At 55.2% G+C, this 57,671-nt stretch carries 56 protein-coding genes, 1 tRNA gene and 1 pseudogene (1 of these 58 running past the window's edge); 28 read left to right on the top strand and 30 right to left on the bottom strand.

Annotated elements, in window-relative coordinates; translation table 11 throughout:
* From IPM58_13445 to IPM58_13430, 4 genes are all read left to right on the top strand, one after another.
* A protein-coding gene (locus tag IPM58_13445; GenBank protein ID MBK9308056.1) for a cadherin-like beta sandwich domain-containing protein crosses the window boundary here: on the top strand, positions 1-1,398 show its 3' portion. It extends 249 nt beyond the left edge of the window; the window shows 1,398 of its 1,647 coding nt (coding positions 250-1,647); the start codon falls outside the window, past its left edge; the stop codon is at positions 1,396-1,398.
* Between the two features lie 324 nt (positions 1,399-1,722).
* Positions 1,723-4,077 (top strand): cadherin-like beta sandwich domain-containing protein, encoded by a 2,355-nt coding sequence (locus IPM58_13440; protein ID MBK9308055.1) that lies wholly within the window; start codon positions 1,723-1,725, stop codon positions 4,075-4,077.
* A 365-nt stretch (positions 4,078-4,442) separates the two neighbouring features.
* On the top strand, positions 4,443-6,029 hold the full coding sequence (locus IPM58_13435; protein MBK9308054.1) for a cadherin-like beta sandwich domain-containing protein: 1,587 nt from the start codon (positions 4,443-4,445) through the stop codon (positions 6,027-6,029).
* Positions 6,030-6,335: 306 nt separating this feature from the next.
* Positions 6,336-7,352 carry a cadherin-like beta sandwich domain-containing protein gene (locus tag IPM58_13430; protein MBK9308053.1) on the top strand — a complete coding sequence of 339 codons (1,017 nt, stop codon included), beginning with the start codon at positions 6,336-6,338 and terminating at the stop codon, positions 7,350-7,352.
* Between the two features lie 153 nt (positions 7,353-7,505).
* Here the strand turns inward: IPM58_13430 and IPM58_13425 are convergent, their stop codons facing one another.
* The 11 genes and pseudogenes from IPM58_13425 to tdh form a co-directional block, all read right to left on the bottom strand.
* On the bottom strand, positions 7,506-8,177 hold the full coding sequence (locus IPM58_13425) for a response regulator transcription factor (protein MBK9308052.1): 672 nt from the start codon (positions 8,175-8,177) through the stop codon (positions 7,506-7,508).
* The gene (locus tag IPM58_13420; protein MBK9308051.1) at positions 8,164-9,267 is read right to left on the bottom strand and encodes a hypothetical protein; all 1,104 of its coding nucleotides are present in this window, start codon (positions 9,265-9,267) and stop codon (positions 8,164-8,166) included. The genes IPM58_13425 and IPM58_13420 overlap by 14 nt, the downstream gene beginning before the upstream one ends.
* 111 nt (positions 9,268-9,378) lie before the next feature.
* Complete coding sequence (gene nrdR / locus IPM58_13415) at positions 9,379-9,843, bottom strand: transcriptional repressor NrdR (GenBank protein MBK9308050.1); 465 nt, start codon at positions 9,841-9,843, stop codon at positions 9,379-9,381.
* Positions 9,844-9,875: 32 nt separating this feature from the next.
* Entirely contained in the window at positions 9,876-11,126 is a 1,251-nt protein-coding gene (locus IPM58_13410; GenBank protein MBK9308049.1) for a serine hydroxymethyltransferase, read from the bottom strand.
* 34 nt (positions 11,127-11,160) lie between these two features.
* On the bottom strand, positions 11,161-11,634 hold the full coding sequence (locus IPM58_13405; GenBank protein ID MBK9308048.1) for a 50S ribosomal protein L9: 474 nt from the start codon (positions 11,632-11,634) through the stop codon (positions 11,161-11,163).
* Between the two features lie 108 nt (positions 11,635-11,742).
* Positions 11,743-12,204: a hypothetical protein gene (locus tag IPM58_13400; protein MBK9308047.1), complete on the bottom strand. Its 462-nt coding sequence runs from the start codon at positions 12,202-12,204 to the stop codon at positions 11,743-11,745.
* Positions 12,205-12,373: 169 nt separating this feature from the next.
* Positions 12,374-12,730: an aminotransferase class I/II-fold pyridoxal phosphate-dependent enzyme gene (locus tag IPM58_13395; protein MBK9308046.1), complete on the bottom strand. Its 357-nt coding sequence runs from the start codon at positions 12,728-12,730 to the stop codon at positions 12,374-12,376.
* 67 nt (positions 12,731-12,797) lie between these two features.
* Positions 12,798-12,950: pseudogene (locus tag IPM58_13390) on the bottom strand (glycine C-acetyltransferase).
* A 3-nt stretch (positions 12,951-12,953) separates the two neighbouring features.
* Positions 12,954-13,742: a TIM44-like domain-containing protein gene (locus IPM58_13385; GenBank protein MBK9308045.1), complete on the bottom strand. Its 789-nt coding sequence runs from the start codon at positions 13,740-13,742 to the stop codon at positions 12,954-12,956.
* A 143-nt stretch (positions 13,743-13,885) separates the two neighbouring features.
* On the bottom strand, positions 13,886-15,076 hold the full coding sequence (locus IPM58_13380; GenBank protein MBK9308044.1) for a glycine C-acetyltransferase: 1,191 nt from the start codon (positions 15,074-15,076) through the stop codon (positions 13,886-13,888).
* 32 nt (positions 15,077-15,108) lie between these two features.
* The gene (tdh, locus tag IPM58_13375; protein ID MBK9308043.1) at positions 15,109-16,143 is read right to left on the bottom strand and encodes an L-threonine 3-dehydrogenase; all 1,035 of its coding nucleotides are present in this window, start codon (positions 16,141-16,143) and stop codon (positions 15,109-15,111) included.
* Positions 16,144-16,240: 97 nt separating this feature from the next.
* Between tdh and IPM58_13370 the strand changes: the two genes are divergently transcribed.
* The 3 genes from IPM58_13370 (at position 16,241) to IPM58_13360 (ending at position 18,958) form a co-directional block, all read left to right on the top strand.
* A complete protein-coding gene (locus IPM58_13370; protein MBK9308042.1) occupies positions 16,241-17,245 on the top strand; it encodes a TonB C-terminal domain-containing protein in 1,005 nt (334 codons plus the stop codon).
* Between the two features lie 79 nt (positions 17,246-17,324).
* A complete protein-coding gene (locus IPM58_13365; GenBank protein MBK9308041.1) occupies positions 17,325-17,909 on the top strand; it encodes a polyisoprenoid-binding protein in 585 nt (194 codons plus the stop codon).
* A 50-nt stretch (positions 17,910-17,959) separates the two neighbouring features.
* Positions 17,960-18,958: a zinc-dependent alcohol dehydrogenase family protein gene (locus tag IPM58_13360; GenBank protein ID MBK9308040.1), complete on the top strand. Its 999-nt coding sequence runs from the start codon at positions 17,960-17,962 to the stop codon at positions 18,956-18,958.
* A 517-nt stretch (positions 18,959-19,475) separates the two neighbouring features.
* Here IPM58_13360 and IPM58_13355 read toward each other — a convergent pair.
* From IPM58_13355 to IPM58_13345, 3 genes are all read right to left on the bottom strand, one after another.
* Positions 19,476-20,477, bottom strand: coding sequence for a transposase (locus tag IPM58_13355; protein ID MBK9308039.1), 1,002 nt, complete (start codon positions 20,475-20,477; stop codon positions 19,476-19,478).
* Positions 20,446-20,937 carry a hypothetical protein gene (locus IPM58_13350; GenBank protein ID MBK9308038.1) on the bottom strand — a complete coding sequence of 164 codons (492 nt, stop codon included), beginning with the start codon at positions 20,935-20,937 and terminating at the stop codon, positions 20,446-20,448. The genes IPM58_13355 and IPM58_13350 overlap by 32 nt, the downstream gene beginning before the upstream one ends.
* 586 nt (positions 20,938-21,523) lie before the next feature.
* Positions 21,524-22,363: a uroporphyrinogen-III synthase gene (locus IPM58_13345; GenBank protein MBK9308037.1), complete on the bottom strand. Its 840-nt coding sequence runs from the start codon at positions 22,361-22,363 to the stop codon at positions 21,524-21,526.
* A gap of 122 nt (positions 22,364-22,485) precedes the next feature.
* Here IPM58_13345 and IPM58_13340 point away from each other — a divergent pair, with 122 nt between their 5' ends.
* The 3 genes from IPM58_13340 (at position 22,486) to IPM58_13330 (ending at position 25,601) form a co-directional block, all read left to right on the top strand.
* On the top strand, positions 22,486-22,923 hold the full coding sequence (locus IPM58_13340) for a VOC family protein (protein ID MBK9308036.1): 438 nt from the start codon (positions 22,486-22,488) through the stop codon (positions 22,921-22,923).
* Positions 22,924-23,078: 155 nt separating this feature from the next.
* Positions 23,079-24,551: an MBL fold metallo-hydrolase gene (locus IPM58_13335; protein MBK9308035.1), complete on the top strand. Its 1,473-nt coding sequence runs from the start codon at positions 23,079-23,081 to the stop codon at positions 24,549-24,551.
* Between the two features lie 27 nt (positions 24,552-24,578).
* Positions 24,579-25,601 carry an NAD-dependent epimerase gene (locus IPM58_13330; protein MBK9308034.1) on the top strand — a complete coding sequence of 341 codons (1,023 nt, stop codon included), beginning with the start codon at positions 24,579-24,581 and terminating at the stop codon, positions 25,599-25,601.
* A 16-nt stretch (positions 25,602-25,617) separates the two neighbouring features.
* Here IPM58_13330 and IPM58_13325 read toward each other — a convergent pair whose 3' ends face one another.
* A complete protein-coding gene (locus IPM58_13325) occupies positions 25,618-26,181 on the bottom strand; it encodes a hypothetical protein (protein ID MBK9308033.1) in 564 nt (187 codons plus the stop codon).
* Positions 26,182-26,606: 425 nt separating this feature from the next.
* Here IPM58_13325 and IPM58_13320 point away from each other — a divergent pair, with 425 nt between their 5' ends.
* Positions 26,607-28,619 carry a cation:proton antiporter gene (locus IPM58_13320; GenBank protein ID MBK9308032.1) on the top strand — a complete coding sequence of 671 codons (2,013 nt, stop codon included), beginning with the start codon at positions 26,607-26,609 and terminating at the stop codon, positions 28,617-28,619.
* A 40-nt stretch (positions 28,620-28,659) separates the two neighbouring features.
* Here the strand turns inward: IPM58_13320 and IPM58_13315 are convergent, their stop codons facing one another.
* Positions 28,660-29,742, bottom strand: coding sequence for a Rieske 2Fe-2S domain-containing protein (locus IPM58_13315; GenBank protein MBK9308031.1), 1,083 nt, complete (start codon positions 29,740-29,742; stop codon positions 28,660-28,662).
* A 198-nt stretch (positions 29,743-29,940) separates the two neighbouring features.
* On the opposite strand from IPM58_13315, the gene IPM58_13310 reads away from it, so the two are divergent.
* The 5 genes from IPM58_13310 to IPM58_13290 all read left to right on the top strand — a co-directional run bounded on the left by IPM58_13310 (position 29,941) and on the right by IPM58_13290 (position 33,289).
* Positions 29,941-30,471: a DsrE/DsrF/DrsH-like family protein gene (locus tag IPM58_13310; protein ID MBK9308030.1), complete on the top strand. Its 531-nt coding sequence runs from the start codon at positions 29,941-29,943 to the stop codon at positions 30,469-30,471.
* A 27-nt stretch (positions 30,472-30,498) separates the two neighbouring features.
* Entirely contained in the window at positions 30,499-30,744 is a 246-nt protein-coding gene (locus IPM58_13305; protein ID MBK9308029.1) for a sulfurtransferase TusA family protein, read from the top strand.
* 88 nt (positions 30,745-30,832) lie between these two features.
* Positions 30,833-32,299: a glutamate formimidoyltransferase gene (gene ftcD, locus IPM58_13300; GenBank protein ID MBK9308028.1), complete on the top strand. Its 1,467-nt coding sequence runs from the start codon at positions 30,833-30,835 to the stop codon at positions 32,297-32,299.
* A gap of 72 nt (positions 32,300-32,371) precedes the next feature.
* A complete protein-coding gene (locus IPM58_13295; protein MBK9308027.1) occupies positions 32,372-32,566 on the top strand; it encodes a 30S ribosomal protein S21 in 195 nt (64 codons plus the stop codon).
* 63 nt (positions 32,567-32,629) lie between these two features.
* On the top strand, positions 32,630-33,289 hold the full coding sequence (locus IPM58_13290) for an endonuclease III (protein ID MBK9308026.1): 660 nt from the start codon (positions 32,630-32,632) through the stop codon (positions 33,287-33,289).
* A 77-nt stretch (positions 33,290-33,366) separates the two neighbouring features.
* Here IPM58_13290 and IPM58_13285 read toward each other — a convergent pair whose 3' ends face one another.
* Positions 33,367-33,786: a DsrE family protein gene (locus tag IPM58_13285; protein MBK9308025.1), complete on the bottom strand. Its 420-nt coding sequence runs from the start codon at positions 33,784-33,786 to the stop codon at positions 33,367-33,369.
* A gap of 330 nt (positions 33,787-34,116) precedes the next feature.
* Between IPM58_13285 and IPM58_13280 the strand changes: the two genes are divergently transcribed.
* From IPM58_13280 to IPM58_13265, 4 genes are all read left to right on the top strand, one after another.
* Positions 34,117-34,548 (top strand): hypothetical protein, encoded by a 432-nt coding sequence (locus tag IPM58_13280; protein ID MBK9308024.1) that lies wholly within the window; start codon positions 34,117-34,119, stop codon positions 34,546-34,548.
* Between the two features lie 92 nt (positions 34,549-34,640).
* On the top strand, positions 34,641-37,295 hold the full coding sequence (gene polA / locus IPM58_13275; protein ID MBK9308023.1) for a DNA polymerase I: 2,655 nt from the start codon (positions 34,641-34,643) through the stop codon (positions 37,293-37,295).
* Positions 37,296-37,319: 24 nt separating this feature from the next.
* The gene (locus IPM58_13270) at positions 37,320-37,577 is read left to right on the top strand and encodes a hypothetical protein (protein ID MBK9308022.1); all 258 of its coding nucleotides are present in this window, start codon (positions 37,320-37,322) and stop codon (positions 37,575-37,577) included.
* 379 nt (positions 37,578-37,956) lie between these two features.
* Positions 37,957-38,274, top strand: coding sequence for a DUF2007 domain-containing protein (locus tag IPM58_13265; GenBank protein MBK9308021.1), 318 nt, complete (start codon positions 37,957-37,959; stop codon positions 38,272-38,274).
* Between the two features lie 183 nt (positions 38,275-38,457).
* Here the strand turns inward: IPM58_13265 and IPM58_13260 are convergent, their stop codons facing one another.
* Positions 38,458-38,706: a hypothetical protein gene (locus IPM58_13260; protein MBK9308020.1), complete on the bottom strand. Its 249-nt coding sequence runs from the start codon at positions 38,704-38,706 to the stop codon at positions 38,458-38,460.
* A 74-nt stretch (positions 38,707-38,780) separates the two neighbouring features.
* Positions 38,781-38,870, bottom strand: a tRNA-Leu gene (locus IPM58_13255).
* 409 nt (positions 38,871-39,279) lie between these two features.
* On the opposite strand from IPM58_13255, the gene IPM58_13250 reads away from it, so the two are divergent.
* The 3 genes from IPM58_13250 to IPM58_13240 are packed head-to-tail and all read left to right on the top strand — an operon-like array spanning position 39,280 to position 41,651.
* Positions 39,280-39,801 (top strand): hypothetical protein, encoded by a 522-nt coding sequence (locus IPM58_13250; protein ID MBK9308019.1) that lies wholly within the window; start codon positions 39,280-39,282, stop codon positions 39,799-39,801.
* A 49-nt stretch (positions 39,802-39,850) separates the two neighbouring features.
* Positions 39,851-40,885 carry a transporter substrate-binding domain-containing protein gene (locus IPM58_13245; GenBank protein MBK9308018.1) on the top strand — a complete coding sequence of 345 codons (1,035 nt, stop codon included), beginning with the start codon at positions 39,851-39,853 and terminating at the stop codon, positions 40,883-40,885.
* 16 nt (positions 40,886-40,901) lie between these two features.
* On the top strand, positions 40,902-41,651 hold the full coding sequence (locus tag IPM58_13240) for a DUF3365 domain-containing protein (GenBank protein ID MBK9308017.1): 750 nt from the start codon (positions 40,902-40,904) through the stop codon (positions 41,649-41,651).
* Positions 41,652-41,717: 66 nt separating this feature from the next.
* Here the strand turns inward: IPM58_13240 and IPM58_13235 are convergent, their stop codons facing one another.
* On the bottom strand, positions 41,718-41,987 hold the full coding sequence (locus IPM58_13235; protein MBK9308016.1) for a YtxH domain-containing protein: 270 nt from the start codon (positions 41,985-41,987) through the stop codon (positions 41,718-41,720).
* A gap of 465 nt (positions 41,988-42,452) precedes the next feature.
* Here IPM58_13235 and IPM58_13230 point away from each other — a divergent pair, with 465 nt between their 5' ends.
* A complete protein-coding gene (locus tag IPM58_13230) occupies positions 42,453-43,247 on the top strand; it encodes a prolipoprotein diacylglyceryl transferase (protein MBK9308015.1) in 795 nt (264 codons plus the stop codon).
* A 19-nt stretch (positions 43,248-43,266) separates the two neighbouring features.
* On the opposite strand, the gene IPM58_13225 is transcribed toward IPM58_13230, so the two are convergent.
* The 5 genes from IPM58_13225 to IPM58_13205 all read right to left on the bottom strand — a co-directional run bounded on the left by IPM58_13225 (position 43,267) and on the right by IPM58_13205 (position 50,710).
* Positions 43,267-43,644: a metallopeptidase family protein gene (locus tag IPM58_13225; GenBank protein MBK9308014.1), complete on the bottom strand. Its 378-nt coding sequence runs from the start codon at positions 43,642-43,644 to the stop codon at positions 43,267-43,269.
* Positions 43,645-43,662: 18 nt separating this feature from the next.
* Positions 43,663-47,010: a UvrD-helicase domain-containing protein gene (locus tag IPM58_13220; GenBank protein ID MBK9308013.1), complete on the bottom strand. Its 3,348-nt coding sequence runs from the start codon at positions 47,008-47,010 to the stop codon at positions 43,663-43,665.
* Entirely contained in the window at positions 47,003-50,173 is a 3,171-nt protein-coding gene (locus IPM58_13215; GenBank protein ID MBK9308012.1) for an exodeoxyribonuclease V subunit gamma, read from the bottom strand. Before IPM58_13215 ends, IPM58_13220 begins: the two co-directional genes overlap by 8 nt.
* Before the next feature lie 105 nt (positions 50,174-50,278).
* Positions 50,279-50,437, bottom strand: coding sequence for a hypothetical protein (locus tag IPM58_13210; protein MBK9308011.1), 159 nt, complete (start codon positions 50,435-50,437; stop codon positions 50,279-50,281).
* A gap of 6 nt (positions 50,438-50,443) precedes the next feature.
* Positions 50,444-50,710, bottom strand: coding sequence for a thioredoxin family protein (locus IPM58_13205; protein ID MBK9308010.1), 267 nt, complete (start codon positions 50,708-50,710; stop codon positions 50,444-50,446).
* A 162-nt stretch (positions 50,711-50,872) separates the two neighbouring features.
* Here IPM58_13205 and IPM58_13200 point away from each other — a divergent pair, with 162 nt between their 5' ends.
* Positions 50,873-51,895, top strand: coding sequence for an endonuclease/exonuclease/phosphatase family protein (locus IPM58_13200; GenBank protein ID MBK9308009.1), 1,023 nt, complete (start codon positions 50,873-50,875; stop codon positions 51,893-51,895).
* Positions 51,896-51,952: 57 nt separating this feature from the next.
* Here the strand turns inward: IPM58_13200 and IPM58_13195 are convergent, their stop codons facing one another.
* Entirely contained in the window at positions 51,953-52,414 is a 462-nt protein-coding gene (locus tag IPM58_13195) for a hypothetical protein (GenBank protein MBK9308008.1), read from the bottom strand.
* A 702-nt stretch (positions 52,415-53,116) separates the two neighbouring features.
* On the opposite strand from IPM58_13195, the gene IPM58_13190 reads away from it, so the two are divergent.
* The gene (locus IPM58_13190; protein MBK9308007.1) at positions 53,117-53,422 is read left to right on the top strand and encodes a DUF3817 domain-containing protein; all 306 of its coding nucleotides are present in this window, start codon (positions 53,117-53,119) and stop codon (positions 53,420-53,422) included.
* Positions 53,423-53,868: 446 nt separating this feature from the next.
* Here the strand turns inward: IPM58_13190 and IPM58_13185 are convergent, their stop codons facing one another.
* Both IPM58_13185 and IPM58_13180 read right to left on the bottom strand, forming a co-directional pair.
* Positions 53,869-54,006 (bottom strand): hypothetical protein, encoded by a 138-nt coding sequence (locus IPM58_13185; GenBank protein ID MBK9308006.1) that lies wholly within the window; start codon positions 54,004-54,006, stop codon positions 53,869-53,871.
* Positions 53,976-54,431, bottom strand: a complete 456-nt coding sequence (locus tag IPM58_13180) for a helix-turn-helix domain-containing protein (GenBank protein MBK9308005.1) — start codon at positions 54,429-54,431, stop codon at positions 53,976-53,978. Before IPM58_13180 ends, IPM58_13185 begins: the two co-directional genes overlap by 31 nt.
* A gap of 105 nt (positions 54,432-54,536) precedes the next feature.
* Between IPM58_13180 and IPM58_13175 the strand changes: the two genes are divergently transcribed.
* Together IPM58_13175 and IPM58_13170 are read left to right on the top strand one after the other, a co-directional pair.
* Positions 54,537-54,791: a CopG family transcriptional regulator gene (locus tag IPM58_13175; GenBank protein ID MBK9308004.1), complete on the top strand. Its 255-nt coding sequence runs from the start codon at positions 54,537-54,539 to the stop codon at positions 54,789-54,791.
* Positions 54,778-55,206 (top strand): type II toxin-antitoxin system VapC family toxin, encoded by a 429-nt coding sequence (locus IPM58_13170; GenBank protein MBK9308003.1) that lies wholly within the window; start codon positions 54,778-54,780, stop codon positions 55,204-55,206. Before IPM58_13175 ends, IPM58_13170 begins: the two co-directional genes overlap by 14 nt.
* A gap of 18 nt (positions 55,207-55,224) precedes the next feature.
* On the opposite strand, the gene IPM58_13165 is transcribed toward IPM58_13170, so the two are convergent.
* A complete protein-coding gene (locus tag IPM58_13165; GenBank protein ID MBK9308002.1) occupies positions 55,225-56,784 on the bottom strand; it encodes a DEAD/DEAH box helicase family protein in 1,560 nt (519 codons plus the stop codon).
* Positions 56,785-56,841: 57 nt separating this feature from the next.
* On the bottom strand, positions 56,842-57,671 hold an 830-nt coding region (locus tag IPM58_13160), incomplete at its 5' end, for a DNA topoisomerase IV subunit A (protein ID MBK9308001.1).

The raw sequence follows: 57,671 nt of genomic DNA, 5'->3' as shown, positions 1-57,671 counted from the left end.
GTAGAGATGACGATCAACGGATTGGTCACCACTGCGGGGCAAGGACGCGCTATTTCACTGGGTACGCCAGGATCGATTACCACCATCACGATCGTCTTGTTCTCACAAGCGACCGGCGATGAGACCACCTATACCATTCATGTCACAAGACTTTTATCGAGCGACGACAACCTGTCAGCCTTAACTGTGACGCCGGGCACCTTGGCCCCTGCGTTTACCTCAGATACATTAGACTACACGGTAAATGTAGCGGCGACCGTCACCAGCGTGACCGTTTCCGCAACCAAATCAGACCCAAACGCCGTGATGTCGGGATCGCTGACCGCTGGGGCAGGAGTCGCCACTGGACAAGCCACGATTCCACTTGGAGGGCCAGGGACCGCTACACCAGTCACAATCACTGTAGCTGCTCCCAATGGCACCATAAAGACTTACGGGATCACCGTAAATCGCCTGTCCAGCGATAACAATTTGTCGAATTTGAGCGTCCTACCTGGCCCCTTGTCACCTACCTTCGCATCGAACATCATGACCTACACCGTAGATGTGACCAATAACGTTTCTCAAGTCACTGTCACTGCGACCAAATCCGACCCTAATGCTGTCCTCTCTGGATCCATCGCTGATCCTGGAACTGGGCAAGCAACCGGTCAAGCCACTATTTCGCTCGGTGGGCCTGGGACCGCCACACCGATCTCAATCACCGTGACCGCACCAAATGGAAACAGCAAGACCTATAGCATCACCGTGAATCGAGCGGCACCCTCCAACAACAACAATCTGTCTGCATTGACGGTAATACCGGGATCTCTGACTCCTACTTTCGATTCGGCATTGCTAACCTACACGGTACAAGTACCCACCAACGTCAACGGTGTAACTGTCACCGCGACACTCCAGAATGCGAATGCCACAATGGAAATAAATGGCCAGGGAACAAGTTCCGGCCAGCCCCGTGATATTGCGCTCGGAACACCAGGGTCGAGCACAGGTATTAACATTCTCGTGATCGCTCCAAGTGGCGTTCAAAAGACCTACACCGTCACCGTCCAACGGGCCGCTTCGAACGACAGCAGACTATCTGGCTTAACCCTGTCCTCAGGACCTACCACCCTCATCTTGAACCCAGCATTTGACCCGAACCAGTTGTTCTACACAACGAGCGTCGACAATAGCGTTAATGCCGTGGTGATCTCAGCAACAAAGTCCGATCCGCAGGCCACGGCATCCGTCTTGGGTACGGTGATTGCCGCACCAGGCATCTCAAGTGGTCAGGTGACTGTGCCATTATTCGGGATATTCACGGAAATAGTCGTCACGGTTATCTCGCAGGATTCAACAAGCGAAACGCGCTATAGCATCACCGTGATCCAATCGCTGATAGCTCCTTCCCCATAGAAGAATAGGGCCTTATCCGGGGACATATCGTTCGCCCACTGCCCTCCGGTGAGCTGACAACCAAGTATTTTCTGAAAAAATCCACCCCTTGCAAGGAAACTCGAACCCGTCTCTATTGCCTTACCCTTTACGCACCTACCACAGGGCCATTCGGACTCTTGACCTGACCCGCAAGATTCAGCTATAGGTTCAAACCCCAATTATTTCTAGCAGCATGAATTGATGGATTTCGAGCCTGCCCTCGCTATTGGAATTCTGAATCTCAAATTTATAGAATCGACCGTTTCCGCACTGCCACCTTTCAAGAAAGTGATTAAGCTTGACATGCGACACACTCTAAGGCTCTCTGGACGATTGCTAGCCACCGGGCTCCTCATCGCCACCGGATTGAGCAGCTTCGGCTGCGGGGATACAGCAAGTGTTGGCGAGCCGGCAGCACTCGGGAATCTCTCAGTCTCCGATGGAACACTAGAGCCACCATTTAATCCCGCAACAACTGGCTACACCGTTCAACTCTCCATCGATCTTTTGAGCACAACGATCACCGCGACTCCTCGAGTAGCTGGAGACACTATACGCTTCGATAACCAGCAAGCTTCGAGTCAAACCATTACGCTCCCAACTCCAGGCGAACAGCAGACCGTCACGATTGTCGTCACGGATACAGGCACAGGAGGCACTTCAAAGTCCTATACCGTCCAAGTTAAGAGAGCGAACTTAAACGGGAATAATTCATTAGATAGCTTGGGGTTTTCACCAGGAGCTCTAGCTCCCACATTCGATGCAAATACATTGAGATATACGGCCAGTGTCGCCAATAGTGTTGACACCGTAAATATCACCCCTACTCCCTCAGACTCTGCCGCGACGATGACCGTAAATGGGCAAGCGTCAACCTCCGGCCAAACACGCACAGTCAATCTCAATGATGGCGGCCAAGCTACCACCATTCCAATTCTCATCACAGCTCAGGATGGAAGCACGAAATCCTACGAGATCGTAGTGAGTCGTGGGGCGTCAAGCAATAACAATTTGCAGGGACTAGCCACGGCTCCGGGGATTTTAGACCCATCCTTCAGGGCAACTAGGACCGGCTACACGGTGAACTTGCCAGCCACCCTGGCGAACAATGTGACCAGCGTCAGGATTACCCCAAGACTGCAAGATGCTACTGCGAGCATGAGCGTAAATGGAACAGCCGCCACCTCCGGACAGGCTCAAACCACTCCATTGCCTGCGCCTGGTTCGAACTTCATTAATAACATCGTTGTCGTCGCACAGAATGGCACAACCAAAGTCTATACAGTGAACGTGGTTCGTGCTCCTCTTGGCGGGAATAATGATCTCCGAAACATAACCGTATCACCTGGCTCCTTTGACTCAGCCTTCAATGCAAATGATCTAAATTACACGGTCGATGTGGCCAGCACCGTGGCCAGCATCAGGGTTACGCCGACGCTGGACGATCCCGCTGCAACCCTGACCGTTACGGCGAACGGGCCCGGGCCGATCACGACCTCCGGGCAGACTCACATCATTCCGTTGCGTGATGCTGGGTTGAGCACCACCATCACTATCGCGGTAAGAGCACCGAATGGCAGCATAAAGCCTTACACCATTACCGTAGACCGAGCAGCCCCTCCCCCGCCTTCGGGGAACAACAATCTGTCGGCGTTGACGGTGAGGCTGAGTACCTCAAGTCCTAACCTGATTAGTTTCAGTCCGAATACCACGATCTACACGGTCGATGTGGCCAGCACCGTGGCCAGCATCAGGGTTACGCCGACGCTGGACGATCCCGCTGCAACCCTGACCGTTACGGCGAACGGGCCCGGGCCGATCACGACCTCCGGGCAGACTCACATCATTCCGTTGCGTGATGCTGGGTTGAGCACCACCATCACTATCGCGGTAAGAGCACCGAATGGCAGCATAAAGCCTTACACCATTACCGTAGACCGAGCAGCCCCTCCCCTACCATCGGGAAATAACAATCTTCAGAGTTTGACCGTTTCGCCGGGCACCCTAAGTCCCTCGTTTAGTACAACAAGGGCTAGGACTGACTATGCCGTAAACGACGTTAACAGCAGCGCTACTGCCATCACCGTAACCGCCATTCCCCAGGATTCAAATGCAACCGTGGAGATCAATAACCAAGGGGGGAATTCTCGTTCTATTCCTCTCACAGGTGGTCCATCGACCACTGAAATAGAAGTTCGCGTGATTGCGCCAAATGGCACGGACAGGACTTACTCCATGACGGTGACCCAGCCAGAGCCAGCAGCACCACCGGCACCACCGGCGAGCGAACCAGACCTAATTGCCGAGGATGACTCCTGCCCTCTTCTTGAGCCACCAAGTCCTGAGAACCCTGATCCTGATGGGTGCGTCCCTGGCACTAGCAGGTCGGACAACATCACCACTTTCACAACCCCGAGATTCAGAATACCTCAGCCGGGACCTGGACAAACTCCGAATCTCTATGTGGATGGAACCAGAGTCGGTTCGATCTTCGATCAGGCAGCAAACACTCTCCAGCCGACGACACCCCTGAGTGGGGATAATGAAGGAATCCAACACTCGATTACGAGCACAGTGACCAACACTGCAACAAACCGTGAGTCCAATCCGAGTGACTCCTTGACGGTGACCATCAGCACTGGGCAATCTGGAGTATAGGTTCTCCAATCAATTTCAAGCGGCGAGATCCAGCGTCACGCGTAGGTCTTTCAAGCGGTGTTGGGCTATACCAAGCACGCCTCTCTCAGCAATCGCATGCTAAACCGCGTGCTCAGCTATGGAAGGCACCTCTCGGGTAGGATATTCCTGTCTCGTAGAAGTCACACTATTTGCAATCCTTACAACTCCTACCACCTCTCTGTTGACCCAACCGATCAGATTCGTTATACGATTGATTGCGTACCCTGTGTCTGACAAGGCAGTCAGCTCTAGAGCCTTCTGCCGACCATCGAATTTCTGATTGTGTTCATCTAGAACGACGAACGCATCCATCATTTGATACAAAAGGAATAACGAGCACTCTTATGAACTACTTCTTTACAGTAGTGGGGCAATATCTTGCCATTGGTCTCCTGAGTGCCGGTGCGTTGAATTTTTACGGCTGTGGTGACTCCGCAACCGTAAACCCTGTGGTGGAACTCGCGAGCTTGTCCGTCGATCCAGGTACGCTACAGCCAGGGTTTAGCAGCGGAACCACTCAGTACAAGGCGGATCTTGCCAACACCCTCACGAGTGTCACCATCACTGCACAACCTGCCGTAGCCGGCGACAGCGTGACGATTAACGGTGAGGCAACGACAAGCCGCCCCATCACCCTCGGCGAGGCGGGATCGACGACTTCGGTGAATATCGTCGTGTCAGAATCGGGGACCAATTCGAGGACCTATACCGTCCTCCTTACGAAAGCCAGCTTAACAGGTAACAATTCATTACGGAGCTTGTTGATTTCGTCAGGTTCTCTCGAGCCCGGATTTGACGCAAACACCCTGAACTATCAAGTCTCCGTCGCCAGCAGCGTCAACAATATAAGGGTGACACCAACCTTAGATGATCCTGCTGCGACGATGACGGTGAACGGCCAAGCGGCCATCTCCGGGCAACCCCACACCGTTCCTCTTCGAGATCCTGGTCTGAGCACCGTCATCAACGTGGTTGGGATTGCGCCGAACGGCACTCAGAAACAGTATACCCTGGTCGTCTCGCGCACAGCCCTCCGCGGGAACAACAACCTCCGGAGGTTAAACGTGTCACCAGGATCTCTGTCCCCTTCATTCAGCGCAACGAGAACGAGCTATACCGTCAATGTCGGTGGAAGAGTTGCGAGTACCACTGTGACTGCGGAGCCTGATGATACAGCTGCAGGCCTGACTATTGCCGGGCAAAGTGTAGGTTCGCGGTCCATCTCTTTGCCACTCGGTCCATCGAGCACCGAAGTAGAGGTAGTTGTAACTGCACAGAATGGAAGCCAGAAACCGTACTTCATCACGGTGAACCGCGCGGCACTGTCGGCTGATAACAATTTAGAAGCCCTTAATGTATCTCCTGGTACCCTGGACCCCGTCTTTTCTGCCGGCACTACGCAGTACAATGTCGAGGTGGCCACCGGTGTCACCGCCGTCACCGTCACAGCCACCAAATCTGATCCGAATGCCGTGATCTCCGGGGATGTGCCAAACGGAGGCCAAGCGAACATAGCGCTCGACGGGCCAGGGACCAGGAAGACTATATCAATTACCGTCGCAGCACCGAACGGCGACTCCAAGATCTACGCCGTCACCGTGAACCGATTGGCGCCTTCGACTGACAGTAACCTTTCGGACTTGACGCTATCAGTCGGCACATTGAGTCCCAGCTTTTCTCCAGGCCAGCTGACTTATAATGCGAGCGTTTCCGCAAACGATGAAACCATCACCATGACCGCAACCAAGTCGGATCCGAATGCAGAAATGTCCTCGGGCGGTTCGGTCATCGCTGCAGCGGGAACTCCGACTGGGCGCGTGACAGTCTCGCTTGGGCGGAATACGACCACGACAGCGTCGATCCTCGTAATCGCTCAGGACGGGATAACTCCAAAGACTTATACGATTAACGTTTTCCGACCAGAGCGTTAAATCGTGGCAGCGAACCGGTGGGATCTTTTAAACTCCAGAGCGGAAAAATCCGATGCACCGCGATGGCCTATCGCTCTTCGCCGCTGAGAATGAACCCTGTCCAAACCGGGCTTCACCGCGAACATTGTTTTCTTTCCCTGGTGCCGTTGACCTTGCCTACCCAAATTGGCTATACGTCTTAATGAGTATCTCATCACCAAGGATAGTTTGACCAAAGAACCTGCTCACAGCCTCAAGACCTCCCGTGTGGGTTCACCGGAGCACGGAGTCTCCTTGGTTCATTTACCACTCAAGAGGACTACCACTTTGACACGAACTCACAGCATTCTCGGTCGATGCATGTCCGCCGCGCTTCTGGTCGCCGTCATCTGGAGTGCCCACGGCTGTGGCGACTCCGCGACGATTAACCCAGAGGTAGAACTTGCTAGCCTGACAGTTTCATCTACAAGCGGGCAGGCAACACTCCAACCGGTCTTCAATGGGGGAACAACCAACTATAGCGTCAATCTGTCCAGCAATGTCGAGAGCGTGATTATGACCGCTCAACCCGCCGTAAGCGGTGACAGTGTGACGATCGATGTGGAGGGCGATCAGCAGGCGACTACACGCCGTGTTGTTGCCCTGAAGCCAGCGGGAACAACCACCTCCGTGAGTGTGATAGTTTCAGAGTCAACGAGCAAATCAAGAACCTACGTCGTCTCCTTGAATAGGGCAGGCTTAGCGGGGAACAACTCATTACAGAACTTGAGCGTATCAGCAGGCGCCCTGGCCCCCGCATTCAGCCAGGATACCCTCAGCTATGACGTTAGCGTCGAGACCACGGTGAACGAAGTAACCGTCACTGCGACCAAGTCCGATCCCAATGCCGTGATCTCTGGTGATGTACCCAATAACGGCCAGTCTCTAATCCCGCTCGGTGGGCCAGGAACGACCAAAGATGTGCTGATTACCGTGACGGCTCAAAATGGAATTGCAAAAACCTACCGCATCACCATCAAGCGCGCGGCGCCCATGGACAACAATAATCTGTCTGCCTTAACCATAAACGCCGGCAGTTTGTCTCCACCCTTCTCCTCGGGAATCATAAATTACTCAGCAGATGTCCCAGCCACCGCTGATCGAATAACCCTCTCCGCGACCAAGTCCGATCCGAACGCCGAGATGTCCTCGCTTGGGTCAGTGATCGCCGCGGTAGGAGTTCCGTCAGGTGAGGTCACGGCCACGGTAGGGTTAGGGACAACCGTTTCCATATTGATCGACGTAAGGGCCCCGGACAGAAGCCTGAAGACATACACGGTCACCGTGTTCAGACTGCCTCGCTAGGGTAGTCTTCATATGGAACTATGCTCTCTGGTAGACGTGACGAAGAACCAATATCCCCATTGAGAGCAAAAATTTCGCGTCGTCCTACCGTTTCTTCGGCCACTGGCATGTGATCCCGTCAAGATAGGTGACCTGCTGCATCGATGGTACGCGCTATCGCTTCGGATCCAACTCGATCAGCCCCTTCCGTATGGCAAGAATGGCTGCTTGTGTCCGATCATAGACTTGCAGTTTGTGGAAGATATTCCGAACGTGATTCTTCACGGTCTTTTCGCTGAGGTCGAGGCTGTTCGCAATCTCCTTGTTGGTTTTGCCGTCCGCCACCAGACGTAACACGGTGATTTCCCGCTCGGTCAAATCGTGTTCCGCCCAAGCCGACTTCTTTCCCTTTTTTTGGGCCATCAGCGAGAATTCGGCCAAGATCTTGCTGGCGACCGATGGATGAATGAGCGACTCACCCCGATAGATCGCACGAATGGCCGCCACGATTTGAGAGGACTCGGAGTCTTTCAGTAAGTATCCTGTCGCGCCGGCTCGGACCAAGTCAAAGATGTATTGTTGTTCTTCGTACATCGTCAATGCGACGATGCCGATATGCGGGAGCTCGCGTTTGATCTGCCGCGTCGCCTCAACACCACCCATGCGCGGCATACTCACATCCATCAGAATCACATCAGGAAGAAGCGTACTGGCCTTTTCGACGGCTTCGGCTCCATCCTGAGCTTCCCCGATAACATGGATGTCCTCTTTGGTTTTGAGAATGGCCGCCAATCCCTCTCGGACCACCCGATGGTCGTCGGCGATGAGGACTTTAATCTTCTCCATCGTTTATCTCCTCCTTATTGCCCATTGGCACATCCACAACGATTTTGGTGCCCCTCCCTGGTTGGGACTCCACGCGACCCTCGCCGCCAACGAGTCGTGTTCGCTCCAGAATCCCCTTGATACCAAAATGATCCCATTTTTCAGGGTCCCGGAGCACCGCCTCCATGTCAAACCCGACACCATTGTCCGTAATCGTGACCCGTAACCGGTCTGCGCCGATATCCAGCTTGATCGACACCCGGTCGGCTTTGGCATGCTTCTCAACGTTGCTCAAGGCTTCCTGGATGATGCGGAAAAGAAAGATCTTGGTTCGGGGAAACAAGATCTGTTCATCTCCGGTCACCGTGAACTTCGTGGCAATGTGAGTCTGGGTCTGGTAGGAGGCGAAATAGTTCGTGAGGCCAGGGATGAGATCCATCTTGTCATAGTGAAGCGGACGGAGATTAAAGATCACCTGGCGGGCTTCCTGTATGGCCAGCTTCAATTGAGCCTTGCTCTCCTTGAGAGTGGCAAGACTGGCCCGAGGATTCTTTCGGATGAGCTGCTGGCACAAATCCAGCTTGAAATTCACACCCGCCAAAATCTGCACGAATCCGTCGTGAATCTCACAGGCAATCCTCGTCCGTTCGTCCGTGACGGCTGCGCCCGTTTCCTTCACATAGAGTCGATAGAGCGACTGATATTTATTCAGCGTCTTTTCGATCTCGGCTGTCGCGCGGATGCGGGCTTCAATCAATTCCCACATGAACTTTGCACTGGCCCCACCGATTGCAGTCACACCCATCCGATGGAAATCTTGAAGAAATTTCCAGACTTCTGGATCTCCGGACACATCGATAATCAGATCCACATGTTCCATCGTGAGCAACTGCCGATAATCATGGGTGATCGGAATCTTCAGTTGTCGAGCAAGGTCCAGCCCCGGCGTGTCCGGAACCACCTCCGCTACCCCAACGATCTGGACAAGCGGATCATTCGCAAAGATTTCCATTAATGCAGTGCCCCCACGGCCGGCGCCTATGATCGCCACACTTGTGGCCCCTGGAGACGGCGTGTCTCGTCGCCCACGCTTTGAGAGTGATGCGGTCATCCGCCGTAACATGCTCCGATCATCGTCATCTGCGTCTCTATCGGAGGAAGGGAGAAGGGAAAATCGCGAACGAAGTTGAGAGCGAACGGTGAGAGGGATAACGGTCTGAGATCAATGGTCTCGTCGCTGGTCAGCCAAGGTCTTCAACTCGTCCATGAATTGTTCGATGTCCTTGAACTCCCGATAGACGGATGCAAACCGGACATAGGCCACCTGGTCGAGTTGATGCAACTCTTTCATGACTTCTTCTCCCACCACTCGGCTTTCGATCTCCGTTTCGCCCATTTCCTGAATCCGTTTCTCGATTCGATCAGTCACGGCTTCGATGGTGCCGGTGCTGATGGGTCGTTTCTCACAGGCTTTCTTGAGGCCCGCGAGAATCTTCGTACGGTCGAACGACTCACGGCGACCGTCTTTCTTCACGACAACCGGAAGAATTTCTTCGACCCGTTCATAGGTCGTATAGCGACGCTTACAGCCAAGGCATTCGCGACGGCGACGAATAACTTCGCCCTCCTTGGCCATACGAGAATCGACCACCTTGTCTTCGAGTTCATCGCAGAAGGGACATTTCACTGGAAACGACCTGCTCTCTCGCTCGGGGCCGACTAGTAGGGGTGAAAGATCGGGAACCGGGCACACAACGCCTTGGCCTGTATGCGAACGTCTTCCAACACCTCTGTTTCCTGTCGATGCTGGAGAACACGGTCGACCAGTTCTACGATCTGTTTCATCTCAGGTTCTCGCATTCCACGAGTGGACACGATGGGTGACCCTAAACGAATGCCGCTGGCGACGGCGGGCGGTTTTTCGTCGTAGGGGACGGCGTTCTTATTGACGATGATCCCGGCCGCATCAAGCGCGGCATCGGCCTCTTTTCCTGTGATGCCCTTATTGGCGAGATTCAGGAGCATCAAATGGGTATCCGTTCCGCCAGAGACGATCTTATAACCGCGATCCACGAATTCTTTCGCCAGTGCCTTCGCATTCGCCAGGACTTGTTGCTGATAGCGCTTGAACGATGGCGACAAGGCCTCCTTGAAGGCCACCGCTTTGGCGGCGATCACATGCATCAATGGCCCACCCTGCAGACCGGGGAAGACCAGCTTATCGACCGCCTTAGCATATTCAGCTCGACACATCGTGACACCACCACGAGGACCGCGCAGCGTCTTATGGGTCGTGGTCGTCACAAAGTCGGCATAGGGGACAGGATTGGGGTGCAGACCGGCTGCGATCAGCCCAGCAATATGAGCGATATCCACCAATAAATAGGCACCCACTGATTTGGCAATCTGTTGGAATCGTGGAAAATCAAGAGTGCGTGCGTAGGCGCTGGCCCCGACGACGATCATGCGGGGACGGCATTCCTCCGCAACTTTTTGAACGGCATCATAATCGATGGTTTCCGTCTGGCGATCAACGCCGTAGGAGAACACGCGGAAAAGGATGCCGGAGAAGTTGACTTTACTGCCGTGTGTGAGATGTCCCCCTTGAGCAAGATCCATCCCTAGAATGGTGTCTCCTGCCTTCAGCACCGACAAGTACGCCGCCATGTTGGCCTGCGAGCCAGAATGGGGCTGCACATTGACGTGCTCGGCGCCGAAGATTTCCTTGCACCGTTGAATCGCCAAGTCCTCGACTGCATCAGCATGTTGGCATCCACCGTAGTACCGCTTGCCTGGGTACCCCTCCGCATATTTATTCGTGAGCAAGGAACCTTGTGCGGCCAACACCGCTGGGCTGGCAAAATTTTCCGACGCGATCAACAACAACTTCTCACGCTGCCGGACTTCTTCCGCCTTGATCGCGGCATAGACATCGGGATCAACCGTCTTCAGTGCGTCCCATGAACCCATCGCGTCGCTGCTCATCGTCTCCGTACTCCAGATTCTACTTTTCCACCGCAGCCTCTTCAGGCTCTTGCTTCTTCACAACATGGACTTTCACCGTGGCCGTCACATCCCGCAGCATCTTAATGGGCACCGCGACGGTCCCAAGCTCCTTGATGGGATGAGCAAGCTGGATCTTACGACGATCCACGGTCACGCCCTGTGCGGCCAGTCCTTCCGCGATGTCTTTGGCAGTGACGGAGCCAAACAATTTGTCGTCCTTACCTGCCTGCATCTCGATCGTCAGCGAAACCGCCGACACCTTCTCGGCATGAGCTTCAATTTCGAGCTTTTCCTTCTTGGCCTTCTCGGCTGCCACTCGTTTGACATGTTCGAATGCCTTGATGCTTCGACCATCCGCCTCGACGGCCTTGCGCCGCGGTAACAGATAGTTCCGTGCAAACCCATCGGCAACGTTAATGAGATCGCCAAGATGCCCGACCCCTTCCAGGGTCTCTTGTAGAATGACTTTCATACCCCTACTCCTTCACATGATAAAGTGCCCGAGGATACTGACCTGACTGCGAAATGTCAATTCGGAGGGAAGCCGCGAAGGCTACTCGTGGATCACGCGGAACGCTGGTTAGAACCGCCCCATGGCTTTCTTGGCCAAAGTCTTCAGCTTCTCTTCGTCGCCGGCGGTTTCTTTGAGAGCGAGCTTGACGGTGATGTTCCCTTTCTTAATGTACAAATCCACGTAGTCCAGGCCGAAGGCGCCCCGATCCATCAGCGCCTCGTTGCCGAGACCATTGACTGCCACCGGCTTCTTGGCGATCTTCCTGGCACGGTTGATCGCGTCGGCGGGAAACACCCAGATCTCCATGGCATCATTACCGTTGGCGAACTCATAATTGCACCAGGCGGCCTGGCCTTCCTTGCTTGCCTCCGGCTGCCCTTTCAGCTTGCCGATAACCTGCTCGACCTCGGCAGTCGTTACGAGCGAGCAGGGCGCGGGCTCGGCCGCATATGTTGTCGCGCTGCATGCAGCCCCTGCCGTCAAGATTGTTGCGCAGAGGGCATATCGGAGATGCTTCCATGATTCCATGCGTTTCTCCTGTTACGGTTTCTTCCCCATTAACTCAGCCGATCATTTGACGCACGACCGCGTCGTGGAAGAAAAGGTGACAGCAACTGTCTTGAAAATCAAGCATGGTGAACCCCTCTTTCCACATTGGCTCGTCGTGAGAAACTGTTGGAACGCGCGACCAGAATGGTCACGGAATGACACCGAGAGCTCGTCCGATCTCGGCAAACGCGTCCACGGCTCGCTGCAGTTGAGCTCTGGTATGGGCTGCTGACATTTGAGCGCGGATCCTTGCCTGGCCTTGTGGGACCACCGGGTAACTGAACCCGATCACATACACCCCTTCTTTCAGCAAAGATTCCGCCATCGATGTTGCGAGGGTGGCATTGCCTAACATCACTGGAATGATCGGATGTTCGCCGGGAACGAGCCGGAATCCGAGCTTGGTCAGTTCATCTCTAAAAAAAGCGGCATTGGCGCGAAGCTGTTCGCTGAGATGGTCGCCTTGCTCCACAAGATGGAGCGCAGCCAACGCACCGGCAGCAATGGGGGGAGAAAGCGAGTTCGGGGGTGAAAAAGAAGGGCAGGCTACGTTTCATTGCCTTTGAAGCGGTTTATGGGATGATGCCCAGCGTTCGCCCCACCTTGGCAAACGCGGCGACAGCTTGTTCGAGCTGGACCATCGTATGCGCCGCCGACACTTGGACCCGGATTCTCGCCTGCCCTTCCGGCATGACGGGATAGCTGAACCCAACGACGTGGTGATCATGTTATCTGGCTTGCTGAATCGCAGAGAGCACCCACATGCCTTCTGAAGACTGTGTAAACGTCCACGTCGCCGTGGATTCCGTCGATTTCTTCTCACTACCCTTCACCACGTACCCTGAGTCGCCAGGTTGTTTCGTGAGCGAGACATAATAGTTACGGGCACTCCACCGAAGTTTCGCTGACGCATGGCGTGTCTCCTGCGCGACCCATGCCTCCACAATCTCTGCACGGCGCAACACCACATCCTCCACCTGATTCCGAAGATCTTGGCTTGTGTTATCGGCGAGGGCGGCGCTGAAATAATTCAGCATGTCCGGTGTCACGAACTGCCGCAATTCCTGCAGATCCGGCTTACTCCATGCACGATACACGTCGGTCAGAAGTTGCTGAAACACGGCCTTGTCGGCAGAAGTAATACTGTCAATCGACAAACTCTGTCGGTCCCTGGAAGAGTGCCTACTCAATTCTCCCTTGCTGGAGGAACCTTGCCCAATGGGCTCCGAAAAGTCAGGAAGAGAGGGCCGCTGTAGTTTGAGAAAGTAAAAGAGCGTCGCGGCAATAAGCACAACCAGGAGCAGCAGAACTCCGACAGGACCGAGACCTTCGCGCGGGCGTGCCGGAACGGATTTGTGCTCAGTCGTCTCGGCGTCAGTGGTCTGCGCCTCGCTGGCTGCAACTTGGAAACTCGCGTAGTCGGTCTCTGATCTGTGTTGTGCCTCGGCAATCGGCAGAGCAGCAATGCCCAGGCCCACCACCATGACACAGGACAGCATGAGTCTTGTGATATTCACATCTTCCTCCTGTGGTAAGCTGTGCGGCCACTAGGCTAGCGAATGCTCGTACGCTCTGGCAACAACGGTCTCTAAAAATGCGCTGCCGCCAAGAAATGGAGGGGAAAATGGAACAGGCTACGTTTCATTGCCTTTGAACCGGTTTACGAGATGATGCCCAGCGCTCGCCCTATCTTGGCAAAGGCGGCGACGGCTCGTTCAAGTTGGGCCGTCGTATGCGCCGCCGACATTTGCGTGCGGATCCTTGCTTGCCCTTGTGGCACTACTGGATAGCTGAATCCAACGACATAGACGCCTTCCTTCAGCAAGGCCTCCGCCATTGAGGTCGCCAGGGTGGCCTCACCCAACATCACGGGAATGATGGGATGTTCGCCGGGAACGAGCCGGAATCCGAGCTTGGTCAGTTCATCTCTAAAAAAAACGGCATTGGCGCGAAGCTGTTCTCTGAGATGGTCGCCTTGCTCCACAAGGTGGAGCGCAGCCAACGCACCGGCAGCAATAGGAGGAGGAACTGAATTCGAAAACAGGTATGGTCTCGATCGTTGGCGTAAGAGTTCCACCACCTCAGTCTTGCCGGAGGTGAATCCGCCGGTTGCGCCGCCGAGCGTCTTCCCCAATGTGCTTGTGACAATGTCGACGTTCTCCGCAACCCCGAAATGAGCCGGTGTCCCCCTCCCTTGGGGACCCAGCACGCCGGTGGCATGACTTTCATCAACTACCACTACCGCATCATATTGCTCTGCCAGCTCCACGATCCGGTCGAGCTTAGCCAGATCACCATCCATGGAGAAGACTCCGTCCGTGACAATCAGACGCAGGCGGTACCCACTGGCTTCCTTGAGCCGCGCGTCCAGCTCCTCCATGTTGGAATGGGCATACCGAAATCGCTTGGCCTTGCACAGCCTGATGCCGTCGATCAGGCTGGCATGGTTCAACGCATCGCTGATGACAGCATCACGCTCATCCACCAACACTTCGAACAATCCGCCATTCGCATCGAAGCAGGAACTGTAGAGGATGGTGTCTTCGGTCACGAGAAACGTACTGACGGCCTGTTCCAGCTGCTTGTGTAGATCCTGCGTACCGCAAATAAAGCGAACGGAAGCCATGCCATAGCCGTGTGTGTCCAACCCTGCCTTCGCCGCCTGGACAATGGCCGGATGATTCGCGAGTCCCAGATAATTGTTCGCACAGAGATTGAGCACCTGACCTTGCGTGACGCGGATCTCGGACCCTTGTGGCCCCATCAATCGACGCTCGGTCTTGTAAAGGCCTTTGGTGCGAATGTCGCTGAGCTGGTTTTCGAGAGCTTTCTTGAAGGACGAATAGGCCATGGATGGACAGGACTGACGGTCCTCGGTCCTAATTATGGGATCAAGACCACCTTCCCACAACGCCCCGATTGGATCAAGTCAAACCCGGTCGCAAACTCCCGCAATGGGAATGAATGCGTGATAACCGGCCGAATATCGAGGCCTGCCTTGAAGAGACCTGCCAAGCGATACCACGTACCAAAGAGGCGTCGTCCGGTAATCCCATAGACGCGAATCCCTTTAAAAATAATTTCATTCGGCAGATCAAAGGGGACAGCACCGGTCGGAATACCAAAGAGGGTCACCCGCCCGCCATTCTTCACCGCTTGGAAGACCTGATGCAAGGCTGCGGGATTTCCCGACATCTCCAGCGCAGCATCGACCCCTTCTCCAGCTGTAATATCGAGGATTTTTGCTGCAATCTGTTCGGGCGAGTCCACCTTGGCATTGAGAACATGGTCCACTCCAACCTGCTTCGCCAACCCAAGGCGATAGTCGCTGACATCCGATGCGATAATCGTGGCCGCACCCGCCGTTCGCGCCACTGCAGCGGCAAAGAGTCCCGTGGGTCCGCACCCTGTAATCAAGACTGTATGCCCGGTTAAATCCTCAATCAGCGCTGCATCCACGGCATTGCCAAGCGGTTCTTGTGCACAGGCTAGTTCAGGTGGGATGGCTGGATCCGTACGCCACAAGACACTTTCAGGGAGCACGACATACTGCGCGTACGATCCGTCCCGGTCGATCCCGAGAATCTTGTAGCTCTTGCACACATGTGCTTGGCCGGTGCGACATTGAAAGCAGGCGCCACAGGTCAGGTGTGATTCGGCGGCGACATAGTCCCCAACCTTGACGAGAGATACGCCCCGCCCTACCTCCACCACATGGCCACATAGTTCATGGCCGATGATACGGGGCGGGTGCACCCGTCGTTCTGCCCAGTCATCCCAGCGATAGATATGGGCATCGGTCCCACATAACGAGGTCGCCGCCACCTTCACCACGGCGTCATGCGGTCCAGGAGTTGGATCCTCCCATTCAGTCAGGGTTAAGCCAGGTCCGGCGGTCGTTTTGACGAGGGCTTGCATGGATTCATTCTATACCAGGTTCAATCGTTGGCCCCTACTGTTTCAGCAAAAGAACCACGTTGCACGGAGATCCCGATGTGGGTAGGATGCTAAGCACATGGTCTACCCAGTCCTCACTCGCCTGATGGTAGTTGTCGGATTGTTGAGCACCCCATTGTATCAGGCTCCCGCTCGCGCGAGCGTGCAATCACAACCTCGTCCCGCCACGCCGCAGGCCGTTTCCGCCGAGCCACAGTGGGCGACGTTCGATATCACGGGTTCGAACGGCTCAGGCAGTCTCCAGATCGGTCAACCACTTGAGCTGTCGATCACACTCGGTGGCACTCCACATGACTCTATGCCGATTGTGGCGATCTGTGAATCGGCTCATTTTGAATCACAGATCGTCACGTTGAAGCCTGAGCCTAGTGCTTTGGTGATGAACGCAACGACCACCCTTGTACCCGTCGCGCATGATCGACTGTCCCCAGCCCCACACGTTTCTCGACTCCACGTGACCTTCGCCCGATCAACCGACACAAAATTCGAACGAGTGCTGACTCGAATTATCTATCTCACAATGGGTGACACCACGCCCGCTGGTGATGACCAGGCGTCGCTCACAACCCATCAAGACCCTCCCATAGCCCCTCCAAGTGAAATAGATCCAGCCGCCGGCCATGCCGAGCCTTTGCCTGGTGCGATCCCTCTGGTCAGTGAGGAAGTGGTGGAGGAAGACCTCATCCCGTCTCGTTCTACGCAACCAACACCAGGCTATTGGGACCAGGTCCGTGACCTTCTGAATCGAGGCTGGACCCGTGCCACCGGTCACATGCCGGCCTCCTCATTCCCCCACACCGTACACATGCAATTTCGGCTGTATCCCGGCGGGCATGCTCAGTTGCTGGAGATTGCCGATGGATCGGGCATCACTGAGATTGATCAGGCCGGCATCCGGGCGATCGCCGATGCGCAGCCATTCCCACCCTTCCCTCTAGGCGTTGGAATCGAGCCCATCGAGATCCATGTGCGATTGCAGACTGGTTCACAATCAGGGGTAGGAGACTTCCGCACCAGCACACCACAGCAACTTGGACGAACAATCAGCGCGCCAAAACACTGAGCCGACCCCTCAAATGGAGGATGTCATGCAGAAATCACATCGCATAGAGACGCGGTTCAGATCGCGTTGGACAGCGGGCATGGTGATGGTGAGTCTCCTCGCATTGTTCCCCATCGCAGCCGGAGCCGAAACAGCTCACTGGACCATCGATCGGGATCACTCGGCGATCGAGTTTCGCGTCGCCCATATGGTGGTGTCCAAAACATCGGGGCGATTCACCGACTACCAGGGATTCGTTGAGATGGAGGCGGACGCCAAGACATTGAAGTCGATCGAGGCCACGATCAAAGCAGGATCCATCGACACCAATCATGACAAACGCGATGCGCATCTACGCAATGCCGATTTCTTGGATGTCGAACAGTTTCCAACTATCACGTACAAAATGTCGCAGTACCAGAAGCAAGGGGGCACCTACACAATCATCGGCGACCTCACCCTGCGCGGAGTGACCAAACAGGTCACGCTCAGTGCGACGTTCAACGGTGTCACCAAGGATCCCTGGGGTAACACGAGAGCCGGTTTCAGCGCCGATGGCACCCTCAACCGCAAGGATTTTGGCATGGTGTGGAACAAAGTCCTCGATAGCGGCGGGCTTGTCGTCGGAGATGAGGTCCACATCCACTTGGACATCGAGTGCATTAAGGCTAAGAACGCCTCGTAGCCCACAGAAGCGCCACGCTGAAACAGCCGCACCACGCAAGGTGTTCATCGATGAAGGCGATGGTCCTCGACAAGGCAGGCGCTGTCTCCAGCCATCCCTTACACCTTCGAGATCTGCCCATTCCAACGCCACAACCTTATCGGGTCCTCGTGAGGATCCACGTTTGTGGCGTCTGTCGCACAGATCTCCATGTGGTGGAAGGAGAACTGCCTGAACCTTCGCTGCCGCTGATCCCGGGGCATCAGGCTGTCGGCACGGTGGTACAAGTCGGCCCCGAGGTTTCAGAGATCAAGGAAGGGGATCGCGTAGGGATCGCGTGGCTACAAGGCACATGTGGGCAATGCGAGTTCTGCACGAGTGAACGGGAAAATCTCTGTTTGAACGCAAAGTTCACCGGCTATCAGGTCAACGGCGGGTATGCCGAATATGCCGTCGTGCCCGCGCGATTCGCCTACCCTATCCCATCGATCTTTTTAGATGATGAAGCCGCGCCCTTACTCTGTGCGGGAATCATCGGCTATCGAGCTTTACGATTGAGCAACATCAGGCCCGGTCAGCGCCTCGGGTTGTATGGCTTCGGCGCATCGGCTCACATCGCCATCCAGATCGCACGCCATTGGGGCTGTCAGGTGTATGTCAGTTCGCTCAAACAAGAACATCAAGAATTGGCCAGACAATTGGGAGCGGTCTGGGTCGGCGGGGCAACTGAGATGCCACCCGATAAACTGCATGGGTCGATTATTTTTGCTCCAGCCGGTGAGCTCGTCCCTCCTGCATTACGCGCCCTTGGCCGAGGAGGCACCTTAGCCTTAGCCGGCATCCACATGTCGCCGATTCCTTCGCTAAACTATGATCGAGATGTGTTCGGCGAGCGCGTCATTCGTAGCGTAACCGCCAATACGAGGCAAGACGGGATCGATCTACTCCGCGAAGCCGCGGCCATTCCCATCAAACCCCATACGGTCCGCTTTCCTCTTGAAGAAGCAAATCGCGCACTGCAGGAACTAAAAGCGGGGAGCTTTCAAGGCGCAGCGGTGCTGATGATGTGAATCAGGGTGTGCAAGAACTGACCGGCCGTCGCACCTGCCTTCAGTTTGCTTTTGCTTTATGCGGCTGTGAATTTACATCCCATCCCATGAGAAAACGGGGAAGCTCATGGCAAGATTGATCCCGATTTCAGGCGACGGGAACAAAATTGTGTAGAGAAAATTTTACTCGCAGCACAAACTCTGCTATATCACACATACACAATCACCATTTTTTAGAGTCGAAAGGGGGTGGAGTGCTCATGGCAACGAAGAAAGCAGCGAAGAAGCCGGCCAAAAAGGCGGTGGCCAAGAAACCGGCCAAGAAGAAAAAGTAGCAGTTGATCCATGAGGAGGCGTCGTCAAGGTCGCCTCCTCACCATTCCGCATCTTCGATCTTCCTCATCCCCGCACCACATCGTACGAGTCGCTGTCAGAACGAACACTTCTTCGGCAACGCGTCTGAGAGACTTGCCTCAGACAGAACTCACAACTACCGACGAGAGCTTCCACTGAGCCCGGATTCCGCAGTAGAGATGAGTTAGGGTGACGCCCCGGCCCTCTGGCGCACCGGCCTAACGGTGGGTCCGGTCGCATTCGGGGCGCGAGTGGAAGCCTGATCCACGTCATCAGCTTCGCTCAGCTCCCACTCCAACTGCGCCGCAATCGGCAACCCCTCCGAAAGCGTCCGGAGCCGTTCGAGAAACTCGGCCCGCTCCTCTGGAGGCACGGCGAATCGGACCCGCAGTCGTCGAGCGTGGGGAATCAGATCGGCTCCGACCAGAAAGACCAGATCCCGTATCGCCCGCAGCCGCCGTTCAAACCAACACACGGGCAGGACCGTCTCCCGAAACCCCATCAGCAAGTTGTAGAGGACGCAGCCCGTTCGGAAGGCGGCATCGGTGGCGTCAAACGACTGGAGACAGAAGGTGTCCAGGCTCAGATCCTCTTTCAGCTCCTTGATCCGATTCTCACTGTCTGCCCGTCCCGCGTACATCCGGGTGACCAGTTCGGCGGCAAACGGCACACTGGTGACCAAGACGCGATCGGTGTAGCCCGGACACTCGATCAGCCGCCGTCCGCTGGCGTCGGGCCGCTCTGTCAGAGTCTGGCGTAAACAGACGAACCGCCGCGCCTGCCCGTGCCACGCTGGCAAGGAGACCATTCTGTCGGCAACGGCGACCCCTCGGGCGACCGATCGCCAGTCGGCCTCTGGCATGCGATGGAGCACCAGTTTCCGCACGAGTGGGGTGAGCCGTGCCACGATGATGTACGGCAACTCCCGCGCGTCCAAGCCCGCCAGGAATGCCGTCACAAAGAACCCCGAGTCCGCTCGCACGAGGCCGATCTGATGCCCCGGCGGCAGCATCGTCAACGCTTGCGCGAGAAATTCTCGCACGCCGTTAGCCGTCCCCGCATTTCCCGCCCGCAAGGTCGCCCACAAGAGCCGCCGCCGTTCACTCAACCACGCCACCAACGGGTGATGGGAAGGCCGCCCATGTTTGATCGGATTATGTCCGATGCGACTCCCCTCGTGTACCATCGCGACAGAACACGGGGGAATCCAGATCGAGCGTATGGCCCAGCAGCGCCGGCCGCAGGCGCGGCAACGACAATCTCATCAGGGCCTCCGACACGTCGGTCGTGTGGCGATCGGTGAACCGCCCGAAGCACCGCCGTACCGTATCGGGGGAGGGAAACCGCGGCAGCCCCAGCAGCCGGGACAGCAACGGATCGCGCCGATACCGAGTCATGTGCTCGAACCGTTCGGCGCCCAAGGCAAGCCCATACCACCAGGCCAGGAACACGTCCACGGCAGGAATCTGATTGTTGGAGGACTTCGTGAACGGGACGAGCCACGGAGTCATTGTCGCGCGCAGCCCGATGAGCTCGAAGTACAGCCGAAGCAGAATCGCCCCGGCCCAGACCGTGATCGGATGGTCCGTACATGTGAAGCGAATCTTCGGATAGAGCGGTGACGCGAGAGCCTGACGGGGGCGCATGCCAAACCTCCTATCCCTACAGGAGAATTTGGCCACCTACGCTACATCAAAACCAATCAACTGCGGAATCCGGGATCATTGACCAGCCCTCCAGCGGGATAGAATCGGCAAAGGTGCTCAGATACAACCGGATCCACCGAGCAGAGGTACCCATACGATGAGGCGTTCAGAAAACGATGACGGAACGACCGGTAGGCTGAGCTCACCACAAGCAAGCAGCGGGCGGAAAAAGAAAGGGGAGGCGATCACCACATCACCTCCCCCAGTTCCTTCGCACCAGGAGAGACTCCATGGCGTAAAGAAAGCAGCAGCTGAATCCTAGCATGAACATCCCCCGAGAAAACAGAATAAATAAATTAATACAATCAACAGCTTGTGAGACTCTCGCCTGGGATGCGAACGGGAAGGGTCCCAGGCGAGGCAAATCACTGAGCGATCCCGGTGCCCGGTTGAGGGGCAAGAACCGGACGTTGGTTATACCCCAGGCTCTAGACATCCAGTAACACCTCCACCTACCCGGTCGTGGGATACACGGAAACATTCCCTGACAAGGTTCTGAACACCTCACAGCATCTGGCTGGAATACTTATGCAAACCTTGATCGCTTTCTGTTGAGTATGCTCGCGACCTGACCTGTCACTTCTTTCACCAAGATTCCCATCTTGGGGTGCGACGGTTCAAAGTCAACCGGCCAGTCGTGGTGCCGCAGCCGTTCGCTTGCGGTTGGACCAATCGAGGCAACGACTATCTTCTTCAATGCCGTACGAAAAGCCTCCTGCTGCTCATTTTGTGCCAACACATGCATGACGTGGTCCACCTGAGCCGCATTGGTGATCAGAATCACACCAACACGCCCCGCTGTGATCTGGTCGAGCATAGAGCGTATCGAACTCAGGTCTTCTGGGAGAGCCCATTTGTAGATGGAAACCGGAAACACGTCCGCGCCTCGTTGCTCCAATGCGTGCACGAGGTCTGGGTTAGAGACTCCGTATTCCTGCACAGCAACTCGCAGACCTGTCACAGGCCGATGTTGATCCAGCACAGCAATCACCTCTGTCCAGGTATTAGGCTCCGGCGCCGTGAGCGTCGCGTGAAGACCGATAGCTTTGAGAGCTGCAATCGACTTGGGACCACGTGCCACGATGGTCGTCTGTTGGAGAGCAGTTATGACTGATGACCAGGAGAAGCGCGTCTTGAGCAAATCGACCAATGTTGTTGTACCCACACCGGTCAGGAGAATCAGCAAGTCGACGCGGCCGGCCAGGAGCCGTACGCCGAACTCGTGTACGACCGGATTGTCTTGGAGCGGGACTTCCCGCAGAACCGGAGCAACCAGTGGCCGCCCGCCGTAGCGTTCGATCAGACGGGTGATCTCGGTGGCCATCCGGCTTTCGAACGCAGCTATTGTCATTCCCTTGAACGCCATGAGCATTGTGATCGTACCAGAGCCGTCGCGCACAACCGTTTCAGCGGATTTTTCATTGACGGCTTAGCAGTTATCTCCCTACTATACAGACTTCTCTTTGACTACTCACTCGTTGTACAGACATGACCACACCACTCCACCGAGGCCTTCGCCACCTAGCACTGCGTGTGATCGACCTCCCTTGCTCGCGCCGATTTTATGAGGAGCTCCTCGGCTTTCGGCCTATATGGGAACCGGATCCGGACAATGTGTATTTCAGCTCTGGGAATGACAACTTGGCCCTTCATCAGATCTCCAAGAGCGAACAAGCCTCCTACGATCCCTCGAAGACCCAACTGCTTGATCATCTCGGAGTGATCTGCGAGAACCCAAAGGCAGTCGATCAGATGTATCAGAGCATCGCGCCCAGGATTGAGGCAATGGGCGGACGCATCGCCAAGGAACCGAAGCAGCACCGTGACGGCAGTTATTCATTCTATTTTTCCGACCCCGACGGCAACCTAATCCAAGCCTTGTATGAACCGACAATCAGCGCGCTACGGTTCGCCGCCAACCCATAAGCCCGATGTGGACCGCTATCCCGCACAACCACTACGTAAGTCTCGTCCCCTGGTGTTGGGTCCAATTGGAGAGTGCGGCGCCTCCTGGCCCATTCCCGTTCATCGGTGGCGTCGCCCCTGAAGTCGTTGCCAGCCTCCAGGAGGCCCATAGCCTTATGGCAAGTGCCATCGATACGGCAATCAGCGATGTCTTCTCAAAGCGGGCGCCGCTCGATGATCCTGATCGCAGACAGCGGCTGGAAGATGCCTACGCTGAACTGGTCAATGCGCGTCTCTATCTTAAACAGCACATTCACTGCGGTCGACGGCCAGAGGGGACGTTCCGTTGGGATTACCCGATCGATCCAACCAAATCGGCAACCGTCACCAATGGTGGCCTTCGCATTTTCCATGCGGTCAACCGTCAAGCGCTCCCAATGGGCTTCAATGACCGTCGCCTCGGTCCATCTGTGGGCAAGTTGCTCGGCCTGCTCGACGGCACGCATACGGCTGATGCGCTACGATCCTCCGTCGCCGCCATGCCTCGCGACGCGCAAGGCCTGCTCATGAAATTACTCGAAACGCTGCAGCAGTATGGGTGCCTGGCCACTTCGCCTTCAGCTTCGGTCCATCGACATTGGTTCGAGGCCGTCCAAGATCAGGACACAGTCCATCTGGGACATGCTGCCTTGCTCTATCGACAACGAGAGTCTCTTTTCTTGTTCGATCCATGGCTGCTGCCCTGGTTTGCCGAATCACCGTTGCCGTCGCTCTGGGGTCGGCTGTTACCGAAGCCTGCCGCCGTATTTCTCACTCACGATCACGACGATCACGTCGATCCTCGCACCTTGCTCCATTTACCTAAAGACACCCCAATCATTATTCCCAGTCGACGAAACCGAAAACAGTTGTACTTTGATTATCGAGCCCTACTCACAGAATTGGGGTTTGATCAAGTCGTCGAGCTGGCCCATGGCGAAAGTTGGGCATTTGAAGGTGGCGCAGTCGTCTCGGTCCCGTTCTATGGAGAAGACCCTTGCGACTTAGAAATGCCGAGAAATTGCTACCTAATTTCTGACCGTGGGCACAATGTCCTCGTTCATGCCGACAGCGGTCCGACGAACAACGGACGATCGGCGATCAAGGACAATGTCATTCATCGACTCGTTGAACAGTATGGAGCGATTTCCCTCGTACTCGCCTCGCAGCAGCAACTGCTCGAAATCAGAAGCCATGCTGCCCACGCACCGCTGTCTCACCCCGGAACATGGTTGGATGTCGGCGAGAACGGCTATCTTACCAACGCCTACCTTGCCGAACTCTGTGCCGCCGCCCATGCGCGATTGTTTGTTTCCTATGCGACTGGAGGCGCGGACTGGTATCCGGATCACCTGTCCTTCATGTTCAGCCACCGCAATCCTGCCCGAACCGCACTCCTGACGTCTCACTGGGAAGATCCCCAGAAATTGAAAGGCCTTCTTGATTCTCAAGAATGTCGCTATCATCGTGCCCATGTCCTCGATCTCTATCGAGTAACGAGTCAAGGCGAGATTCACGTCATCTCATCGGCTGATGCCCTCGCTCCAATAAATTTGTATTGTCTCGACCATGGCCACCCGCCATTCATGAAGCATGAAAAACAGCACTAAGTATTCATTTTTGCAGGAGAATCGCACATGAGCAACCAACAGCCAACTATTCTGGTCACGGGAGCCGCCGGATTCATAGGATTTCACGTGGCCACTCGTCTGCTGGATAGGGGCGAACACGTCATCGGTCTCGATAACATCAACGATTACTACGACGTCCGGTTAAAAGAAGCTCGCCTCGCACAATTGACAGCACGTGAGCGATTCAGCTTCGTCAAGCTGGATCTCGCTGACCGACAGGGCATGCGCGACCTCTTCGCGGATAAAACGATACGACGAGTCGTGCATCTCGCCGCTCAAGCCGGTGTGCGCTATTCACTCGTGAACCCTCACGCCTACACCGAGAGCAACATCGAAGGGTTTATGAATATTCTCGAAGGCTGTCGACACGCTGGGATCGACCACCTCGTCTACGCGTCCTCCAGCTCCGTGTATGGTGGCAACACTCACATGCCGTTTTCTATTCATGATAACGTCGACCACCCGGTGTCGCTCTATGCCGCCAGTAAGAAAGCCAACGAGCTGATGGCGCACTGTTATGCCCATCTCTATCGACTGCCCTGCACCGGTCTTCGATTTTTTACCGTCTATGGTCCTTGGGGCCGGCCCGATATGGCCCTCTTCATCTTTACCAAAGCGATCGTGGAAGGTAGACCGATTGATGTGTTCAACCAAGGGAAGATGCAACGCGATTTTACCTATGTGGACGACATCGTCGATGGTGTCATCCGGACGCTTGATCATCCGGCAACGGCCAACGCAGCATGGTCAGGAGAGAAGCCGGATCCAGGAACGAGCTCGGCTCCCGCCAGAATCTACAATATCGGTAATCACCGGCCTGTTGAACTGCTGCACTTCATCGAAGTGCTGGAGAAGGCATTGGGGAAGAAAGCTGACAAGAGGCTGTTGCCGTTGCAACCGGGAGACGTTCCAGCGACGTACGCCGATATCGACGATCTCACCACCGATGTCGGCTTCAAACCGACCACCCCGATCGAAGTGGGAATTCCTCGATTTGTGCAGTGGTACCGGGAGTTCTATCGAACCTGACGCAGCCAATCGGCGCTTAATAGCATCCGATTGGCACAAATCCCGTCCCGAACAGTCTCGACAAGGCAATATAGCGGGCATTATCGTAAAATGAGTAGCTTGGTCCACGCTGATTGCGCCCGGTAATATCTCCCCCATAGGACGGATCAGACCCAAAGAAAAATCCTCCTCGCGTCCTCTGCACCAGATGCATCCATTCTGAATAGAGTGCACAGACTTCCTGCTGAACGGAGCCGGACGATGCAATGCCTGCATGCCAGTCCCTCGCCCAGTCCGGCACCTGATGTACAATCATCTCAGACGAATGATCCTGGCGGGGGGACACCCCATAGTGGGCTGCGCCGGTGGTCAGAGTTCGTGGAGCAGTGGGCATATTCTCCAAACCGGGCACGACGGAAATCGGCTTGAGTATCAACACAGAACACCCATCTTTCTCTCTGTTGGTATACAGATAGCTACCGTCTGTTTGTTGACACTCCCAGGTCGTCGCGCTTCCGGAAGTCGAATCATCAAAGGCCGCGGCCCCAGAGGCAACTGCGAGGATTACTGCCGAGAGACACAATGTATGGTTCAGTCGCATGTGGCACCTCCAGATCCCGAAGCACACGCCGTGGTTGCCTAGTCTATGGTGCCCCTACCCTACGGAATGCCCTCTTTTTTCGTCTATGCCTCTTTGGAGGGGGGAAACTCAGGCTGGAGCGTCCTTTCAGGAACCGCACACACTGAAATTGCATCCGTCCCGTCTATTGTCTTCTATGCCGACTGATCCCTTGTTCTTGCCAACGGAACAGGGTCGAGATTATTAGAAGGACTCCCCTCTCTTCACACGCATTTCACACCCATATATCCAGCTTTGCCTTGTCCCGCATGGCGCGCTCAGGTATCCTGCGTATCACTTCCGTGATAGCTGATTGGTCGTGAGCATAGTCCGGCTGGAGCGATACTTCAGCAGAACCATCAATTGACAGAATCGTTGACTTACCACAGGTGAGATGAACCAGTAAGATGACCGACTATGGTGTCCTTGGAAATTTACTCCTCATTTACACGGTCTCGATCGCCGTGGTGTTCCTCTTCCACCAATTTCGGTTGCCTTCGATCGCCGGATTTCTCGTTGCAGGGGCGTTGGCCGGCCCACATGGACTGAACCTTATTTCCGATATCGAGACTGTGCAGGTCTTGGCGGAAATCGGGATCGTCTTGCTACTCTTCACGATCGGCATTGAATTTTCATTAAAACATCTGGCCTCGCTTCGCCGACTCCTCCTTATCGCGGCTCCGATTCAAGTCGGAGGCGTCATCGCCATTGCGCTGGCAGGAGGATTGTTGGCAGGCTTGCCGACACCACAGGCCATTTTCTGGGGGTTCCTCCTGTCACTCAGCAGCACCGCGATTGTGCTGAAAGCGCTGGCAGCCAGTGGTGACAGCGACTCACCCCATGGACGGGCTACGATCGGTATTCTTGTGTTCCAGGATTTAGCCGTGGTCCCCATGATCTTGCTCACACCCATTCTCGCCAGCCCCAGCGACGGTACGCTGAGCTCCGTGTTGTTCACGTTGGGCAAGTCCATCCTGGTCGTCGTTTGTATCGTCGCAGGCGCATGGTTCGCCGTTCCGAAACTCCTGGAACACATTGTTCGCAGCAGAAGCCGAGAACTGTTTCTTCTGACGGTGATCGTCATGTGCCTCGGGATCGCCTGGCTGACGTCACTCGGAGGACTGTCCCTGGCCCTCGGTGCCTTCATCGCCGGACTCGTGATTTCGGAGTCTGAGTACAGCCATCAGGCCATTGCCGAAGTCTTACCCTTTCGGGATAGTTTCAATAGCCTATTTTTCGTCTCCATCGGGATCCTGATGGATTGGCGCATCTTGCTTGAATACCCTATGGTGGTCATCGGCCTCTTAATTTTCGTCCTTCTTGTGAAGTTCGTAACCGGGGCGGCAGCTGTGCTGGCCGTATCCATGCCACCTCGCTCCGCCGTGATGACCGGAATCGCTCTGGCACAGGTGGGAGAGTTCAGCTTCATCCTGGCGCAAGTGGGACAAGACGACAATCTCCTCTCAGGGGCACCCTATCAGATTTTTCTGGCTGTTTCGGTCTGCTCAATGATTATCACGCCGTTCCTCATGCAACTGTCGCCGCATATCGGTCGCCGGGTCGAGGCCATCCAGCGACTTCGTCACTGGTTTCCCAGACAGACCGCGGCCCATGTATTGGAAACGGAAGGGCGGCATCTCCGGATCAAGGACCATGTCATCATTGTGGGATACGGATTAAACGGGCGGAATCTGGCTCGAGTATTGGGCGAGACGGAAGTCCCTTATATTGCATTGGATTTGGACGGGGATACTGTCCGCCGAGAAGCGGCACACGGACTCCCACTGTACTATGGAGATGCCACAAACCCCAATGTCTTACGGCACGTGAAGATCGAAAATGCGCGGGTACTGGTCGTCGCGATTTCCGACCCCTTCATGGCTCGCCGGGCCGTACAAGTCGCCCGAAGCTTGAACCCCAAGATTCATATCGTCGTGCGAACCCGCTACTTGCGCGAGTTGGAAGAACTCCACCAACTGGGAGCCGATGATGTGGTACCTGAAGAATTTGAGACATCCATCGAGATCTTCGCGCTCGTGTTGCGTACCTACAACATGCCGCAAGACTTCGTCATGCGGAAGGCCGAGCAGGTCCGTCGAGAGGGGTACGCCCTCCTCCGACGAAGCGAACTGCCCGAGCTGGCACACCACCTTCGCGGTGGCACTCTGGCTGATGTGGAAGTAGAAACCTGTAGGATCGAGGAACATTCCCCGGCGGTCGGCCAGACACTGCTCCAACTCGCGCTACGTCCGAAAACCGGTGCCTCCATCATTGCGTTGACCAGAGGCGGGGTCACCGAATCTAATCCATCGGACAAAACAAAACTCTTTGCAGGCGATATCGTGGTGCTGCTCGGATCGCGCGATGAGATCCAGCGAGCAATGGGGTTTATCCTAGCCAGTGAACCGGAAGGCGAGTAGGTCCCTGCCGTGATGAGGATGTTTCAACGAGCCAAATGGTTCAGCTACGCCAGCGAAGCGTCACTCGTTCTTTGAGGGGATGTTCGAAGGGTCGTCCCGTCTGTACCGACTCAAGATGGGCAGCCTTGAGCTTGTAGTACCATTTGGCAGGCATGTCGGCATCGCCAAGGAACATTGACGAGGGCTTGTGACGGAGGCCCACCGCAAGGTGCTTCATCGCTCGTTCATCCTGCCCCAAAAATATTTTCGTCAACGTCCGAAAGATCAAATTTCCAAACGGCAACCAATGCAGGCCGCGCCAATAGGCTGAAAAATCGATCCGACACTCCATCTCTGACACAGGGGTTGCCATCAATCGATTGGCCAGCCACGCCGTTCCGCATTGCATGAACTCAATCCGTTGATTCGGCAGTACGAAATCGATGGTCGTGCTGAGCGGTCCTCCGTAGATCCGTTCGATCCAATGAAACGGACCGCTGTTCTTGGCAGGCCGATGAGCGGTCATCCGAAAACCGTTCGGAATCGGCTCAAAAATTTTGGTTTTCTCGTGCATTCGGGCATCACTGCGCCACCAGGAATGGACATAGGGACCATGGACGGGATCGATCAGGCCGATGATGCCGTCGTCAGCCGTGCAGGTGTAAGTCAACGAAATGTGAAAGGTTTGTCGAGGTTCAGAGGGAAACGGCATACGTGGAACCGGCGGTAAAGGATCGAGGTTTCCACGTTCATCGGCGAGATATAACCAAATCATCCCATCGGTTTCCTCCGCCGGATACGTGGCAATGCCGATCTTATCGGTCTTCAGAATGGGTTCATCTGGAAGAGCCGGAATGCGCTGACAACGCCCCTTTGTATCGAATTGCCAACCATGATAGGGGCATTCCACTCGCTCACCGTCGAATCGGCCGAACGACAAGGGCATCCCCCGGTGAGGACAGATATCACGCATGGCCGATAGAGTGCCGGTCCGATCACGGCACAGCAAGATCGGCACTCCCAACATCTGGAGTGCCTTCATCGTCCCCGAACACAAGGTATGACTCGGCATAGCCGGATACCAAAATCCAAAGAGGGGAGCACTCCTCGAAACCGTGCTTTCACTTGATGGCTGTTCGGTCATTCGCAAGGTAGGAGACCCTGTCGCTAGGCATCATGGCAATCGACACGACTATACTGGGGGTAACGGACTAGGTCAAGCAAGGGGCAAAGGACGCATAGTTATCCTGTTCCTTGACACCCCAAACAATCACATACTATTCTCTTTATGAAGAACATTCCGAGCCTTATCGGGGGCTCTGATCGATAGAGAGGTGACCTGATGATAGCGACTCAAATTGAGCCAACGGCGACGTTGGCACAACTACAGGAATCGAAGCCGGAGGGCGTCACGATCGTGTTACTGAGCGGTGATCTCGATCGCGCGATGGCCGCGTTTATTATCGCGACAGGTGCCGCCGCCATGGGCATGCGCGTGACGGTGTTTTTTACATTTTGGGGGCTGAATGCCATTCGGCGAAGAGGAGCAACCAGTTCCGCAAAAGATTGGCTCCGACGGATGTTTGGTCTGCTCAACAAAGGCGGTGCCGACACGCTCCCCCTATCCCGCTTCCATTTTGGGGGGATCGGCACCAAGATGATGCAGAAAGTCATGAAGCAAAATAGGATGCCGGGAGTTCCGGAGCTGATGCAGACCGCCCTTGATCTAGGTGTGCGATTTATCGCCTGTACCACGACGATGGGTCTCATGGGCATTACCAAAGATACACTGGTGGACGGCATCGATCAGTTCGCCGGCGTGACGACCTATTTGGCGGAAGCCAAGCAAGGCAGCGTCAACCTATTCATCTGAACCGTCAACTGAAGCGAGAGGACGTTGATGATGCAAGCCGATGTCAAACTTGATACCTTGGGTTACTTCTGTCCGATGCCAATCATCCTGACGTCCAAAAAAATAAAAGAGCTGGCCTTGGGGCAGGTCTTGGAAGTCGTCTCGGACGATGAGGGCATCAAGAAAGACATGCCAGCCTGGTGTGAGACCACTGGCCATCAAATGATGGGCTTGGAAGAGGAACAGGCGAAGTCGGGCCGGATCTACAAGGCTTTTGTTAAGAAAACCAAGTAGTCTGATCGTTCAAAGACTCGGAGAGCACGAAAGCCGGAAGGACGATGGTTAGTCCTCCGGCTTTTTCATGTGGACTCATGACGGTGACATGCAGCAACTCATCGAGTGCGTTCCCAACTTTAGTGAAGGCCGGAATCAAGCGACGATTCAGGCGCTGATCGATGCCGTGACATCGACCGCGGGCGTGGTACTGCTGGACCACTCAATGGACACGGATCACCATCGAGCCGTGTTGACGTTCTGCGGGCCCCCTGCGGTCATGGTCGAGGCCGCCTTTCGCGCGATTCAAGTCGCCACCGACCTGATTGATCTGCGTACCCATGGCGGCGTCCATCCTCGCATCGGAGCGACGGACGTGGTGCCGTTCATACCCATCAAAGACACAACGATGCAAGACTGCGCCCAGCTCGCCAAGCAACTGGGAGATCGAGTTGGACGCGAGCTCCAGATCCCGGTCTTCTTGTACGAGCGTGCGGCAGCTCACCCGAACCGTGCCCCACTGGAGGCCCTTCGACGCGGAGGACTCGAAGGCTTAGCCTTCCGCATGGCTTCTGATCCCGATTGGACGCCGGACTTCGGCCCAGCTCGACTTCATCAGAGTGCGGGAGCGATCGCGATCGGCGCACGCCTTCCCCTGATCGCCTATAATGTGAACCTTCACTCAACGGATATTGCTGCTGCTCGGTCGATCGCGAGGAATATTCGCCATTCAAGCGGAGGGTTACCTCATCTCAAGGCAATCGGAGTGGAATTACCCAGCCGTGGCATGGTCCAGATCGCGATGAATTTGACCGATTACCAGGTCACTCCGATCCACACCGCTCTTCAGTCGGTCAAAACCGAAGCCGCAAAGCATGGAATAGAGGTGGCTGGGAGCGAACTGATCGGCCTAGTACCCCAGGCGGCATTGGACCAAGCTGCAGCTACTTCGTTGGAGCTCAATCGATTCGATTCCGGTCAGGTACTCGAAACCCGGATAGCCGAAGCCTTGAAGAGTAGGAACGAGACGGACGAGACTGTATCGGACTTTCTCGCTGCAGTAGCAGAGGCCACGCCGTCACGAGCGGGTGGCAGTGTGACGGCGCTCGTTGGTGCTTTGGCGGCTTCTCTTGGAGTGATGGGAGCACGTCTTGGTCGCCACCTGGATACTGAACAACGCTTGCTTCTCTTGAGCCGACGACTTCATCAACTGGTTCAAGAAGATCGCGCGGCTTATGAAGGGTTAATGCATGCCTATAAAATCCCCAAGCAACACCCAGACCGTCCGATGGTGGTTTCAACAGCTCTCAATAAAGCTACAGAAGTGCCTCTAGAGATTGCAGAGCTCTCTTGTGAGGTGGGAAAGTCTATCCATTCCGCCCTTCCCTCATCAAAACCACCCGTTCAATCTGATCTTACGGTGGGTATGACGATGGCAATAGCGGCGGCTCATTCGTCGCTTCACACCGCCAAGGTCAACCTTAGATTGCAATCAAATCAATACCTTATCGATGAACTGCAGCCCAAGATCAAGCAATCAGAGCAAAACCTTGAGGAACTAAAAGGGTTATGTTAGACTCCGACGCCGAATTCGTGGAAACCCTAAGCAGCAGGCTGATCTGGCCTGAGAAAGTCGAAAGTCAAGCGAATGGAAATCAAGGTTTTTAACAATAACGTTGAAAAAGCCCTTAAGGTCGCGAAAAAGAAGTTGGCGGGAGAAGGGCTATTCCGCGAGCTCAAGCGCCGTCGTTTCTATGAGAAGCCCAGTGTCAGGAAGAAAGCCAAACAGCGTGAGGCACAGAGGCGTCGGCAAAAATGGCTTTCCAAGAGAAGACCTGACTAGCCCTATCCCGACCGTGTTCGTATCCCCCTCGGTTATCCTCCTTCTTGTTTTGATCCAAGTCTGATGCGCCGAGATGAAATCCACGAGGCGATCCGGCTTGTCAGGCAAGAGGTTCGCCGATGGCAAGAACCGGTCCTCGGCGTCGTCGCCAAGCAATCCAATCGAGATCCATTTCTGATCCTCATCTCCTGTCTCCTCAGTCTTCGCACTAAAGACAAGACTACTAGGGAAGCCAGTGATCGACTGTTTGCCCTGGCACACACACCGACATCAATGCTGAAGCTGCCCCTGAGAAAGATCGAACGGGCGATCTATCCGGTCGGATTCTACCGAACGAAGGCCAAATCAATTCATCAGATTTGCCATCAGCTGATCGATGAATACGGAGGCAGGGTGCCGGACTCCATCGACGAGTTGGTGACCCTCCCAGGAGTTGGGAGGAAGACCGCCAATCTGGTCGTCACCGTCGGATTTCAAAAGCCTGGAATTTGTGTCGATGTGCATGTCCATCGCATCAGTAACCGGTGGGGCTACATCAAAACGAAGACTCCGGAAGAATCGGAACAAGCCCTGAGGCGCAAGCTTCCCAAACAGTACTGGATCACCTACAACGACCTCCTCGTGCCCTATGGGCAAAACCTGTGCGTTCCAGTTTCGCCGCTCTGTAGCGGATGCAAGTTGAGCGGGCTGTGTGATCGAGTAGGAGTCATAAAAAGCCGTTAAACGTGAAACGTATTTCGTGAAGCGCCGTCCGAACGTCATCTCTTAACGAGGTAGGAGTGACGCTTCACGTACGACGTTCAGATGAACAGCTTCGTTTCTGCCTCGGCCGTCAGCGAAAGGATGGCCGGTAGCCCCATAACCTCATCGACATTCTTTTCGACCACGTCCGTGTCCACGCCCATATACTCCAACCCTGCACTGCAGGCGATGAGCCGAAGGTTTCCGACCTGCTTGGCATCCTGAAACATTTCAGAAATCTTCGGCACCTTCTTCTCTTTGAGCAGTCGAGTCACCTCCTCGGCTGATCCGGCATATTCCGGCGGGAAATCAATCTGATCGATCTTGCCTTCGGCGAGTTTTTTGATCGTCCAGAACAACAAGACAACGATCACGTCCTTGCCCATCGCCGCAGCCGTCATGCCAAGTGTCGCAACTTGGTGCAGCTTGTCGTACGTCGCATTGTGAGCAAAGATGACGAATTTCTGTGTGGTCGACATGTCTAGTTCTTCCGCGCCATGGTTTTCAGATTGAGATTATAGTCGGGAGCGGCCACATCGACTTCAGCAAGTATAGCGTCCCATACATTTCTTGGTTAACTCGTTCGTCCTGAGCTTGTCGAAGGGCGAACAACCGCAAGCTGTTCCGTTCATGGTTCGATAGGCTCACCATGAACGGAAGGTGAAGGAACGCATAGGACACTACACTAGAGACTCTTGTCTCCGCTACAGGCCCGATGATTATAGCGACCAGACCGAACTGCGTAAATACGAGACCTCGCATTTGCTTCGCCTTGAGGGGCGCGCAGGCCCATGCTAGGATGCCGCCCGATGGATTGGCTACTAACAACGGTTCAACAGTACGTCTCAACTGAAACGCTCGTGACCTTGACGGTGCTTTCGATCGTCTTTTTTGTCGGATCGCTGATCGCCATCCCGTTCATCCTCGTTCGGCTTCCAACAGATTTTTTCGACACTCGGGTTCCACGCCGCTGGATGGAAAATCACCACCCAGTACTTCGACTATTCGGTCACTTTGCAAAGAATGTGGTTGGAGCCATCTTTTTGTTCGCCGGATTCCTCATGTTATTCTTACCGGGCCAAGGCATTCTCACAATGTTGATCGGTGTAACCATGCTGGATTTCCCGGGCAAGCGAAGGTTAGAGGCGAGGATGATCGGCCAACCGGCGGTGCTGAACACCATCAACAATATGCGTCAGAAGTTCGGCAAGCCACCGCTCACAATTGCGCCACAACCGTGAACGTGCAAACTCCTTACTCTTCCCGATCACGCCTCAACAACCGTAAACGCCTGTTTCTGAACATTCACCAACTCTGAGGAAAGACTTCCTCCATGTCTGATGCAATAGAGTCAAGAAAAACCCTCTACCTGATCGACGGCAGCGCCTATATCTATCGCGCCTTCTTCGCCCTACCGGCCTTGAACAATTCAAAAGGCCTCCAAACCAACGCCGTCTACGGATTCCTGACGACCCTCCTCAAGATTATTCGCGAACACAAGCCGGACGGTCTTGCGGTCGCCTTTGACGAAAAAGGCCCAACAATCCGCCATGAGGAATTCAAGGAGTATAAGGCACAGCGTCCGCCGATGCCGGACGGTATGCAAGCGCAGATTCCGTACATTCATCAGGCAGTGGAGGCGCTGAACATTCCGGCCGTGAAGCAGGCTGGATATGAAGCGGACGATCTGATCGGCACGTTGGCCCGACAAGCAGAACACGCGGGCTACGATATCGTGATCGTGACGGGCGATAAGGACATGCTCCAACTTGTGACGCCCCACGTGCGCATCTATGATCCCGTGAAAGACAAATGGTCGGGCGAGTCGGAATGTATTGCCAAGTTCGGCGTCGAGCCTGGACGTGTAGTCGAAGTCATGGGACTGATGGGAGATGCCAGCGACAACATTCCCGGCGTAAAAGGAATCGGCGAGAAAACCGCGATAAAGCTGATTACGCAGTTCGGCACGATCGAGGAACTACTGCGTCGCCTCGACGAGGTCGCACCCGCTCGCATCAAGACGCTCCTTACTGATCAGACAGAAAATGCGCGGCTCAGCCGGAAACTCGCAACGATCGATACGGAGAGTCCTGTTCAATTTCATCCGGACTCTTACCGAATCCAACCACCACATGAACCGCACTTGACCGAGCTGCTGCGGGAGCTCGAATTCACGTCGCTGCTCAAGAGCCTCAAAGCATCGCCGACGCAATCGGACTCGAAGACACATGCCATCATCATCGAAGATGAAGCGACGGCACAACAATTTGTCAGTAGTTTATCGGAAAAGACGCCGCTCGGCGTGCACTGTTTGTTGGCCGGCCAACCAGGCGTTCACGCAGACGTGCTCGGCCTGGCCCTCTCCACCGAAGGCCAAACGGCCTTTATTCCGATCGATGTGCACACCTTCATGCGACCGATCCTCCCACTCCTCCACGAGACACACAGGACCAAAGTTGTGCACGATCTCAAAAGCACCCTGCTGGCCTTCCATCGAATCGGCGTCAACCTGGCCCCGCCCTACATGGACACGATGGTCGGGGACTATTTACTGAATCCGAATCGCCGTGACCATAGCCTTGAGACAATTGCAGTAGAACGGTTGGGGGAACGATTGAGCTCGCGAAGCCACGAGCAGGCCCGAACACGGTCGCTCTTCGAGGCTGATACCGGTTCACGTGAAACGGCAACAACTGCTGCAAGCACCTTGCCGAAGCTCAGCCCGATCCTGACAGAACAGTTACGAGATCAAGGGAGCTGGAAGCTGTTCACCGACGTTGAAATGCCGCTTGTGCCGATCTTGGCTGACATCGAGCGGAATGGATTCCTCCTGGATGTCGAAGGGCTCCACGGATTGAGCCAGGAACTCGAACGAGAACTCGATCGCATGATAGAGACCATCGCCGGAATCGCCGGCGGCGAGTTCAACATCAATTCACCCAAACAACTCGCGACGGTCCTCTTCGACAAACTCGGGTTGAAGCCCATCCGCAAGACAAAGACCGGGTACTCTACCGATGAAGATACCTTGACGCAACTCGCCACGCATCATGAGCTGCCCGCACAAATTCTCAATTACCGAAGTCTCAGCAAGCTCAAGTCGACCTACGTCGATGCCCTACCCGAACTCGTCAGACCTGAGACGAAACGGCTCCACACCTCCTTGAACCAGACCGTCGCCGCCACCGGACGCCTCTCATCCACCGATCCTAATCTCCAAAATATCCCTGTCAAAGGGGAGTATGGCCTGCGCATCCGAGAAGCGTTTATTGTCCCCAAGGGCCATGAACTCCTCTGCGCAGACTACAGCCAGATCGAGCCACGCATCCTTGCCCATCTTTCGCACGATCCCCGTTTGCTAGATGTGTTCACAAAAGGAGAGGATATCCACATGGCCACGGCTATGGAGATCTTCGGCCTCCCTTCCAATCAAATCACCAGAGATATGCGCCGTGCCGCCAAGACCGTGGTTTTTGGCATCGTCTACGGCATCAGTCCATTTGGCCTGTCACAGAACCTGAACGTCTCCCAGGCCGAGGCTAAGAAATATATCGACACCTTCTTCGAAAAATTTGCAGCGGTGCGAGCCCTCATGGATCAGAACATCGCCGAAGGCCGAGAGAAGGGCTACACCACGACCATCCTAGGCCGGCGACGGCCGATTCCTGAGCTACAAAGTGGCGATCCAGCACAACGTGGCTTCGGCGAACGCATGGCAGTGAACAGCCCCATTCAAGGTTCCGCCGCAGACCTCATTAAAGTAGCTATGATCAACGTGCACAGGAAACTCCACGAAGAGCTACCACGCGTGAAGATGATCCTCCAAGTTCACGACGAACTCATCTTCGAGGTACCAGACCATGACCTGGAGGAAGCAACACGGCTGGTGAAGGAGGAAATGGAAGGTGTCGGTACACGATTAGGCTTGTCCGTGCCGCTTAAAGTTGACTTAGGCATCGGGAAGAACTGGCGAGTTGCGCATCCTTGATCCACAACCTAGATGAGGTGACCTATGCTGACCATACGAATCTCAGTCGCGTGGGCGATAGCTACTCTCAGCCTTGGGGCCTTAGGAATGGTGCTCCTTCTGGGCCAACCGTTTGCCGTCAAGGCGCAGGAGCCGAAACGGTTTCAGTATCGGATCATCGAGGTCCTTCCCGACACTCAGAATATGCAAACCAAGTTGAACGAATTTGGCGCAGCTGGATGGGAACTCGTCGCGGTGTCGATGGGAGATATGACGGAGCCAAGGCTGATTTTTAAGAAGTGATGCCCACGGCTAGTGAAACAAGTTCAAGCGACGCTTCTATAAAGCTACCCTCCAAACCAGCGCACGGGTAGCTGCATAATACAGCTATGATGACGAGACCAAAAGCGTAGATCGGCCATCCAACGCCTTAGAGGTGGCAGCCTTTCTGTAATCTTGAAGTGATTCTCGCATGTTAAACAATGAGGCGTGTGAAAACTTTTGGACATGGTCCAAGTGTAGCACAGGAGATGATGCATGGAGGACCACTATGAGCCAAACAGACGGTTTGGTGAAGTTGTGTGAGGGTTAGCCTTGCGATGAACCAAAACGCTGGACCGTCCGAGCACAGGACCTGACCACGCCTGGCGTAACCAAGCTCAACTATCTTGGAGAGTTCTCAATGAGAACAGTCTTCGTCTCCCAGAATTTGATCGACGTCGAGATGCGCAAGGAGCGGCTTGAGCAGGCCGGCATCCGGTGCATGATCAAGAATCAACGGTTATCCGGACTTGCCGGAGAGATTCCCTTTGCAGAGATTTTCCCGGAACTCTGGGTCATCCAAGACGAGGACGCCTATCGGGCGCGGCAAGTCCTCGACGAAGAATTGATCTCGCATCCCTCAAACCCTGACGCTTGGATATGCGCCGGATGTGGGGAACATCACGAGAGCCAATTTTCGAAATGTTGGAAGTGTGGACAGGAAAGCGTAGCTCTGTGATGGAGTCATACTTCTACTCCCATACTCGATCACTTCTTCCCGCCCACAACATTCCAGCCTGACCGCGCTAGCCTCAAACCATTATCACTAATGAGCATCCCTAGATGTGAAGCACTACGATGTGATAGCTAGAACTGGTCTGTACCCTGCACAGAAAACCGAGGCTATCAGTCTTCGCCCGATCTACGGCTTCTGCCCGCTTTCATCCGCCTTTTTCAAACAGTCATTAAACGCGAGGCGTTGTTGGACAAACGACCAGAACATTTTGTACCGATTAAGCGCGTCCAACTCTTCCACGTATTCCTTACATTGCTTCTCCTTCCAAGGTTCGACGTTGTCCGGTGGCGCGGTCACAATCCATGCCCCCCCGATAAGGGCTGCAACCCCTAGAACCGCGCTCGCGATAATGATCATTCCTTTCTTGCCAATCATGAATCCCTCTTTCGGTACGTTGAAGGTCAAAAAACCAGACGAGGCCTGGTTGACTCGTCTTTACGCGCTGAACCTGGTGCCGGAGACCGGGATCGAACCGGTACGGACCTTGTGAGTCCGAGGGATTTTAAGTCCCTTGCGTCTGCCTATTCCGCCACTCCGGCAAGAAGGCGGATTTTAGCATAGCGAACCCGTCCCCACAGCCTCTTTTATCAGGGCCTCGTACCGGCCCAGGCCTGCCCATATATGCGACGACCTGTGTCGAACTGGCACAGCCGACTGCCTTCCAGCCGGACGTCTGCGAAGACAATAGCCTACACGACTCCTGCCCAACACTGTACGCTTCTTCTCGTGACTCGGCGATAGAGGCTCCCTCGCCATAAGCCAACAGTGCAGCCCGGTGCTCTGCAAACGAAGAGATGTTGCGTTACAATGTGCCTGTACAGGGCTTGAAATGACTGGAACGACGGTCGCAAGAGAGGTACGCTCCTGAGCACGCCCATCTCTCGTCTCCTACTCGGTACAGTCATTCTCGCCCTGGCGCTGCCGCCAGCAGCAGCGGGGCAAGAGGCGGTGCTCGATATTCTCCCGCTCCGTCCCCTGAACTTCGATATCTCGTTCAACCAGCGCACTTTTGCACCGAAAACCAGAGTCATCGCGGCTCAGGTAGGCATCACCGCCCTGCGATACGGACCTCTGGAGATGCGGACGGTCTATCAATACTACAGCCACCATACTCCTGCGTTCGTGACGGACCAACATTCCTTGTTCCTAAACCCCCGTTGGAACAATTTCATCGACGTGCTCGATTTTCCCAAGACCGCACCGATCAATCGAGTCATTCGGCATGTCCTCTTCGGCCCACTGGAAGATCGAGCGGTACCCTACGTCGGAGCCTTGTTCGGTGGCACGCTTCCAGGCCGAGACGCCGATTCCCCGGGGTATCTCTATGGCGGACAGGTAGGCGTGCGATTTCCGGTCGCTCGTGGGTTTTCAGTCGACATGGGACTCCAGTACACTCGGTTTGAAATCCACTTTAAAGGCCTGTCCGATCTCTCAGAACAATGGTTGTTCACGATCGGAATCAGACTGTGATGGGGCACGCGCCATGGCATTGATCGGACAGCCCAGATGAGTCCCTCACATGAGTGAGAAACGGAAGCTTGTCGGCTGGCAAGGCTGGAGCATCTGCCTCGTGGGCATGCTGCTGTTGCAGGGCTGCGGACTGATCTACGATGCGGTGACGACCATACGGCCGCTGAACCGTGATGAGCTGTCCTCCATCTGTGCCCGTGAACGATTGCGTGTGGGGATCGCCGTAGAACCGTTTCGCCCGTTCATTTTCCCTGCGGTGTACACCGATGCGGGCATTCGGGTCACCGGTTTGGATATTGAATTGATCCGGGAAGTGGCCGACGCATTGACCGTACACTGTCACAGCGCACATCCGATCGTTCCAACCTTGCATGTCACCCGCTTTCCCGATTTGTTCATTCGGATGAGTGAGGGGCAGCTCGATCTATTTGTTTCGTCCGTGAGCGGGACCGTTCCCGGGACAAGGCCGACGGGCTTGTGGTTTTCAGCTCCCTATTTCCGCAATGACGGAATCGCTGCTATCATCCAACGGCCCAACGTGTCCGAGCGCCTGTGGGCTCAATTCCGAACCCAAGAGAGGAATCGGAACTCCCTTGCCGCTGTTCAAGAAAGCTTTGCCGGGTTGACGGTGGCCGTCCAAAAAGGGAGATCCGCTCACCTCTACGCTCAAGCCAACCTCAACCGCATTCGCCTGGTCATCTGTGATTCGATTCCGGCTGCTATTGAAACCAAAGACCCCGCGATCGATGTCATCCTCTCGGAACATTCCATTCTGGAGTACGTGACGAAGCGGGTCTGGCAGGACTGGCACCTCCTGACACGCACCGACGGCACCCCCTTGCTGCTGACCCACGCAGACCTCTCCATCGTCACGAACGAGGAGCATCGGCAATTACAATGGTTCCTCAACAACCTGCTCTTTCGGCTCGAGGAATCTGGACGATTGACCCAGATGCGAACGCGCTGGATCGATGAAGAATACGCCCCCACCAGGCGAGCCACCGCGGAAGGGTTACCGCTCGAAGTCACACAGGTGCCCGACCATTATGATCAGGGGCAATGCCGCTTGGCGGAGGACTCATGACAAGGCGGAGGTGTATATGCTCGTAGTCTTGAAGGGATTCCTTTCGGCTGGTTTGCTGTGTGCCTTCCTCCATTCCACACCGGATGGCTGGGCACAGACTGCTCAGAAGGAGACTGAGCGAACGGCTGAACTGTTGGCGACCTTTCTGGACGCCGGACGTGTCGTTGTCGAGCAACACCAACCCTTGATCAACGATCCACGGAAAGGCGAGAAAGGTTTTTCACCCGATGACTTTGAGCGGCTGGTCCTCAATGAATTTTTCCGCCAGTCACAGATCGACCTGAAGAGCTCCGCCTCCTCATTGCCTCCCCCCACACGAAATCTGTTGATGCGACTGCTCCACGCCAGTAAGGAGGTCGTGGCGGATGCGCAATTTGTGATCAATCAACGAGGGATCGGATATAAGAACTTTATCCCGGCCACCTTCGGGAGCCAAGCTGCACGGAAATTTTCCAAGCAATCGCAGGTCACCATAAAACAGACGACTCTCGATCCAAGAAACCTGCAAAACTCGCCCGACGCGTACGAGGAAACGGTCCTAACGCGACTTGCCCACCAACCGACCTCAACCATGCCGATCGTCGAATGGGTCAACGGTGGACGGTTACTCAGAACGATGATGCCGATTTACTATTCAGAAGATTGCTTGATGTGCCACGGAAACCCGAAAGGGATCCTTGACATCTCCGGCTACCCAAGGGAGGGCGCTCAGGCAGGCGATCTCGCCGGTGCCATCAGCATTCAGATCCCCGCGGACCATCGATAGCAGATCCAGCCGCAACGGAGGAGGGACACAACGGGTGGATCTGCCACCGATGATCATCGGTGGGAATCAGTTCATAACAGCCGCGAGATGTGGAATCTGCTCTTCGCAATTGTTGACAATCGGTGGCTTGTGGTCAAACGCGACCTTCACACCGGACTTGACTGCTCTTCCCCACCGATTGGTCTGGGCCTGTGCCTTCCGAGCATACCGGCTGATATTTCGACGGGCATCAGACCCGGTCTGTGGAGCGAAGAGGAGCCCCAGTCCCGCTCCGACGACGGCTCCACCGGCGATGAATGCAGCTGCCTTGGCGACGTACTTCCCCTGCTCCGACATGGTGAACCTCCCTCATAATGGTTATGATGTAGCGGACAACCATCCAAATGTGCTTCTGATGAACATGTATCAGCATGCTTTGTGCCAGCAGGGGTCATGGCTAACGGTCGGCAATTTCCTCGGAAAATCAACGAGGCGACCCACGCGGATTAGAAGTGACAAATATTGGGTCTCTTTTTCTCGACAGAGGAAGGCACAGTCGTTTCAGAAATCCAACACTTCTACACATTTGATCCTGGGAAATCATTTGTAGGCAAGGTTTTCCCAGGACTCTGTCTCAATCATCCTGTTCATCGTAGACCCGCTTGCATTGATCCGTGAGCCCCCGTATGATCCGTCGGCAATGCTGCCCCATGGATCACAGAAAAGGCACCTATCACCATGGCATTCTGAATCTGTTCAGAATCCGAACAATGCCAGTCGGAGCACAGTCCTGACAGAGAATACATGAGTTCACTAGCCTCGATACCGTACCCAAATATCGATCCCGTCATTGTTGCTCTGGGTCCCATTCAATTGCGGTGGTATGGGCTGATGTACCTGATCGGCCTGACGGCGGCCTACTTCTTGATTCAGCACAAGGTGAGCCGCAAGGGGATGGAAATCCGGAAGGACCAGATCTATGACATGGTCGTCTACGCGGCCTTCGGCGTGTTCTTGGGTGGACGGATCGGGTATACGCTCTTCTACAACTTTTCCTATTACATCGAGAACCCTCTGAAATTGCTCGCAGTTTGGGAGGGAGGGATGTCTTTCCACGGCGGGCTCATCGGAACAATCGTCGCCCTGATCTGGTTCAGCCGTAGGCACCGGATTCCAGCCTACACGATCGCGGATCTAGCGGCCTCCGTCACCCCGATCGGGTTGGGGTTCGGTCGGATAGGGAATTTCATCAATGGCGAACTCTTCGGTCGGTCGACCGACATTGCGTGGTGCATGGTCTTCCCGACCGGAGGTCCGGTTTGTCGCCACCCTTCACAACTATACGAAGCCATGCTGGAAGGGCTCACGCTGTTCACAGTTTTGTGGTGGATCGATCGACGTCCGACTCCTCCTGGTACGATCTTCTGGACCTTTGTGACCGGGTACGGTACCAGCCGACTGATCGTTGAACTCTTCCGTGAGCCGGATCAACACCTCGGCTTCATCTTCGGCCCCATTACCATGGGGCAGATTCTCTCCCTGCCGATGATACTGATCGGAATAATCATGCTCCTGTTGGGCTACCAGCGAGCCAGGCAAAAGCCTGTGTACTCTTAAGAGCTCTGACCGAGGCTCTTCAGTAAGGCATTTCATCATCATCCAGCCCGACATGGTGTCCGAGTTCGTGCACCACCGTGTCATACACTTCCTGCACCACCTCCTCCGGACTTTCGCATATCCGGAGGATCGGTCCACGATAGATGGAAATCCGTGGTGGTGGCTCACCGCCCGGCCTGAAGAACGAGTCATCTACGAGCGATTGGCCTTGATAGAGACCCAGTAAATCATCCTTCTCATCCAGCTCTAGGTCTCGCAAGACATCCTCTGGCGGCTCTTCTTCTACGACGACGGCAATGGACTCCACGAGTTTGGCATAGGGAGGCGGAAGATCCGCAATAGCCTGTTGGACCAACGCGGCAAAGGCTTCAGAGGAGATCGGTTCTCGTCGAGCCATTTTGAGAGTCCACAAGACTTACAATTCTATGGCAACGCCACACCGCAGGAAAAGGCAATGGAACCGTGGTTCGGCCCCCAGTCCCTGTTTCACAGCGGCTCTGTAGACTTCGCTTTGCGTTCGGTACCGTTCGGCGCGAGCCGCCGCCTGATCCGACGAAACCCCATCCGTCTTGTAGTCGGCGATCCACAGCTCCCCTTCAACCCGGTAGAGGAGATCCATGACTCCTTCCATTACCTGTCGCTCACCCCACGGCATGATAAACGGAACTTCACGACCGAGGATGTGAGATGATTGCAGGCGTGCATAGGCGTCCGATCGACCGAAGACTAAGAGAAGCTTCTTCACATCATCCTCGACTATCTCAGTATAGGCTTGTTCGGCAGGGCCAAGGACCGACAGAAGAACGGAGCTGACCTGATCCGATAACCCGGAGGGATCCCGTGAAAAATCCCATCGTTCCAGCAGGCGATGAGTCACTACCCCGACTAGGCGACCAATAGCCGGATCCTGTCGAACTGCGATCAGCTCACCTCGAACGAAGTCTTCCCCTTGGTCCAGACTCGTTGGCGTCAGATGATGCATGCGCTCGCCGGTTTCTTTCCATCGAGCGGTCCTCACCTCCCATAGACGAGCCATCTCTTGTGGGTCGATCGACGTCTCGCCGGCTACCCCATCCACACGTCGCCGAGGCCGTTTTCGTTCCGGTGCTGTGACGACTCGTTGCGGAATCCTACTAGCTCCGATGGTCAAGGCTTCAGTCGATCGATCTCCGATCTCTCCTGTCCCGATGTTGCGCAACAGCTCGAAGACCGTTTCACCGACGGAACGGGCCGTGACTCCGCCGGACAAAAGCAGCATCTCTTTTGCTCTCGTCATCCCGACGTACAGCACCCGTCGACGTTCGGCATCTTCCCGTAGCCGAAGTTTGTGTTGGACCAGCAGTGAACCAAGCGATCGATGCCGACCGAGGAAGAGCCCATAGGTTGCGCTCGACCAATCATAGGAGACCTGCGGCGCGCTCCGCTCACGCCCACTCCCTTGATGCAGACCCGGCAGCACGACGATGGGAAATTCAAGCCCCTTGGCCTTATGAATCGTCAGCACGTGCACCGCCTCGAGTGACTCTTCGGCCAGGAGGCTTTCAGACTCATCCGGCTGTTCCTCGAGTCGAGCAATCATCAAATCGACGAAGCCACTCAGCGTCATGTGCGGTCGGTCAGCGAGCGATGCGGCTGTCTGCTTCACCTTCAGTAGATTGGCCACAGCCTGTTCCCCATGGAGCGACGCAGCGGCCAAATCAAGGACGGGCAATCGGTCGAACACCAGATCAAGCGCCTCAGCCAGCGGCACAACAGGGATGGCTCGATGGAGCCACAGCAGATGCTCATACAGTCGCCGGACGGCATCGGCCCGGACATGAGGCCATATCCTCAGATTGTCTGCCAGGAGATAGTTGTAATGCCCAGCCTCCTTGAGTTCATAGAGTTCTCGATCCGTCAGCCCTCCGAGCGGCGAACGAAGGAGGCCTGTCACCGCAATTTCATCATGCGGATGGTCCAAAACACGCAGGAGATTGACGAAATCGATCACTTCCTGGCGGCGGTAAAAATGCTTCTCACCTTCGATCACATAGGGAATCTCGTGCCGCCGCAATGCATCGAGGTACGCATCGGCCTGCGTCAGTTTCCTGAACAGCAGCGCCACGTGACCCGGCTTCACCATGGGATGACTGAGCACCTCCTCAGCCAACCAGCGAGCCAGCACTTCGCTTTCAGCTCGCGTCGCACCTGCTGCGTCGAACGGTTCGTCCTCACCATCCGGCCTCGTCACGCAGAGACGAACACCTGGCTCGACTAAAGTTGGTTTCCGCTGAGGGCGTACCTCTAACCGCACGTTCGCCGGCTGGACAAGCGGACGTCGCTCAAAGAGCCGATCGAACGTTTCATTGACCGGCTCCAAGACCGCGCCATCACTACGGAAGTTCGTCGTCAAGGCCTGCGCGATTCCACCCTCCGACATGACCTTCTCCACGACTCGATCGAAGGCTTCAATATCGGCTCGCCGAAAGGCATAGATCGACTGTTTCGGATCTCCCACGATGAACAGCTTCCCCTGTTCGAGGACCATCTCCTGCCATCGAGCCGCTTGTGTTCCCTGACGCTCGGAAACCGCCAGGATAATCTCGTACTGCGTCGGGTCCGTGTCCTGAAACTCATCGACCAACAAGGCACGATATTCTCGTTTGATCCGCTCACGGACGGTCGGGTGTTCAAAAAGCAACCTCCTCGCCCGGGCCAACAACCCATCAAAAGACAGCCAGCCTTGTCGAACAAACGTTTCTCGGATGTTCCGCACCAGCGGGATAAGGAGTTGCAGAAGGTCATTCAAGAATGCGTGGTCGACCGTCAGAAGCTGTTGCGCGATCTCGATAAGGCCACCCGCCTCTCTGAAATCATGTTTCTCCCATCCAGCCACCGCATTCCCAAGGTCCTTGTCAAGCCATCCTCGTTCTTCGATTGGCACATCTTGCCGGCCCGCCAACCCCTTGCTTGCCACAAGGTTCAGCACAGAAGCCGCAGCAGCCAGCATCTGCTCCACCTTACGGCGCTTCGGCCTGTCGTGTTCGTTCAACAGCTGGTCGGCTCGTACTCCCATGAGCTGCATCCAATCCGACAGAGCCGGCGATATCGCCGTCGAAGCAAGTTGTTTCTGCATCGCATCAAGATCGATCAATTCACTGCACAAGGACCAGGCCAACGACCTGACGGCATCGAGCGTGACCGATGACAAGATCGATCGCCAGACCGAGTGGTGTCGGCCGTTGCGGTTTAATTCCTGATCGACCCAGCAATCCCATGCCGCCGTAAACTGCTCTTCAAATCGCAGGCCATCATCTTCCTTGAAATCAGGGTCGACGCCGCTTTCCAACGGATGGAGTCGTAGCAGGTGAGCCGCAAAACTATGAAGTGTGCCGATCTGCGCTTTCTCCAATTCGCGCAATGCGGCCTTGGCACGCACCGCGATCGTCTCACTGGTCAGTCCATACCGCTCTTGGAGATCGCTCTTCGAAACAGCCCCTCCGTCGGTTGCTCGCAACGAATCGGATTGTGGATGGGCGAGGACGGTCAGCCGTTCTCGCAACCGCACCTTCATCTCGGTTGCCGCCTTATTGGTGAATGTCAGCGCCACCACCTGCGTAATCGACACCGGAGCCGGTGCCTTCATCAGCAGATGGACGAGACGATTGACCAACAGGGTTGTCTTGCCGGTCCCTGCACCCGCCACGACCACAACGTTGCGGTCGAAGGTCGTCTCAGCCGACTCTCGGGCCGCGCGATCCGGGATGAGCAAATCGTTATGCATCGTTGACCTTCTGCGTACGCAGCATCTTCAACTCTTTCGGCTCGATGGCTCGATACGCCCTCCACCATGTCGGAGTATGCTCTTTCCGGCAGATCACACGGAACTCACACGTGTCGCAATAGCCGTCCGGGAGGATAAAGAATCGCCCAGCCCGGACCCCATCGATCACGGTCTTGATCGACTGTTGGATCAGCCTCCCGATCTCTGATGCCCACGATGGTGGATCAAACGACGAACGATCTATCGGCTTCGGCCACGTAGGTGCAAGAAACAGGAATTGGACATGACGAGCCGTGGGCTGCCCAGAGACAGCGAGACAACTATAGAACGGTGGCTGCATCCGAGACCCACGAACCGCAGACTGTGTCAGATTGCGATCTTCCGGTTTCATAACCGAACCGAGTTTGAACTTGTAATCAATCACGCGCAATGCTCCGGAGTGTCGGTGTCGATCAAGGCGATCGATTCGACCACGGACCTTCAATGATGCTCCGTCAAAAATATCGGGGATCGCCCCTTCCCCATCCACTTCAAAAGCAATCGGTTGGTACGGATGCTCGGCCTGCGCCGCTTCGTCTGCCTCGACAGCCGCAGTGACAAGCGTCACGATCTGGTCTTTCTGTAACTCCCACAGGAGATAATGACCGGTTCGATATTCCGCTTCGAGGTCCGCTGCGACCTGTTCAACCGATATGCAGATCGCTCGTTTCTTTACCTCGTCCGTGGCTTGTACACCCGGCCATCCAGACTGCACAAGTTGTTCGTAGCACCGACGCAATACGGCGTGGCAGAGCGTCCCCACCAGCGCCGCATCAGGTTGTTGCGAAATCGAACGACGGCCCGGCTCAAGTCGCAGCACATCTGAGGCAAAGTATTGAAAGGGACAGCGCGCATACCGTTCGATCGGTGTTGGAGCCACACCCCGGTCCATAAGCCGCGTCCAATGGGACTCGACCGCTCCGACCATTCCATCGAACGAATTCAGCCTACTCCCTTCCTCTTCGATGCGATCCAGCGCCGCGTGGGCATGTTGGAAGGAGGCGACGTCACGCCCGAGCGCTTGGACCAATTCGATAGGGTTTTGCCCGTTCAAGGCCATCCATTGAGTCAGTTCTGGAGGTGGTAAGAACCTCGTGATCAGCGGCCGTTGCACTACTCGATCAGTCACACGGCGAGGTACCACCTCAATCGGTTGTTCATGAGCACCGAACCGCCGGCGAGCGTCTTCGATATAGGAAGAGGTCGCCAGCATCCGTCCGGTTTCATCGGCCCGTTGATAGGAGAGGTACAGCCTCTGACTGGTGGCTTGACAGAGCAGGTGGAAGAGCAGCATCTCTTCCTCATAAGCTGTTAATTTTTCATCGATTTTGAATCCAAGCGTGGCATCGAGCACACGCCGATGACGATCCCTCAGAAAGGCATCTTCCCGAATATACCGCGGGAACACTTTCTCGTTCAGGCCGAGAACGAATAGCGCTTTAAATGGGATCCCGCGAGCTGCCATCACGTCGAGCACCATCACTCCATGCGGAGAACCATCGCGGAGAGGAATTCTTGTTCGTTCGAAGGTGTGCGTCAGCAGTTCCACGAATTCCGCCCAGGTCATCTCCTCGGTGAGCGGCTCCAATTCCAGAAGTGTGGCCCAGACATGATCGATGGCATCCCATACGAGCGGTCGGTGAACCATCTGTGCACTCTCGGCAGGTAATTCTGCGCCCTCCGGCCGCCGCAGACGCCGCTCGACAAGAGTCCGATAAGCCGTAACCATCTGGCTGATCGTGCCTCGCGAAGGGAGGTGCGAGCAGTCTTCCATGAGTTGTGAGACCACCTGCCAGAGGAGATCGATCACTCCCGTCGCAATTGCAAGTGAGCCGATTGGGCTCTCATCTTCCTCCACGATCAATGCGGCGTGACTGGCCCGCTCCAACCGCCTCCACTCCTCAACCCCGTGAGTGATATGGAGGGCTTGAACCAGCACTTTCCATAGGTCTGGGCGATACGACTCCGACAGGTCGTCGGATAGGTCAGTTTTATAGAGTGGGGATGTCACCACATCGAGAACTGACCCGCGATAGAAGTCACTTAACGGGAGGGAAGCCAGTTGCAGCACGAGCTTGCAGATCGGTTCGTGAATCAACGGTCTCGATGCGGTCGTCTGGAAGGGAATCCGATGGCGATCGAAGAGCGACTGAAGAAACGGGCTGTATGGGTCGACAGTCCTAGCAGTGACGCCAATCTCGTCGAACCGATAGCCGTTGGTTTCAACCAGATCGAGGATCGTGCGGCAGGTGACTGCCAATTCTTCCTCCACACCGATCACACTTCTGAGAGTGAGCTGGAGGGGATGTTCCGCTCCGTGAGTGGACTCCTGCTCCAACCGAATCGTCGCCTCGTCCTGCAGGATCAACGGCTGGATGGACCGATCGAAAAACCGCCGGGCAAATGCATAGGCAGGATCGTCCTCCAGTGGGAAAAACAACGTTGTGTCCTTGGTTCGGCTGACGGCTCCAAAGAAAGACAGCTGTACCTGCGTGAGATCATAAAACCCATAATAGAACACGTGCTTCAACGACCGGAGGAACGAAACGGTCGGGATCAACGGAAGAAGCACCTCCGCCAGATCATCTTGCGTTCCAGCCTCCAGCGTTCTGCCGGCTTCCTTCACGGCCGCGTAGAGCGAGATCAGGGCCCCGAGCCACTCCTGGTCGTCCTCCTCAAAATACCCTTCTCCGAGACTTTGCCATACCTGCTTTGGATCGACATCGGCATCCCGCAAATCACGAATCGTCGCCCAGAGCGCTCCCCATGTTCCAGAGGATTGCCCGATTCGTTGTAGCGGAACCTGGCTGGACAGCTTGCTGCGAACGATGTGACGGACCAATTGCTCAAAGAACAACTCATCTACTAGACGCGGCAATGGACAACGACCCGAGACTTCTCCGGCCAGCCTCAAAGCTAATTGATGAAAGGTCAGTATGTGAAGATTCAGGAAGGACACCCCCTGTTCGACGGACAGGAGCGTGCGAAGACGGTCAGCGAGTGATGTGGAGGGAACGAAGATGCCTATCGGTGCAAGAGGATCGGTAGCCTTGGCACGCGTGAGATGATCGACAAGAGCGGTTTCGAGAACAGGGTGAAAGCGCCCGGTGATGACTCGCAACATCTAACGCGTATTTCGTGAAGCGTGACATGTAAAGCGTGTGAACACTGGCATTGTGTTCTCTCTTCTGATTAACGCTTCACGAACAGCGAGCGACGAACGACACGATCAGCCGGTCTCTGGTCCCAAGAGCTCGCCGTTACAATCGACGCACGCCCAATCGCCGTCGATAAACGACATGGGATCGCCGCAGATCGGGCAGTCCGGCGGTGGCCCCTTAGCAATGAGAGGAAGAAGATCCGGGAGCTCGTTATCGTCTTCGTCCATCACTTCCTACCCTTCTCTCTGTTTGATCTTCAGTTGAAGGGCCTTTTCTGCGCTCTCCCGACTCGGAACTCCGACGAACGTCAGCTTTCCGTCGAGAATCGTCGCAGGCACGGCTCGGACCGAATGGCGATCCGCCAATTCCTGACCGTCCTTGGTGGTGATATCCACTTCTCGATAGGAAAAGCTATATTTCACACGCAACTGTTTCCACAGGCTCTTCGCCGAGGGACAGGCTCCGCAGCTGGGTGAGACAAGCAAGGTAATATTCGGCATAACTCTTCCAGAATAAGTCCTAAATATTCAACAGACGTGATCTTAGCATCCGCAGAAAACGGCACGCAAGGATGAGAGGGCCCATTCCAAATTTCATTATCCACTAGGTACAGCTGGCAGTGGAAAGGTTTATCCCAAAGGCGTATGGTGTGCGCATCACACATGAATAGACGCATCGGGTATATCCTCCTGTGGCTCGTCATCACAGTAGTAAGCTTCAATTCTGCGGCTGTTGCTGAGGACAACACATACGATTCGGTCGCGCTGCGTGTCCTCACCTACAACCTACTCCATGACGGGCCATGGTCGGGATTCTTCGAGAACGGCACCCACCTCGAAGAACGTCTCGACATGACCATTCAGGAACTGCAACGGCTGCAACCTGACGTGATCGCGCTTCAGGAGGCATCGGATAGCCGAAAACATGGCAATGTCCCACAACGGATCGCCGAGGCCCTTGGGTATCAGATGGTATTCGAGCCTGCGACCCAACACATTTCCGGGATCCGCTTCCTAGATCGGCTGATCACTTCAACCATCGGCTTCAAGGAAGGACCGGCGATCTTGAGTCGCTATCCAATCGTAGCCTGGGAAGTCTACGATCTGCCTCGCTGCGAGCGGCGCATGGATCCCCGCATTCTTCTGCGCGCTGCAATCGACGCTCCAGATGGACCGGTCCAAGTCTTTTCAGCCCATACGTCTAAAGGAGATGACTGCCAACTCGAACGAGTCGGAGAGGTGTTTCGTGAATATCGAGGAACGGGACGAGCGATTCTGATGGGCGATTTGAACACTAGTGAACAGTCTGCTGTTCTTGCTGAATGGCAAAAAGATCCCGGATTGATCGATGCTTTCCGAGTTGCGAATCCAGGAATATCCGGCGGTACCGTCTGGCAAAACATCCACGTCGAATGGCCCACCGCCGATCGTCGCGTCGATTTTATTTTCCTGGTAGATGGAACAAACGGAAAGGATCCGGTCGTGCGCGCCAGCCGCCTGGCGTTTGATCAACCCGGTCTCCTCCCCAATGGCGATGCGCTGTGGCCATCAGACCATCGCGGTGTGTTGGCAGATATTGAGCTAGCACCGGTCGACAGGCCACGAATGAGCAAGCTCCCCAAGACAAGTGTTCGGCAAAAGTCGAGACCTCGGCAGATCGGTCTACCAGAGCGCGGAAGGAATTAAGAGAATCAGGCAATTACATTCTGTCCTCTAACCATGATGCAGACTCTACAGCCATGGTTATCTCGTGAAGGGGGTTCCGGCGAGCTTGTTTGCGACTTTCGGTAATTCCTTTTCAGCATCGACGCCCTGAAAGCCAAAAGTCAGCACGAACCCAGAACATCGCGTATATCCCGCTCCACCCGGACCGCTCTTGTTTTTAAAATCGCCGACCACCATGTCACCGCCGGTGCAGACTGGAAAGGTTTTTTGTTTAAAGGCTGGGTTCTTTAAGTTAGTCTCCATCACCTGTTTCATCGACGCCACTGCTTCATCTTGTTTCTCGATATGCACGTACATGGATAGCGCTTGACCGTTTGGCCATTGCCAGGCGCAGCCCTGGCCCATACCCATCGTGGCCTGGACGGAAACCAACGAAGGATCCGAGAGTTGGTTACATACTTGCGCGGCCATGGGACCGGCTGCATGACCATGCGACGCGAGAAACAATGTGAGGATGGCGATGAGATATGTAGGTCTCAAGTTGCGTCTCCCTGAAGAGAAGAAACTGAAGCAGTAATGAATGACTTTCCCGCTCCGATACACGTTACGCCAATGGAACTGTGCACTCGCTCGACCAAATGAATACGCCTGTTCATTTTAGTGCGAGTAGCCATTACTGTTCAATGGTCGGTTGTGGAACCGCGCTCGGCCGGCTATGGACACCGCATTCCCCTATCGATTTTATTATCTTGATCGATAAAGACACTGAACACACGTAGTTCAATATTATTCAGACAGACGCTTCTATGGCGAGAGATAAAAGAACCATTGCAGCGAGGTATCTATTGAATTGGCCAACCTCGCTTGCTTCAGCTTCTTCGAGTTGACACCCAGCGGCATGCAACAGCATGTGATGTGCGAAAAACTCACGCTCTTGCGTCTTGTGAAGCATTCGGACAGTGTCCATACGGCCAAACAGCGTTTAGACCGATCCGCATACGTACTGAATCTTCGACTTTTCCCTATGCTAATTCCCCACTTGCGCACTTGAACAAGACGACATAACCGTTCCGGTTTCAATGCGCTGCGCCCACTGCATCATTTACTATATCCCGCATACATATGAGACTTTTATCCCACCAACCCGCATTGACACTGATTCACAGGTCCATAGAGAATATCGGAGCCTGGGCATGACTCACCCCTAAACCCAGATATTTCAGAAAGGATCGCTAGATACTCATGGACCAGATCCGACGATTTAGAATAACCGCCTTGGCTGAAGGTAGTTCATTTCTCGTGTTGCTATGTATCGCGATGCCGATGAAGTACGTGATGGAAATGCCGAGAGTCGTCACCGTCGTCGGAGCAATTCACGGAATCTTATTCTTAGCCTATGTCGCCCAGTTGGTTCAGTTGCGAACCACACTTCGCTGGAGCAATCGGGTTTCCTTCTATGCCTTTCTTGCCTCGCTTCTCCCGTTCGGGCCATTTGTGTTCGACAAGTACCTGCGTGAGAAAGAAGTCGATTCTAGCTCCACCATATGAATGCAATTATTGACGCACTCTATGCGCTGACGCCGACCAGTAGGCTGTACCACTACACTACTTTGGACGCTATTCAGAACATCATCAAGGAGCACGGACTATGGGCAACAGACATCCACTATTTCAACGACTCTGCTGAGCTCGGACACACAGCGGGATTACTCAGAGATGAGATCAGACGGAGGCTTGCCCAAGGAACTAACAACCGTACGATTCTCGACTAGATGTTGCAGTGGGTTGGCCAACGAATCACCCAGGCCAAACTGGAGCTGGAACACGTATTTATCGGACCTACTCCGCACATGAACCTGTCAATGAACTCGTTGGTTCAGCTCCTTTCCAGAAATGGAATTAGCCCAATGATCGAAAACAGCCTGGTACCGTATCGAGAGACCTAATGCAACGTGCAACGGATAGCGCACTCTCGAAGTTGGCGGCAGATTGCCTCACCGTTTCCTGTCGTACCCTCGCTCTTTCCACCGCTCCAACAATTGAATCCGTTTCTTGAGCTGCTCGACCGTCGCCTGATCGACGCGGCTCCCGGTGCGGGCAATCAGTTCCGCATTGAGTCGGCGATGGTCCATCCCTCCGGTTCGAGAAATGGCACTACCAAGCAACCGATGAAGATCCCACAGCTCGCGCCACCTGCCTGGCCCGTTGCAGCCGGTTCATCGTCTACGTATGGGAGCGTGTGTCCCTCATGCTCCCTGCACCATCGCTCGTGAACATGCTTCATGCTCCAGTCGGTGTAGTGAGTCGCGTACACCGTCACCATCCGCCGCGTCTCGTCGACCGGGACCGCCCAAGCAGAGGCGCGGCCCAGCCGTCGATCCTCCAGGCCTTCGACACTGTTCACTTCATAGCGGGCACTCCACCGACGGAATGTCCGTTCCGTCACCCCCAAGAGTTCCGCCACCTCGGCCATCGCCAGCTCTCGCCGTGGTCGTCTCACATACAGCTCCTCGAATTGCATCCGTCGCACCTCCTGGAGCACGTTCGCCCGTGCCATCGTGGCCCTCCTTGCGGGCCACTCTCAACCGGACAGATGATGTGCTAGCTCCACTGCCTACATCCTTTCTTGACATATTAATGTCATGCTGGCATGCTTTGATGCATGCGTACGACAATTCGACTGGATGACCAACTACTCAAGTCAGCCAAACGCCTGGCTCACGACTCTGGTAAGTCATTGACGGCTATCATCGAAGATGCACTACGCCAAGCGCTTGCTCGTCAGGCCACCAGCAAGCACACCAGAAAACTGGTGAAACTCACGACGGTCTCCGGCCGCGGCATTCGCCCTGGTGTCGATTTGAACGATTCAGCTGCCCTCCTCGCCGTTATGGAGCGACCTCGTGGTTCTTCTTGACGTCAATGTGCTCGTCTATGCCCATCGGGAGGATTCAGCTGACCACACATCCTATCGCCGTTGGCTTGAACAACTGATCAACTCCGATCATCCCTATGGTCTAGCCGATTTGGTCTTGAGCGGGTTTCTACGCGTTGTCACTCACCCGCAGGTCTTTCATCCCCCAAGCACAATGGGGAAAGCCATGGTGTTCGTCAAAGAGCTACGCAATCAACCCAATTGTACGATCATCAATCCTGGCCCCCGCCACTGGGACATCTTCTCTCGTCTCTGTGAAACGACCGATGTGAAAGGCAACCTGGTTCCCGATGCCTTTCTTGCGGCGTTGGCAATCGAAAGTGGCAGTGAATGGGTCACCACCGACCGCGATTTTTATCGTTTTGCCGGACTTCGAGTCCGTCATCCATTGGAGTAGTTTTTCCCACAGAATCAGTCACCGTTTTCCGTCATACCCACGTTCTTTCCATTTTTCCAATAGTTGAATCCGTTTCTTAAGCTGCTCGACCGTTGCCTGGTCAACGCGGCTCCCGGTACGGGCGATCAGTTCCGCGTTGAGTCGGCGATGGTCCATCCCGCTGGTTCGAGAAACGGCACTAACAAGCAACCGATGAAGATCCCGCAGCTCGTGCTTCTGCTGGTGGAGTGACACCGCCGACTGAGGTGCCATGCCTCCATCAGTTTCCCCTCGCACTTCCTCTTCGCCGATCAGGCTATCCATTCTCGCCACGGCCATGAGCGGCATGTATTCATTGGTCGAGATCGTAACGCGACCGAAGAGGTCTCGCTGGCCAGGCGGCATGACGTCTTCCAAAACATGATCCCGCTCTGCCTTGATCTGCTTGGCATAGTGCACCAGGATGGGATCTTTGGGCAGATACAACCACGCCCGCTGTGGTTTGGGGAAGCCCTCCTGCATCCGAACAAACCGACCGACCACCTGTCGGAAATACATTTCCGTGATCACATTCGTCCCGTAGACACCGACGCGGAGCCGTGGAATATCGACACCTTCGCTCACCATGTTCACGGCCACGAGCCATTGCTGTTTTGGATGACCGGCAAACTCCTCAATGGTGTGCGAGGCGGCGGGATCATCGGACACCGCAACGGCTGCTTTTGTACCCGCCACACGACCGACGAGATCCGCCACCCAGCGTGCATGTTCCTGATCCATACAAACGATGAGCCCTCCGGCATCCGGCTGTTCTTGCTGGCGAAGACGCGTGAGTTGTACATGGGCGTCGGTGATCACCGGCCCAAGCCAGGTTTCTTGAAGGAGCGCCGTTTTCAACCGTTCCCGCTGCCTATTGAACGTCAACCCGTCTTCAAAGGTCGCCTGATGTTCGCGACCCTCAGACAGCCAGCTGAGCTCGCCTTCGTAGCTCGGAAAGACAATGGGCCGGCAGACATTGTCGCGAATGGCATCGGTATACCCATAGGCGAAATCCGCCCGGCTTTCTCCGTTCTCGTATCGAATAAACGGGATCGGATTGTTGTCTGAACGAAACGGGGTCCCGGACAAGATCAATCGAAACACCGCCGGTTCAAACGCCGAGCGCAGGGCCTTCCCCCAGTTTTTTCCATCACCTGCATGATGCAACTCGTCAAAAATGAGCAGCGTCTTCTTGCTCTTACAGACGCGCTGAAAGATTTCTGGGGCAAGACAGACTTGCTGATAGGTAACCACGGCGCCATGATAATCAGCCGCTTCAGAGGCCTGTTCGTTGGTCAGAGACGGATCAAGCTGTAGCCCCATCTTCCCAGCCGCATCCGACCATTGCGTGCGGAGGTGATTCGTCGGGCAGACGACCAGGACTCGGACCGCAGCCTGTTTCGTCATGAACTGGTGCGCGACGCGAAGCGCAAAGCGCGTCTTTCCTGCGGCAGGAGTGGCCATGGCCAGAAAATCTTTGGATTGATGGGTACAGACCGCGGACAGAGCGCGTTGCTGCCAGTCACGAAGGGGCGCCGTCCAGGCAGGCAAGCTCTTCATAGCCGGTTCGTGGAATCGAACGTGTGGTGGCTCAATAATGGCACGGATAGGGGCCGGTTAATCCAGCCAGTCTTTTTCCTTGAGCTTTCTCGGCAGATACTTCTTCGTCAAGTACTGGAAATCCTTATTCGCCAGCGAATCGAGTTCGTACTTCAATCCGCTGGTCAACATGCGCTTGATCTCCGCCTGCCAGGCCGGCTTCTTGAACCACGTATAGTTCATCAGCTCCTTGGCACGCGCGATGTCTTTCTCATTCAGTTTGATCCCGACATTACGCGGCAACTCGTACCGCTCGGGATCGGCGCTGGACAAGCCGATGAATTTGGCTTTTGGAATCGCCATCCGCTGGCTTTCAAAGGCCAGATTGATCGACCCCTGTTTGATGACGGAGTAAATGTAGTACCCCCAAGGATCATTGTCGACTAAGACATACACGGGCAGCTTGCATTCTTCATGGAGCCGTCGTGCCAGGCGACGGACACCACGCGGTGGCTGACCGTTTCCGGTCAGGAGAATACAGTTGTAGCGCCGCCAGAACTTGTCCTCCGAGAGCCGGTTCCACTGCGTTCCCTTTTCGACAAGCAATACGAAATCCGCGGCACAGCGGCGGATCTCCAAATATTCCGGTTCGACAATCGACGGGACTGAATACCCGCCCTTCCCCAGCTTGGAACAATCGACCCGATCGCCGTCGTCCCCAAAGACCACCGGCCCGACGATACTCCCGCTGTTCTCCGCCCGCACGTGCAGTTCTTCCCGGAGCGCGGCAAGGGACACTTCGAGATCTTCGATCACGGGATCGGATTCATCCTGCGTGTCGAAAGTATTTTCATGCGAGTTTTTAATCGTATGTTTCGTGCGGTAATAAATTTCTCGAAGCGAGGTCG

The sequence above is a fragment of the Nitrospira sp. genome (assembly GCA_016715825.1).
GTDB lineage: Bacteria > Nitrospirota > Nitrospiria > Nitrospirales > Nitrospiraceae > Nitrospira_D.
This window is presented reverse-complemented; position numbering and strand designations above follow the sequence as displayed.

Bases quoted from the DNA above. Each gene is read 5' to 3' on its own strand.
- IPM58_13320 (MBK9308032.1), top strand. From the start codon at position 26,607: ATGACCGACTATGGTGTCCTTGGAAATTTACTCCTCATTTACACGGTC.
- IPM58_13285 (MBK9308025.1), bottom strand. From the start codon at position 33,786: ATGTCGACCACACAGAAATTCGTCATCTTTGCTCACAATGCGACGTAC.
- IPM58_13280 (MBK9308024.1), top strand. From the start codon at position 34,117: ATGGATTGGCTACTAACAACGGTTCAACAGTACGTCTCAACTGAAACG.
- IPM58_13240 (MBK9308017.1), top strand. From the start codon at position 40,902: ATGCTCGTAGTCTTGAAGGGATTCCTTTCGGCTGGTTTGCTGTGTGCC.
- IPM58_13200 (MBK9308009.1), top strand. From the start codon at position 50,873: ATGAATAGACGCATCGGGTATATCCTCCTGTGGCTCGTCATCACAGTA.
- IPM58_13355 (MBK9308039.1), bottom strand. From the start codon at position 20,477: ATGGTACACGAGGGGAGTCGCATCGGACATAATCCGATCAAACATGGG.
- IPM58_13190 (MBK9308007.1), top strand. From the start codon at position 53,117: ATGGACCAGATCCGACGATTTAGAATAACCGCCTTGGCTGAAGGTAGT.
- IPM58_13380 (MBK9308044.1), bottom strand. From the start codon at position 15,076: ATGGCCTATTCGTCCTTCAAGAAAGCTCTCGAAAACCAGCTCAGCGAC.
- IPM58_13310 (MBK9308030.1), top strand. From the start codon at position 29,941: ATGATAGCGACTCAAATTGAGCCAACGGCGACGTTGGCACAACTACAG.
- IPM58_13225 (MBK9308014.1), bottom strand. From the start codon at position 43,644: ATGGCTCGACGAGAACCGATCTCCTCTGAAGCCTTTGCCGCGTTGGTC.
- ftcD (MBK9308028.1), top strand. From the start codon at position 30,833: ATGCAGCAACTCATCGAGTGCGTTCCCAACTTTAGTGAAGGCCGGAAT.
- IPM58_13425 (MBK9308052.1), bottom strand. From the start codon at position 8,177: ATGGAGAAGATTAAAGTCCTCATCGCCGACGACCATCGGGTGGTCCGA.
- IPM58_13340 (MBK9308036.1), top strand. From the start codon at position 22,486: ATGACCACACCACTCCACCGAGGCCTTCGCCACCTAGCACTGCGTGTG.
- IPM58_13270 (MBK9308022.1), top strand. From the start codon at position 37,320: ATGCTGACCATACGAATCTCAGTCGCGTGGGCGATAGCTACTCTCAGC.
- IPM58_13165 (MBK9308002.1), bottom strand. From the start codon at position 56,784: ATGAAGAGCTTGCCTGCCTGGACGGCGCCCCTTCGTGACTGGCAGCAA.
- IPM58_13235 (MBK9308016.1), bottom strand. From the start codon at position 41,987: ATGTCGGAGCAGGGGAAGTACGTCGCCAAGGCAGCTGCATTCATCGCC.
- IPM58_13335 (MBK9308035.1), top strand. From the start codon at position 23,079: ATGGCAAGTGCCATCGATACGGCAATCAGCGATGTCTTCTCAAAGCGG.
- IPM58_13325 (MBK9308033.1), bottom strand. From the start codon at position 26,181: ATGCGACTGAACCATACATTGTGTCTCTCGGCAGTAATCCTCGCAGTT.
- IPM58_13205 (MBK9308010.1), bottom strand. From the start codon at position 50,710: ATGCCGAATATTACCTTGCTTGTCTCACCCAGCTGCGGAGCCTGTCCC.
- IPM58_13315 (MBK9308031.1), bottom strand. From the start codon at position 29,742: ATGACCGAACAGCCATCAAGTGAAAGCACGGTTTCGAGGAGTGCTCCC.
- IPM58_13400 (MBK9308047.1), bottom strand. From the start codon at position 12,204: ATGGAATCATGGAAGCATCTCCGATATGCCCTCTGCGCAACAATCTTG.
- IPM58_13440 (MBK9308055.1), top strand. From the start codon at position 1,723: ATGCGACACACTCTAAGGCTCTCTGGACGATTGCTAGCCACCGGGCTC.
- IPM58_13330 (MBK9308034.1), top strand. From the start codon at position 24,579: ATGAGCAACCAACAGCCAACTATTCTGGTCACGGGAGCCGCCGGATTC.
- IPM58_13305 (MBK9308029.1), top strand. From the start codon at position 30,499: ATGATGCAAGCCGATGTCAAACTTGATACCTTGGGTTACTTCTGTCCG.
- IPM58_13345 (MBK9308037.1), bottom strand. From the start codon at position 22,363: ATGGCGTTCAAGGGAATGACAATAGCTGCGTTCGAAAGCCGGATGGCC.
- tdh (MBK9308043.1), bottom strand. From the start codon at position 16,143: ATGCAAGCCCTCGTCAAAACGACCGCCGGACCTGGCTTAACCCTGACT.
- IPM58_13420 (MBK9308051.1), bottom strand. From the start codon at position 9,267: ATGACCGCATCACTCTCAAAGCGTGGGCGACGAGACACGCCGTCTCCA.
- IPM58_13435 (MBK9308054.1), top strand. From the start codon at position 4,443: ATGAACTACTTCTTTACAGTAGTGGGGCAATATCTTGCCATTGGTCTC.
- IPM58_13370 (MBK9308042.1), top strand. From the start codon at position 16,241: ATGGTCTACCCAGTCCTCACTCGCCTGATGGTAGTTGTCGGATTGTTG.
- IPM58_13365 (MBK9308041.1), top strand. From the start codon at position 17,325: ATGGTGATGGTGAGTCTCCTCGCATTGTTCCCCATCGCAGCCGGAGCC.
- IPM58_13245 (MBK9308018.1), top strand. From the start codon at position 39,851: ATGAGTGAGAAACGGAAGCTTGTCGGCTGGCAAGGCTGGAGCATCTGC.
- IPM58_13290 (MBK9308026.1), top strand. From the start codon at position 32,630: ATGCGCCGAGATGAAATCCACGAGGCGATCCGGCTTGTCAGGCAAGAG.
- IPM58_13360 (MBK9308040.1), top strand. From the start codon at position 17,960: ATGAAGGCGATGGTCCTCGACAAGGCAGGCGCTGTCTCCAGCCATCCC.
- IPM58_13210 (MBK9308011.1), bottom strand. From the start codon at position 50,437: ATGGACGAAGACGATAACGAGCTCCCGGATCTTCTTCCTCTCATTGCT.
- IPM58_13215 (MBK9308012.1), bottom strand. From the start codon at position 50,173: ATGTTGCGAGTCATCACCGGGCGCTTTCACCCTGTTCTCGAAACCGCT.
- polA (MBK9308023.1), top strand. From the start codon at position 34,641: ATGTCTGATGCAATAGAGTCAAGAAAAACCCTCTACCTGATCGACGGC.
- IPM58_13185 (MBK9308006.1), bottom strand. From the start codon at position 54,006: ATGGACCATCGCCGACTCAATGCGGAACTGATTGCCCGCACCGGGAGC.
- IPM58_13260 (MBK9308020.1), bottom strand. From the start codon at position 38,706: ATGATTGGCAAGAAAGGAATGATCATTATCGCGAGCGCGGTTCTAGGG.
- IPM58_13220 (MBK9308013.1), bottom strand. From the start codon at position 47,010: ATGCATAACGATTTGCTCATCCCGGATCGCGCGGCCCGAGAGTCGGCT.
- IPM58_13265 (MBK9308021.1), top strand. From the start codon at position 37,957: ATGAGAACAGTCTTCGTCTCCCAGAATTTGATCGACGTCGAGATGCGC.
- IPM58_13405 (MBK9308048.1), bottom strand. From the start codon at position 11,634: ATGAAAGTCATTCTACAAGAGACCCTGGAAGGGGTCGGGCATCTTGGC.
- IPM58_13175 (MBK9308004.1), top strand. From the start codon at position 54,537: ATGCGTACGACAATTCGACTGGATGACCAACTACTCAAGTCAGCCAAA.
- IPM58_13295 (MBK9308027.1), top strand. From the start codon at position 32,372: ATGGAAATCAAGGTTTTTAACAATAACGTTGAAAAAGCCCTTAAGGTC.
- IPM58_13350 (MBK9308038.1), bottom strand. From the start codon at position 20,937: ATGCGCCCCCGTCAGGCTCTCGCGTCACCGCTCTATCCGAAGATTCGC.
- IPM58_13410 (MBK9308049.1), bottom strand. From the start codon at position 11,126: ATGGGTTCATGGGACGCACTGAAGACGGTTGATCCCGATGTCTATGCC.
- IPM58_13180 (MBK9308005.1), bottom strand. From the start codon at position 54,431: ATGGCACGGGCGAACGTGCTCCAGGAGGTGCGACGGATGCAATTCGAG.